This window comes from Sphingopyxis microcysteis (assembly GCF_012274265.1).
Taxonomy (GTDB): Bacteria; Pseudomonadota; Alphaproteobacteria; order Sphingomonadales; family Sphingomonadaceae; genus Sphingopyxis; species Sphingopyxis microcysteis.
This window is the reverse complement of record NZ_JAANYY010000003.1, coordinates 115,344-172,111: the sequence shown is the minus strand read 5'-3', so window position 1 is coordinate 172,111 and position 56,768 is coordinate 115,344. Positions and strand designations below refer to the sequence as shown.

The 56,768-nt window shown below is 65.2% G+C and carries 54 protein-coding genes, 1 tRNA gene and 1 riboswitch (2 of these 56 cut by a window edge); of the genes, 36 read left to right on the top strand and 19 right to left on the bottom strand.

The features are described 5' to 3' along the window. From G9408_RS08490 to tgt, 6 genes are all read left to right on the top strand, one after another. On the top strand, positions 1-1,813 hold the 3' portion of the coding sequence (locus tag G9408_RS08490; protein WP_235957637.1) for a fimbria/pilus outer membrane usher protein. It extends 560 nt beyond the left edge of the window; only the last 1,813 of its 2,373 coding nucleotides appear in the window; its start codon lies off the left edge, out of view; it ends in the stop codon at positions 1,811-1,813. Between the two features lie 8 nt (positions 1,814-1,821). Further along, positions 1,822-2,739 (top strand): hypothetical protein, encoded by a 918-nt coding sequence (locus G9408_RS16575; RefSeq protein ID WP_232014806.1) that lies wholly within the window; start codon positions 1,822-1,824, stop codon positions 2,737-2,739. A gap of 125 nt (positions 2,740-2,864) precedes the next feature. Continuing rightward, positions 2,865-3,278, top strand: coding sequence for a hypothetical protein (locus G9408_RS08480; protein ID WP_168453614.1), 414 nt, complete (start codon positions 2,865-2,867; stop codon positions 3,276-3,278). Positions 3,279-3,422: 144 nt separating this feature from the next. After that, positions 3,423-5,612 (top strand): EAL domain-containing protein, encoded by a 2,190-nt coding sequence (locus G9408_RS08475; RefSeq protein ID WP_168453613.1) that lies wholly within the window; start codon positions 3,423-3,425, stop codon positions 5,610-5,612. 58 nt (positions 5,613-5,670) lie between these two features. Beyond that, on the top strand, positions 5,671-6,159 hold the full coding sequence (locus G9408_RS08470) for a hemerythrin domain-containing protein (protein ID WP_168453612.1): 489 nt from the start codon (positions 5,671-5,673) through the stop codon (positions 6,157-6,159). Positions 6,160-6,352: 193 nt separating this feature from the next. Beyond that, positions 6,353-7,477 carry a tRNA guanosine(34) transglycosylase Tgt gene (gene tgt / locus G9408_RS08465; RefSeq protein ID WP_168453611.1) on the top strand — a complete coding sequence of 375 codons (1,125 nt, stop codon included), beginning with the start codon at positions 6,353-6,355 and terminating at the stop codon, positions 7,475-7,477. Between the two features lie 2 nt (positions 7,478-7,479). Here tgt and G9408_RS08460 read toward each other — a convergent pair whose 3' ends face one another. Then, positions 7,480-7,650, bottom strand: a complete 171-nt coding sequence (locus G9408_RS08460; protein ID WP_168453610.1) for a NepR family anti-sigma factor — start codon at positions 7,648-7,650, stop codon at positions 7,480-7,482. A 196-nt stretch (positions 7,651-7,846) separates the two neighbouring features. Between G9408_RS08460 and G9408_RS08455 the strand changes: the two genes are divergently transcribed. The 7 genes from G9408_RS08455 to xth all read left to right on the top strand — a co-directional run bounded on the left by G9408_RS08455 (position 7,847) and on the right by xth (position 15,089). Further along, the gene (locus tag G9408_RS08455) at positions 7,847-8,641 is read left to right on the top strand and encodes a response regulator (RefSeq protein ID WP_168453609.1); all 795 of its coding nucleotides are present in this window, start codon (positions 7,847-7,849) and stop codon (positions 8,639-8,641) included. A gap of 143 nt (positions 8,642-8,784) precedes the next feature. Continuing rightward, positions 8,785-11,493, top strand: coding sequence for a bifunctional [glutamine synthetase] adenylyltransferase/[glutamine synthetase]-adenylyl-L-tyrosine phosphorylase (locus G9408_RS08450; RefSeq protein ID WP_168453608.1), 2,709 nt, complete (start codon positions 8,785-8,787; stop codon positions 11,491-11,493). After that, entirely contained in the window at positions 11,490-11,954 is a 465-nt protein-coding gene (locus G9408_RS08445; protein WP_287406775.1) for a peroxiredoxin, read from the top strand. Before G9408_RS08450 ends, G9408_RS08445 begins: the two co-directional genes overlap by 4 nt. A gap of 149 nt (positions 11,955-12,103) precedes the next feature. Then, positions 12,104-12,895, top strand: coding sequence for a ferritin-like domain-containing protein (locus G9408_RS08440; RefSeq protein ID WP_210423325.1), 792 nt, complete (start codon positions 12,104-12,106; stop codon positions 12,893-12,895). Positions 12,896-13,074: 179 nt separating this feature from the next. Continuing rightward, positions 13,075-13,710 carry a M23 family metallopeptidase gene (locus G9408_RS08435; RefSeq protein ID WP_232014807.1) on the top strand — a complete coding sequence of 212 codons (636 nt, stop codon included), beginning with the start codon at positions 13,075-13,077 and terminating at the stop codon, positions 13,708-13,710. A gap of 101 nt (positions 13,711-13,811) precedes the next feature. Continuing rightward, entirely contained in the window at positions 13,812-14,153 is a 342-nt protein-coding gene (erpA, locus tag G9408_RS08430) for an iron-sulfur cluster insertion protein ErpA (RefSeq protein ID WP_168453606.1), read from the top strand. Positions 14,154-14,318: 165 nt separating this feature from the next. Then, a complete protein-coding gene (xth, locus tag G9408_RS08425; protein WP_168453605.1) occupies positions 14,319-15,089 on the top strand; it encodes an exodeoxyribonuclease III in 771 nt (256 codons plus the stop codon). Positions 15,090-15,308: 219 nt separating this feature from the next. Here xth and G9408_RS08420 read toward each other — a convergent pair whose 3' ends face one another. Further along, positions 15,309-16,478 carry an N-acetyltransferase gene (locus G9408_RS08420; RefSeq protein ID WP_168453604.1) on the bottom strand — a complete coding sequence of 390 codons (1,170 nt, stop codon included), beginning with the start codon at positions 16,476-16,478 and terminating at the stop codon, positions 15,309-15,311. 119 nt (positions 16,479-16,597) lie between these two features. Here G9408_RS08420 and G9408_RS08415 point away from each other — a divergent pair, with 119 nt between their 5' ends. Next, positions 16,598-17,704, top strand: a complete 1,107-nt coding sequence (locus tag G9408_RS08415; protein ID WP_168453603.1) for a fatty acid desaturase family protein — start codon at positions 16,598-16,600, stop codon at positions 17,702-17,704. Positions 17,705-17,954: 250 nt separating this feature from the next. Here the strand turns inward: G9408_RS08415 and lptG are convergent, their stop codons facing one another. Together lptG and lptF are read right to left on the bottom strand one after the other, a co-directional pair. Next, positions 17,955-19,055: an LPS export ABC transporter permease LptG gene (gene lptG, locus G9408_RS08410; RefSeq protein ID WP_168453602.1), complete on the bottom strand. Its 1,101-nt coding sequence runs from the start codon at positions 19,053-19,055 to the stop codon at positions 17,955-17,957. Between the two features lies 1 nt (position 19,056). After that, the gene (gene lptF, locus G9408_RS08405; protein ID WP_168453601.1) at positions 19,057-20,277 is read right to left on the bottom strand and encodes an LPS export ABC transporter permease LptF; all 1,221 of its coding nucleotides are present in this window, start codon (positions 20,275-20,277) and stop codon (positions 19,057-19,059) included. Positions 20,278-20,411: 134 nt separating this feature from the next. On the opposite strand from lptF, the gene G9408_RS08400 reads away from it, so the two are divergent. Genes G9408_RS08400 through G9408_RS08390 form a run of 3 tightly spaced genes read left to right on the top strand, consistent with a single transcriptional unit; the run spans position 20,412 to position 22,771 of the window. Further along, the gene (locus tag G9408_RS08400; RefSeq protein WP_235957632.1) at positions 20,412-20,918 is read left to right on the top strand and encodes a DUF2141 domain-containing protein; all 507 of its coding nucleotides are present in this window, start codon (positions 20,412-20,414) and stop codon (positions 20,916-20,918) included. A gap of 7 nt (positions 20,919-20,925) precedes the next feature. Further along, complete coding sequence (locus G9408_RS08395) at positions 20,926-21,900, top strand: diacylglycerol/lipid kinase family protein (protein WP_168453600.1); 975 nt, start codon at positions 20,926-20,928, stop codon at positions 21,898-21,900. Positions 21,901-21,910: 10 nt separating this feature from the next. Next, positions 21,911-22,771, top strand: coding sequence for a hypothetical protein (locus G9408_RS08390; protein WP_168453599.1), 861 nt, complete (start codon positions 21,911-21,913; stop codon positions 22,769-22,771). A 54-nt stretch (positions 22,772-22,825) separates the two neighbouring features. On the opposite strand, the gene G9408_RS08385 is transcribed toward G9408_RS08390, so the two are convergent. From G9408_RS08385 to G9408_RS08375, 3 genes are all read right to left on the bottom strand, one after another. Further along, positions 22,826-24,796: an ATP-binding protein gene (locus G9408_RS08385; protein WP_168453598.1), complete on the bottom strand. Its 1,971-nt coding sequence runs from the start codon at positions 24,794-24,796 to the stop codon at positions 22,826-22,828. 113 nt (positions 24,797-24,909) lie between these two features. After that, positions 24,910-26,112: a serine palmitoyltransferase gene (spt, locus tag G9408_RS08380; RefSeq protein WP_168453597.1), complete on the bottom strand. Its 1,203-nt coding sequence runs from the start codon at positions 26,110-26,112 to the stop codon at positions 24,910-24,912. A 141-nt stretch (positions 26,113-26,253) separates the two neighbouring features. Next, positions 26,254-26,490 (bottom strand): acyl carrier protein, encoded by a 237-nt coding sequence (locus G9408_RS08375; RefSeq protein WP_039571860.1) that lies wholly within the window; start codon positions 26,488-26,490, stop codon positions 26,254-26,256. A gap of 162 nt (positions 26,491-26,652) precedes the next feature. Here G9408_RS08375 and G9408_RS08370 point away from each other — a divergent pair, with 162 nt between their 5' ends. From G9408_RS08370 to G9408_RS08350, 5 genes are all read left to right on the top strand, one after another. Beyond that, positions 26,653-27,225 (top strand): Pycsar system effector family protein, encoded by a 573-nt coding sequence (locus G9408_RS08370; protein WP_168453596.1) that lies wholly within the window; start codon positions 26,653-26,655, stop codon positions 27,223-27,225. Between the two features lie 249 nt (positions 27,226-27,474). Further along, on the top strand, positions 27,475-28,872 hold the full coding sequence (locus tag G9408_RS08365; protein ID WP_168453595.1) for an MATE family efflux transporter: 1,398 nt from the start codon (positions 27,475-27,477) through the stop codon (positions 28,870-28,872). Between the two features lie 120 nt (positions 28,873-28,992). Continuing rightward, positions 28,993-29,280, top strand: a complete 288-nt coding sequence (gene groES, locus G9408_RS08360; RefSeq protein WP_011540765.1) for a co-chaperone GroES — start codon at positions 28,993-28,995, stop codon at positions 29,278-29,280. 63 nt (positions 29,281-29,343) lie between these two features. After that, positions 29,344-30,987, top strand: a complete 1,644-nt coding sequence (gene groL, locus G9408_RS08355) for a chaperonin GroEL (protein ID WP_168453594.1) — start codon at positions 29,344-29,346, stop codon at positions 30,985-30,987. 225 nt (positions 30,988-31,212) lie between these two features. Continuing rightward, the gene (locus G9408_RS08350) at positions 31,213-31,959 is read left to right on the top strand and encodes a glutaminyl-peptide cyclotransferase (RefSeq protein ID WP_168453593.1); all 747 of its coding nucleotides are present in this window, start codon (positions 31,213-31,215) and stop codon (positions 31,957-31,959) included. 132 nt (positions 31,960-32,091) lie between these two features. On the opposite strand, the gene G9408_RS08345 is transcribed toward G9408_RS08350, so the two are convergent. From G9408_RS08345 to G9408_RS08330, 4 genes are all read right to left on the bottom strand, one after another. Beyond that, the gene (locus G9408_RS08345; RefSeq protein ID WP_168453592.1) at positions 32,092-32,781 is read right to left on the bottom strand and encodes a DJ-1/PfpI family protein; all 690 of its coding nucleotides are present in this window, start codon (positions 32,779-32,781) and stop codon (positions 32,092-32,094) included. 21 nt (positions 32,782-32,802) lie between these two features. Continuing rightward, a riboswitch (ZMP/ZTP riboswitch) is annotated at positions 32,803-32,895 on the bottom strand. 34 nt (positions 32,896-32,929) lie between these two features. Continuing rightward, positions 32,930-33,151, bottom strand: a complete 222-nt coding sequence (locus G9408_RS08340; protein WP_235957630.1) for a hypothetical protein — start codon at positions 33,149-33,151, stop codon at positions 32,930-32,932. 80 nt (positions 33,152-33,231) lie between these two features. Further along, on the bottom strand, positions 33,232-33,525 hold the full coding sequence (locus G9408_RS08335; RefSeq protein ID WP_168453591.1) for an entericidin EcnAB: 294 nt from the start codon (positions 33,523-33,525) through the stop codon (positions 33,232-33,234). Positions 33,526-33,712: 187 nt separating this feature from the next. Then, a complete protein-coding gene (locus G9408_RS08330) occupies positions 33,713-34,033 on the bottom strand; it encodes a hypothetical protein (RefSeq protein ID WP_120215500.1) in 321 nt (106 codons plus the stop codon). A 230-nt stretch (positions 34,034-34,263) separates the two neighbouring features. Between G9408_RS08330 and G9408_RS08325 the strand changes: the two genes are divergently transcribed. The 5 genes from G9408_RS08325 to G9408_RS08305 all read left to right on the top strand — a co-directional run bounded on the left by G9408_RS08325 (position 34,264) and on the right by G9408_RS08305 (position 41,160). Further along, complete coding sequence (locus G9408_RS08325; RefSeq protein WP_168453590.1) at positions 34,264-35,256, top strand: ArsR/SmtB family transcription factor; 993 nt, start codon at positions 34,264-34,266, stop codon at positions 35,254-35,256. Next, the gene (metF, locus tag G9408_RS08320) at positions 35,253-36,191 is read left to right on the top strand and encodes a methylenetetrahydrofolate reductase (protein ID WP_168453589.1); all 939 of its coding nucleotides are present in this window, start codon (positions 35,253-35,255) and stop codon (positions 36,189-36,191) included. The genes G9408_RS08325 and metF overlap by 4 nt, the downstream gene beginning before the upstream one ends. Continuing rightward, entirely contained in the window at positions 36,188-37,237 is a 1,050-nt protein-coding gene (locus tag G9408_RS08315; protein ID WP_168453588.1) for a homocysteine S-methyltransferase family protein, read from the top strand. Before metF ends, G9408_RS08315 begins: the two co-directional genes overlap by 4 nt. A 145-nt stretch (positions 37,238-37,382) precedes the next feature. Next, positions 37,383-40,004, top strand: a complete 2,622-nt coding sequence (gene metH / locus G9408_RS08310) for a methionine synthase (protein WP_168453587.1) — start codon at positions 37,383-37,385, stop codon at positions 40,002-40,004. A gap of 202 nt (positions 40,005-40,206) precedes the next feature. Further along, on the top strand, positions 40,207-41,160 hold the full coding sequence (locus tag G9408_RS08305; protein ID WP_168453586.1) for a right-handed parallel beta-helix repeat-containing protein: 954 nt from the start codon (positions 40,207-40,209) through the stop codon (positions 41,158-41,160). Positions 41,161-41,271: 111 nt separating this feature from the next. Here G9408_RS08305 and G9408_RS08300 read toward each other — a convergent pair whose 3' ends face one another. The 5 genes from G9408_RS08300 to G9408_RS08280 form a co-directional block, all read right to left on the bottom strand. Continuing rightward, positions 41,272-41,778, bottom strand: coding sequence for a type III secretion system chaperone family protein (locus tag G9408_RS08300; RefSeq protein ID WP_120215507.1), 507 nt, complete (start codon positions 41,776-41,778; stop codon positions 41,272-41,274). Between the two features lie 139 nt (positions 41,779-41,917). Then, on the bottom strand, positions 41,918-42,259 hold the full coding sequence (locus tag G9408_RS08295; protein ID WP_168453585.1) for an accessory factor UbiK family protein: 342 nt from the start codon (positions 42,257-42,259) through the stop codon (positions 41,918-41,920). Positions 42,260-42,297: 38 nt separating this feature from the next. Next, positions 42,298-42,849: a TspO/MBR family protein gene (locus tag G9408_RS08290; RefSeq protein ID WP_168453584.1), complete on the bottom strand. Its 552-nt coding sequence runs from the start codon at positions 42,847-42,849 to the stop codon at positions 42,298-42,300. A 61-nt stretch (positions 42,850-42,910) separates the two neighbouring features. Further along, positions 42,911-43,651: a TlyA family RNA methyltransferase gene (locus tag G9408_RS08285; RefSeq protein ID WP_168453583.1), complete on the bottom strand. Its 741-nt coding sequence runs from the start codon at positions 43,649-43,651 to the stop codon at positions 42,911-42,913. Next, positions 43,651-45,714 carry a protein-disulfide reductase DsbD family protein gene (locus G9408_RS08280; RefSeq protein ID WP_168454072.1) on the bottom strand — a complete coding sequence of 688 codons (2,064 nt, stop codon included), beginning with the start codon at positions 45,712-45,714 and terminating at the stop codon, positions 43,651-43,653. The genes G9408_RS08285 and G9408_RS08280 overlap by 1 nt, the downstream gene beginning before the upstream one ends. A gap of 67 nt (positions 45,715-45,781) precedes the next feature. Between G9408_RS08280 and G9408_RS08275 the strand changes: the two genes are divergently transcribed. Together G9408_RS08275 and proC are read left to right on the top strand one after the other, a co-directional pair. Continuing rightward, positions 45,782-47,491, top strand: a complete 1,710-nt coding sequence (locus G9408_RS08275; RefSeq protein WP_328804420.1) for an alkaline phosphatase family protein — start codon at positions 45,782-45,784, stop codon at positions 47,489-47,491. Between the two features lie 20 nt (positions 47,492-47,511). Beyond that, positions 47,512-48,342, top strand: coding sequence for a pyrroline-5-carboxylate reductase (proC, locus tag G9408_RS08270; protein ID WP_210423295.1), 831 nt, complete (start codon positions 47,512-47,514; stop codon positions 48,340-48,342). Between the two features lie 98 nt (positions 48,343-48,440). Here proC and G9408_RS08265 read toward each other — a convergent pair whose 3' ends face one another. After that, complete coding sequence (locus tag G9408_RS08265) at positions 48,441-48,953, bottom strand: MarR family winged helix-turn-helix transcriptional regulator (RefSeq protein ID WP_168453581.1); 513 nt, start codon at positions 48,951-48,953, stop codon at positions 48,441-48,443. Positions 48,954-49,031: 78 nt separating this feature from the next. Here G9408_RS08265 and G9408_RS08260 point away from each other — a divergent pair, with 78 nt between their 5' ends. The 5 genes from G9408_RS08260 (at position 49,032) to G9408_RS08240 (ending at position 54,167) form a co-directional block, all read left to right on the top strand. After that, on the top strand, positions 49,032-50,117 hold the full coding sequence (locus tag G9408_RS08260) for a branched-chain amino acid aminotransferase (RefSeq protein ID WP_168453580.1): 1,086 nt from the start codon (positions 49,032-49,034) through the stop codon (positions 50,115-50,117). 56 nt (positions 50,118-50,173) lie between these two features. Beyond that, positions 50,174-50,248, top strand: a tRNA-Gln gene (locus tag G9408_RS08255). Positions 50,249-50,702: 454 nt separating this feature from the next. Beyond that, positions 50,703-51,479 carry an SDR family NAD(P)-dependent oxidoreductase gene (locus G9408_RS08250; RefSeq protein ID WP_168453579.1) on the top strand — a complete coding sequence of 259 codons (777 nt, stop codon included), beginning with the start codon at positions 50,703-50,705 and terminating at the stop codon, positions 51,477-51,479. Then, the gene (locus G9408_RS08245) at positions 51,476-52,264 is read left to right on the top strand and encodes an enoyl-CoA hydratase/isomerase family protein (RefSeq protein WP_168453578.1); all 789 of its coding nucleotides are present in this window, start codon (positions 51,476-51,478) and stop codon (positions 52,262-52,264) included. Before G9408_RS08250 ends, G9408_RS08245 begins: the two co-directional genes overlap by 4 nt. Before the next feature lie 82 nt (positions 52,265-52,346). Then, positions 52,347-54,167 carry an arylsulfatase gene (locus G9408_RS08240; protein ID WP_328804419.1) on the top strand — a complete coding sequence of 607 codons (1,821 nt, stop codon included), beginning with the start codon at positions 52,347-52,349 and terminating at the stop codon, positions 54,165-54,167. 218 nt (positions 54,168-54,385) lie between these two features. Here G9408_RS08240 and G9408_RS08235 read toward each other — a convergent pair whose 3' ends face one another. Beyond that, positions 54,386-55,309 carry a formylglycine-generating enzyme family protein gene (locus tag G9408_RS08235; protein ID WP_210423294.1) on the bottom strand — a complete coding sequence of 308 codons (924 nt, stop codon included), beginning with the start codon at positions 55,307-55,309 and terminating at the stop codon, positions 54,386-54,388. Continuing rightward, positions 55,306-55,932: a TetR/AcrR family transcriptional regulator gene (locus G9408_RS08230; protein ID WP_168453576.1), complete on the bottom strand. Its 627-nt coding sequence runs from the start codon at positions 55,930-55,932 to the stop codon at positions 55,306-55,308. The genes G9408_RS08235 and G9408_RS08230 overlap by 4 nt, the downstream gene beginning before the upstream one ends. A 124-nt stretch (positions 55,933-56,056) precedes the next feature. Between G9408_RS08230 and G9408_RS08225 the strand changes: the two genes are divergently transcribed. Together G9408_RS08225 and G9408_RS08220 are read left to right on the top strand one after the other, a co-directional pair. Then, positions 56,057-56,701: a hypothetical protein gene (locus tag G9408_RS08225; protein WP_168453575.1), complete on the top strand. Its 645-nt coding sequence runs from the start codon at positions 56,057-56,059 to the stop codon at positions 56,699-56,701. A gap of 13 nt (positions 56,702-56,714) precedes the next feature. After that, positions 56,715-56,768, top strand: partial view of a sulfatase-like hydrolase/transferase gene (locus G9408_RS08220; RefSeq protein WP_168453574.1) — the 5' end (the start) only. 1,581 nt of this gene lie beyond the right edge of the window; the window shows 54 of its 1,635 coding nt (coding positions 1-54); its start codon is at positions 56,715-56,717; the stop codon falls past the right edge of the window.

Here is a 56,768-nt window from a genome sequence, read left to right as displayed (position 1 = left end):
CCTCGGTGATCTTGATGTCGAAACGCGCGGGCAGCAGGGCTTTGTCCAGATGGGCGGGCTTGGCGTGCTGCGGCAGCAACGCCGGTTCAATGCGTTCCGCGCGGCCGTGCTCCAGTCGAATCGGCAGCTTGTCCTCCAGCGTGAATCAACGGTGCGTTTCATGCGGAACGGGTCGCTGTACCGCGAGGTTCGGCTGCAACCCGGACGCTATGACTTCAGCTCGCTGCCCTTGACGTCGGGCAGCAACGACATCGAGATTCAGGTTACCGACAATACGGGTGCCGTCCAGAATCTATCCTATCAGCAATATCTCGATCCGATCGATCTCGATCCCGGCGACTATGAATATGGCGCGTTCCTGGGTCCGATGAGTCGCCGGTTTGGCGGCGCTCCCGACTATCGGGGGCCGATTGTCTTTACCGGCTTTTTCCGCAAGGCCTTCTTCGACCGTCCCGCGCTCGGTGTCGGTTTGCAGTTGAGTGAACAGGTCCAGACACTGACCGGGCAGACCCAGTTCGTCCTGGGTAACGGCGGGCGGCTACTTCTCGACGGCGCGGCCAGCAATTCCAAATCGCAGGGGCAGGGTTTCGCCAGCGGCGTCAGCTATGAACATTTTTTCGATCGGGGTGGCTTGGCGGACAGCTTTTCGCTGAGGGCAGACTATATTTCGCCAAAATTCACGACGCTTGGAAATCCCGAGGGTAATAACTCGTCGGCTTATTCATTATCCGCGCAATATACGCATCAGTTCAGCCAAAAATTCCTGACGACCTCGACCGCTTCGTACCTGCGCGGACGAAATGGTTTGGGGAATAGCTATCGCGTTGGGACATCAGGGCAATACCGGATCGATAACCGGTGGTCGGTGCGCGCCGGCGTCGACTATGCCAAATTCCCGTCGAGCTTTAGTCAGGGCAAGGGTTTTAGCGTCAACATCGGCCTTGTCTTCCAGCCCGATTACCGGCGCCGCGCCGAAGCGCGGTACGAGAGCCGCGACAACCTAGGAGAGCTTTCCTATAACCAGAGCGGCCTTAACCAGCTCAGCAGCGTCGGATTTGGCGGCGTCGTGACCCGGCAGGACGGTAGCGCTCGCGCGCTCGGATATGCATCCTATTCCGGAAATCGTTTCGACGCATCGGTCAGCCACGCGACATTCGGTCCCAACCTGTCCAACGTCGCCGACATCAACGCCACGTCGGTTCGCGTCGGCACTTCGCTCGCCTTTGCCGACGGCGCGGTGGGTGTGGGGCGCCGCATCAACGACAGCTTCATGCTGCTCTATCCGCACAACAATCTGGGCAAGCGCAGTGTGGTGGCCGGTCAGTCGCTGGCCAAGAACGACTACATCGGTCGCAGCGGAGCGCTTGGCGCCGCGGTCAACAATTTCCTTGGCTCCTATGCGACACAGTCGGTTCAATATGATGTCGAGAATCCACCGGCGGGTTACGACATCGGTCCGGGTGTGTTTCGCGTCCATCCGCCTTACAAGAGCGGCTATGCGGCGCGGATCGGAACCGACGCTTTTGTGAGTGTGATGGGCACCCTTGTCCTCGCGGCTGACACGCCCGTGTCGTTGATCGGCGGGCGCGTGACCCTTCTTGATGTCAAGGACGGCGAAAGCCCGAAGCCGATTCCGTTCTTCACCAATTCGGTCGGACGCTTTGCGATTGCCAACTTGCTTCCGGGGCGCCGCTATCTGGTCGAAACCTATGGGCGGAATGGCACGATCGACCAGGCTTTCGAATTCGCCGTGCCGCCGGAAACCGATGGCCTCGTAAACCTTGGTATCGTTCGCCCCGGCTCGAAAAATTAGGAGGCAATATGCTGCGCCCAACCCTTTTCCTCGCCGCCGCCTTGATGGCAACGCCGCTTTACGCGCAGGCGTCGGCTCCGCGCGTGGCTGTTCCGGGCGCCGAATGTCTTATTCGGGTCAACGCGACGCCGACAAGCTGGCTGATTCAAGGCTATGATCCGTTCGACGGGGCCGTGCCTCAGGGCACCTTTAGCGTCACCTTTGTGAATGAGGGTACCGGCGAGTGCCGCTTCACGCCGACTTTTGAACTTGATCGGTCCCCCTTTGGTCTGTCGAAAGGCACCGGAAAGCCCATTGGTTATGCCTTGCTCAATTTGACCGATACGCAGGATGTAACCCCCCGGGCCGGGCGAACCCAGCGAAACCCGACGCAGCGAATGATCACGCTGGGGGCCAACGCATCGCGCACGTTGATGTACAAACTCGTCGCGGATCCCGACGATATTCGGGGTTCGGGTACCTTTACGCAAGACGTGAAGCTTGAGGCGCAGGATGAGAGCTTTCGCTCGTTCGGCGGCACGCGGATTGTCCTTGGCATCGATGTCCTGCCGTCGGCGCGGATCGGCCTTGCTGGTGCCTATACGATGAATGGCGGGTACGCGGTGGTCGATCTCGGCGAACTGCAGCCCGGGCCTGCGCAGGTACAGCTCAATCTTCTCGTCGCCAGCACTGGTTCCTATGACGTAAATGTCACGTCGACTAATTCCGGCCGCCTGCGGTTGGGATCGAGCGAGTGGTATGTGCCTTACAGCTTGGCGATTGGTGGTAATTCGCTCAATCTGTTGGGCGCGCGGACGATATCAGGAGCGTCGAACGACGGCCCTCGCCGCGACGCGCTGCCTATCCAGTTCGTTATCGGCAATACCGCCGACCGCCGCGCCGGGGTTTACAGCGACGTCATCTCGATCTCCGTGACCGCCCGCTGAATTGCTCGCTGCGCTCGCCGCTTCCATTATGGTTAGCGGACGGCAAACCAGCGCTTAACTTCATTTTATATCTGCATAACTAAACCCTCATCCGAAGCTTTGCCGAAGGGCGGAAAGGTTTGCGGATGTTCAGGAAATTCTCGCTCGGGATGGCGGCCGCGGTGATGGCGGTCGCGCCGACCGCCGCAATGGCGGCGACATACGGGTTCAACCTTAATCTGGTGGTCGCGGTGAACTGCACGGTGCAGCACCAGCCGACCGGCTTTGGCGCGATCAGCGGCGATGCGGTGTCGCTCGGCAGCTTTCGCGAATATTGCAACGCGCCCACGGGCTATGATCTGGTGATCAACTATGCACCGGGGTCGCTGGAGGGGACGCGGATCATCGCCGGCAACGACGAGATCATCCTGAACGGTTCGGGCCAGGCGATCCTGAGCCGCGCGTCGGGGCCGCGCATTCGCGAGCGTCCGATCGCGGCCGTGCCTGGCGACAACGGGTTCGACACCGACCGGTTCGAACTGAGGATCGTTCCCAGCTGACCAATTCCGGGGTCTGTTCGTGCGGGGGCGGTGGTCGTGTCCGATCTTTATTCTCGCACGACAATTCCAGACAATTATTCACGATATCGCAAGGCATTGGACGCATGATGGCGGCCATGTGGGGACCAGCAAGAGTTTGATTTGATGGAAATGCCATCGCGGATCGAATCCGGCGAGCGGGGGGATGATGGGGTCGATGAAAGCCAGCGCGGCTTTTTCGGTCTGATCGGATCGCGCATCGGCAAACCGCGCGGCGACATCGCGCCGAACCTGCATACCCGCGAAGCTTTGCTGCTGCTCCAGAATTACGAGGAAAGCGGCCAGGGTTGGTTCTGGTCGACCGATGCCAAGGGCCGGCTGACCTATATCACCGATTCGGTCGCGCGGCTGATGGGGCGCGCCAGCGGTCAATTGCTCGGCACCAGCTTTACCGAGCTTTTCCTGCCGGTCGACAGCCATGGCGAGCGCCAGCGGACGCTGCCCTTCCTGCTCACCAAACAATCGAAATTCGACGAGCTGCCCTTGCGCAGCGCGTTTGAAGGCGACGATCGCTGGTGGGCGATTTCGGGGCGGCCGCAATTCGACGCTGGCGGCAAATTTACCGGTTATCGCGGCAGCGGCACCGACGTCACCGCGCAGCGCCGATCGGCCGAGGACGCATCGCGGCTGGCGCTTTACGATTCGCTGACCGGGCTCGCCAATCGCTTCAATATTTCGAAAAAGCTCGATACCACGCTCGCCGCCTTTGCCCAGCAACAGCGTGTGTGCGCGATCATGCTGCTCGATCTCGACCGCTTCAAACAGGTCAACGACACGCTGGGACATCCGGCGGGCGATGCGCTGCTCAAACAGGTCGCCCAGCGGCTGCTCAAGATCGTCGGCGACAAGGAAATGGTCAGCCGCCTCGGCGGCGACGAATTCCAGATCATCCTTCCCGACGTCGATGATCGCGGCAAGCTTGGTGACATGGCCGCCGACATCATCGCCAGCCTGTCGCAACCCTATTCGGTCGAGGGCAGTCGCTGTATTATCGGCGCTTCGGTCGGGGTGGCGATTGCGCCGTTCGACGGGCTGAGCAGCGACGACCTGGTCCGCAACGCCGATCTCGCGCTCTATGCGGCGAAGGGCAATGGCCGTGGCCGGTTCAGTTTCTATTCGAGCGACCTGCATCAGGCGGCCGAGGATCGCCGCGCGCTCGAGGATGATCTGCGCGATGCCCTGGTGCGCGGCGAAATGGAGCTGCGGTACCAGCCGGTCGTCAACGCCAAGTCGAACCTGGTGACCGGGGTCGAGGCGCTCGTCCGCTGGACCCATCCCGACCGCGGGGTGATCTCGCCTGCGGTATTCATTCCGATCGCGGAGGAAGCCAATCTGATCTGGCCGCTCGGCGAATGGGTGCTGCGCAAGGCGTGCGAGGATGCGGTCAAATGGCCGGGCGACATGCGGGTCGCGGTCAATGTGTCGCCGATCCAGTTCGCCAACGCCGATTTGCCAAAGATTATCGCCAATGCGCTGGCGACGACGGGGCTGGCTCCCGATCGGCTCGAACTCGAAATCACCGAAAGCGTGTTTCTGGGCGATTCGGCCGACACCGCCAAGATGTTCAAAGCCTTGAAGGCGCTGGGTGTCCGCCTGGCGCTCGACGATTTCGGGACCGGCTATTCGTCGCTCAGCTATTTGCAGACCGCGCCGTTCGACAATATCAAGATCGACCAGAGCTTCGTGCGCGACGCGACCGTGGCGGGGTCGCGCAACGGCGCGATCATCGCCGCGATCGTCGCGCTGGCCGAAGCGCTGGAAATGGAGACCACCGCGGAGGGCATCGAATCGCTCGACCAGCTCGACCTGATCCGCAAGCTCAACGTCAGTCACGTCCAGGGCTATGTCTATAGCAAGCCGGTGGTCCACGACGAGCTGCTCGAGCATGCCGAAGCCGGATCGTGGATGATCAAGCCCGCGGGCCCGGCGCGTCAGCGCAACGACCGCTTCTCGCTGTTCCGGAAAGTTGGCGCCATTCACGACAATCATCGCTATGACGTCGTGATCCGAAACCTGTCGTCCACTGGCGCCTTTATCGAGGGGATATTGGACGTGCCGCTCGGCACCCAGTTCGTGATCGATTTCGGCGAGGGGCAGCTCGTCACCGCGACCGTTCGCCGATCGATGAAGCATCAACAGGGCGTCGAGTTTGAACAGACGATGGTCAGCGACGGCAATGGCGGGCTGTGTACACGGCACCGGGTATCGCCCTATCTGATCGCCGCCGCGACCCAATCGACCGCGGCGATGGCGCTGCCGCTGTTCACGACGACGAACGACTGGAAAGCCGCCTGATCGGCGGCGTGGAACCGTCCGCGCGATCGCCCGTTTTGCTCCGGAACAGGAGACAAACATGGCTGATACGAAAATCTTCGCCCGGCTGAAGGCCGATCACGACCGCCACCGCAAATTGCTCGACCAGATCGACGCGACCAAGGGCGACAGCCCCGAGCGCGAGACGCTGTTCGAAGCCTTTCGCGTCGAAGTGACCGCGCATGCGGCGTCCGAAGAAATGTCGCTCTATGCGACGATGCTCGGCAAGCCCGACCTGCGCGAAGAGGCGCAGCACAGCGTGTCGGAGCATAAGGAGATCGACGACATGCTGACCGAGCTTTACGAGATGGATTTCGGCTCGACCGGTTGGCTCACCCGCTTTCGCACGATGAAGGACCGCTACCTCCACCATATCGAGGAGGAGGAAGAAGAAATGTTCCCCGAAGCCGAAGAAGGTCTGTCGGAGGCGAAGAAAAAGGAACTGCTGGCGATCTTCGAGAAGGAAAAGCCGAAGGAAAAAGCCAAGGCGGCGGCCGATGAGCCGTCGAGCGAGGATGCGAAGGAATAAGCGATCGTCGATCCTCCCTGTCGCGGAGCGATGGGGAGGTGGCAGCGCGAAGCGCTGACGGAGGGGCCAAGGCGCAACGGCGCCGCCCCTCCACCATCGCCTGCGGCGACGATCCCCCTCCCCACCGCTGCGCGGCAGGGAGGATCGGCCTGCCGCTCGACTTTTTGCCTCCTGCCCGCCATAGGCGCGCGCGATGACCGCTAGATTCGCTTTTTCGATTGCCGCGACCGATGGTGCCGCGCGCACCGGCACGATCGCAATGCAGCGCGGCGAGATCCGCACCCCCGCCTTCATGCCGGTCGGCACCGCGGCGACGGTGAAGGCGATGCGCCCCGCCGAAGTGCGCGCGACCGGCGCCGACATCATCCTTGGCAACACATACCATCTGATGCTGCGCCCGACCGCCGAACGCATGGCACGGCTGGGCGGCCTCCACAAATTCATGGCTTGGGACCGCCCGATCCTGACCGACAGCGGCGGCTATCAGGTGATGAGCCTGTCGGCACTGACCAAGCAGAGCGAAGAGGGGGTGGCGTTCAAGAGCCACCTCGACGGGTCGCGGCATATGCTGACCCCCGAACGCTCGATGGAAATCCAGCGCCTGCTCGGCAGCGACATCGTGATGGCGTTCGACGAATGTCCGCCGAACGGCGTCGATGCGAAGCGCGCCGAAGCGAGCATGGAGCGGTCGATGCGCTGGGCGGCGCGCAGCCGCGCCGGCTTCGACGCGGGCGGGGAACATGCCGAACGATCGGCGCTATTCGGTATCCAGCAGGGTTCGCTCGACGAAAAGCTGCGCGCGCGATCGGCAGCGGCGCTGACCGAGATCGGGTTCGACGGTTATGCGATCGGCGGCCTCGCGGTCGGCGAGGGGCAGGCGGCGATGTTCGGGGTGCTCGATTATGCGCCCGGTCAATTACCGGCCGACCGGCCGCGCTATCTGATGGGGGTGGGCAAGCCCGACGATCTGGTCGGCGCGGTCGCGCGCGGAGTCGATATGTTCGATTGCGTGCTGCCGACGCGGTCGGGGCGTAACGGGCAGGCTTTTACTTGGGATGGCCCGGTGAACATCCGCAATGCCAGGCATGCCGAGGATCAGGGGCCGCTCGATCCATCATGCGACTGCCCGGTGTGTACGACCTGGTCGCGCGCCTATTTGCACCATCTGGTTCGGTCGGGCGAGATGCTGGGCGCGATGCTGATGACGCAGCATAATCTGCATTTTTATCAGGCGCTCATGCAGGCGATGCGCGACGCGATCGCGACCGGGACCTTTGCGGCTTTTCAGAGTGATTTCGAGGCGCGCTATCAGCGCTGAGGTCAATCGAGCTTGCTCAAAAGGTCCAGCATCGACTGCGGGATCGTTTCATCGACCGTCGATTCATACGCACGGCGCAGGGCGCCATTGACGTCCTGTCCCTTGGTGGAAACCTTCTTTTCCACGTCCTTTGCCGAATTGGCGCCGCGTGGCGCGCGTGTTTCAGACGGCATTATCGAAGCATTCGCTTAACATGGGGCCCGTTGCTAACCGCGCATTTATCAAACCGCAATGGCGCGTTTGTTCTTCCCCATGAAACTAATTTGCGGCTAAATCGTTCCCATGGGGTGAAATTATGTCGGCGGGCGCGGCTTTGGGCCGCTTTTGCCGGTTTTTTGGCGGGTTAAGTCCCGTTTCAGGAGGGAAATTATGTCATTGGGTCAGGCGATCGCGCCGCATCTTCCGTATCTGCGGCGTTATGGTCGGGCGATTTCGGGCAGCCAGCAGAATGGCGACGCGTTGGTCGCGCGTTTGCTCGAAACATTGGTTGCCAACCCCGCGGCGGTCGATACCGCCAGCGACCTGCGCATCCAGCTTTACCGGATGGTCCACGATAATTTCGGCCTCATGGCCGACGCGGCGGCGGCCGACGACGCCGCGCAGCTCACCGACATTGCGATCGCCGACGCGCGCCTGCGCCGCATTCCGTCGCTGGCCCGGCAGGCGCTGCTGCTGACCGCGGTCGAAGGCTTCAATGCCGAAGATACCGGCCGCATCATTGGCCGCGACAACGACGAAGTGAAAACGCTGATTGCCGAAGCGACCGACGAAATCGACCGCCAGACACGCGCGCGCATCCTGATTATCGAGGATGAACCGATCATCGCGATGGACATCGAAATGATCGTCCGCGATCTGGGGCATGATGTCGTCGCGGTCGCCACGACGCATCGCGAAGCCGTGGCGGAAGCGCAAAAGCATCAGCCCGGGCTGGTGCTCGCCGACATTCAGCTCGCCGACAATAGTTCGGGGATCGAGGCGGTGCAGGAAATCCTGACCGACATGAAGGTGCCGGTCATTTTCATCACCGCCTTCCCCGAGCGGCTGCTGACCGGCGACCGTCCCGAACCGGCGTTCCTGCTCACCAAGCCCTATCAACCCGCGACCTTGCGCGCGGCGATTTCGCAGGTGCTGTTCTTCGACGAAAGCACGGTTCCGGCCTGAGCCGCCGTCCGCCCAACGTATCGTCATTGCGAGCGTAGCGAAGCAATCCAGAGCGGTTTACGCGCGCTCTGGATTGCTTCGCTACGCTCGCAATGACGAGGAGGGGTTGATACGATAAGGGTGGCAGGCGATAGCGGCGCGCGATGACGACATCTGACGCCCTCAGCCGCCAGACGGCGCTCAACCGTCTGACCGCCAACGCGCCGTTCCTTGCGCGCCTTGCTGACATTCATTCCGATGACGTGACGCGCTTTCTCGGCGACGGTACCGACGTCGCGCTCGCGACCGTATCGGCGCCGCCCGCCGACGACGACATCATGCGGGCGCTGCGGCATTGGCGCGGGCGAATGGCGTTGCTGCTCGCGCTTGGCGATCTGTCGGGCGAGCATGACGTTGCGACGACGACGCGGCTGCTGTCGGAGTTCGCCGATCAGGCCTGCGACGCCGCGCTCGCCGCCGCCTTTGCCGAGCGCGTTCCCGATGAGGAACCGCGCGGGCTGGCGGTGATCGCGCTGGGCAAGCTTGGCAGCCACGAACTCAACTATTCGTCGGACATCGACCCGATCCTGATCTTCGATCCCGACACGCTGCCGCGCCGCCAACGCGACGACCCGACCGAAGCGGCGGTGCGGATCGCGCGGCGGATGACCGAGATTTTGTCGGCGCGCACCGGTGACGGTCATGTGCTGCGCGTCGACCTGCGCCTGCGCCCGCACCCCGAAGTGACGCCGATCGTGCTGCCGGTGGACGCGGCGATTTCCTATTATGAATCCGAAGCGCTGGCGTGGGAGCAGGCCGCCTTCATTCGCTCGCGCGCGTCGGCGGGCGACCGGGCATTGGGCGAAAATTTCCTCGCCGCGATCCAGCCTTTCATCTGGCGCCGCAGCCTCGATTTCCGCCAGCTCAAGGAAATCGGCGCGATGAGCGACCGGATCCGCGACCATTTTGCGCAGGGGCAGGCGTTCGGGCCGGGCTATGACCTGAAGCGCGGGCGCGGCGGCATCCGCGAAATCGAATTTTTCGCGCAGGTCCATCAGCTGATCTACGGCGGGCGCGATCCGTCGCTGCGCGTTCCGGCGACGGTCGATGCGCTGGCCGCTCTTGCAGCGGCGGGACGCGTCGAGGCGGACGTCGCGGCGCGGCTGTCGGGCCATTATGCCACGCTGCGCCGCATCGAGCATCGGTTGCAGATGGTCGAGGATCAGCAAACGCACTGCCTGCCGGTCCAGCCCGCGGCGCTCGATTGCGTCGCGCGGCTCGACGGCGTCGCCGACGGCGCGGCGCTGCTTGCGATGCTCGAACCCGTCGCCGCCGACGTTGGTGGCTGTTACGACCGGCTCGTCGCCGAACGCGCGGTGACCACCGGCCTGCCGCGCGACGACGATGGCCTGGCGGCGGCGCTGATCGCAGCAGGCTTCGACCCGCCCGACGCCGCGGTCCGGACGATCGGCGAATGGCGCGGCGGCAAGCTGCGCGCGCTGCGCAGCGCGGCGGCGCTCGACGCGCTCGAAACGATGCTCCCCGAACTGGTCAGGGCGCTGGGCGCGGCGCCCGATCCGCAAGCGACGCTGACGCGCTTCGACAAGCTGGTCGCGGGATTGCCGAGCGCGGTCAATTTCTTCCACCTGCTCGCAGCGCAACCGGCGCTGGCGCGGATCGCGACGCGCGTCCTTGCGCTCGCGCCGACGCTCGCCGACGCGCTCGGTACGCGGGCGCAGCTGATCGAGGGGCTCATCGACAGCCGCGCCTTCGATGCCCCCGCCGACAAGCAGCAGCTGCGCGCCGAATGGGCGCCGGGTCTGGCGGCGCTCGACTATGAACGGCTGCTCGACCGCGTGCGCGATCATGTCGGCGAGCGACGCTTTGCCTACGGCGTTCAGCTCGTCGCGGGGGCGACCGATCCGCTGGCGATCGCGTGCGGCTATTCCGAACTCGCCGAGGCGGCGCTGGCTGTGCTGGCCGACGCGACCGTTGCCGAATTCGTCCAGGCGCACGGGCGGATCGTGGACAGCGAGCTTGTCGTGCTTGCGTTGGGGCGCCTGGGGGGCAGGGCGCTGACCCACGCGTCCGACCTCGACCTCATCTATTTGTTCACCGGCGACCACCTTGCCGAATCCGACGGGCCGCGCCCGCTCGGCGCGACCACCTATTACAACCGCCTCGCGCAGCGCGTGACCGCGGCGATGTCGGTACCGACCGCAGCGGGCAAGCTGTACGATGTCGACACGCGGCTGCGGCCGCAGGGCGCGCAGGGGCCACTGGTGGTCACGCTCGACAGCTTTGAACGCTATCAGCGCGAGGAAGCGTGGACGTGGGAGCATATGGCGCTGCTGCGCGCGCGGCCGGTCTATGGATCGGACGGCGCGCGCGCCGAGGTCGAACGGATCATCGCCGAACTGCTCGCGATGCCGCGCGATCGGGCAAGGCTGGCGGCCGACGCCGCGGAAATGCGCGCCAAGATCGCGGCGCACAAGCCGTCGCAGGGCGCACTCGATATCAAGGGTGGCCCCGGCGGCCTCGTCGACATGGAATTCGCGATGCAGGTGACCCAGCTCGCCAGCGGCCAATGCCACGACCCCAATATCGCTGCGGCGCTCGGCTGTTTGCAAGCCGCGGGGCTGGTCCCGGCAGAGGTCGTCGCGGCGCATGGCTTGCTGGCGCGCATGCTCGTGATGCTGCGCCTCACCGCGCCCGATGGCGAGCCGCCGACCGCGGCAGCGCGGCAACTCGTCGCCAGTCAGTGCGGCGAACCGGGCTGGCCGCAACTGCTTGCCGCGCATGACGCGGCGCGGCAGGAGATCGCAAATTGGTGGACCTCGATTCGCCCCGCCCAGCAGGAGACAAAGCCGTGACCCTCGCAATCGGAGATGCCATTCCCGCGGTAAAGCTGCTCGACGCCGACGGTGCGACGATCGATCTCGCCGCGATGACCGGCGCCCCGCTGGTCGTTTATTTCTATCCCAAGGCCGATACGCCGGGCTGCACGGTCGAAGCGCAGGACTTCACCCGCCTTGCGCCCGAATTCGCGCATCTGAACGCGCAAGTGCTCGCGGTGTCGCGCGACGCCCCGGCAAAGCTGTGCAAGTTTCGCGACAAATATGGCCTGACCGTCCGCCTCGCGTCGGATGAAGACGGCGCGGTGTGCGAGGCGTTCGGCACCTGGGTCGAAAAGCAGAATTACGGGCGCAGCTATATGGGGATCGAACGCTCGACCTTTCTGTTCGGCGCCGATGGCAAGCTGGCGAAGGAGTGGCGCAAGGTGCGCGTCAAAGGGCATGCCGAAGCGGTGCTGGAGGCGGCGAAGGCGCTCTAGGATATGGTGCCTTTGCAATCCGTTTGTCCTGAGGAGCCATTGAGCTTGTCGAAATGGCATCTCGAAGGACGCGGACGGTGCGCTGCTGTCCTTCGAGATGGGTCTTCGCCAAGGCTCAGCCCCTCCTCAGGACGAACGGCAATATGACTATGCAAAGTATCGGCGAAGCCGCGCGTGCGGTCCTGCTGACGCCGGATCCGCACGACAAACGCCGCGCGGCGCGCGGTCTGGCGCGCGCGTGGCGACAGGGGCGGCTCGATCATCGCTGCGATACGGCGATGCCCGACGAGCCCGCGTGGCCCGCCGCGCCCGAACTGCTCGAACCCAGCCGGATGCCGCGGCGCGGCAAGGGCGGCTCCGAACGCGGGCGAATCGCGCTGCTCCACGCGCTGGCGCATATCGAATTCGTCGCGATCGACTTGGCGGTCGATCTCGTCGGCCGCTTTGGCAGCGAATTTCCGCGCGCGTTTGTCGACGACTGGATCGGCGTCGCCGCCGACGAAGCGATGCATTTTGCGCTGCTCGACCGGCGGCTGCGTGCGGTCGGCAGCCATTATGGCGCGTTGCCCGCGCATGCCGGACTATGGGAAGCGGCGCAGGTCACGGCGGACGACGTCCTGGCGCGGCTCGCGATCGTGCCGATGGTGCTCGAAGCGCGCGGGCTCGATGTGACGCCGCCGACAATCGCGCGCTTCCGGGACGCGGGGGACGACGCATCGGCGCGGATCCTGTCGCGAATCTACACCGACGAAGTGCGCCACGTGCGCGCTGGCACCCGATGGTTCGGCTGGATGTGCGACGAACGGGGATTCAACGCCGTCGAAACGTGGCAGACCCTCGTAAAAGCGCGATTTCGGGGGGCGTTGAAGCCACCGTTCAACGACTCGGCGCGCCACGACGCCGGTCTGACGCAAGAATACTATGGTGTTATTGCGTCTTAACCATTGGGATAGCACACAGGCTTCGCGGGGGATGAGCAATCATCCAAACCAACAAACACCGGCGCCAAAGCCTTTTGATGACTTTGGCGACATGGCACACGCGGGGTCGTATTTTGATAAACACTCTTCTGACGCAGAAGTTGCATCAAGTCGCAATGCTCTGCGCCGCAGCATGTTTCATGACGGCAACGCCCGCCGTTCAAGCTGCCGAAACCAGCGCCGATGCCGGCATTATCGTTCCCGACGAACCCGATGACGACAGCTTCACCGCTGGCGTTCCGTCGGTGGGCGAAGACAGCGAAGCCCGCGCGATTTTCCAGGCGTGGAAGCGTCTCGACACCGGCCTGACCGCCTCGCTCGGCGTTGCGGTGCCGTCGCGCCGCCCGATCGACCAGATGTCGCTGTCGTCGTCGTACGGCATGCGCGTCCACCCGGTGACCGGCAAGGTCGCGCGCCACAATGGCATCGACATTCCGGCGCCGCACGGCACCCCGATTTACGCGACCGCCGACGGCATCGTCGGCCGCGCGCAGCGCCTTGGCGGCTACGGCAATTATGTCGAAGTCGAACATGGCAACGCGATCCAGACGCGCTACGGCCATATGTCGTCCTACATTGTGCGCCCCGGCCAGCAGGTCAAAAAGGGCGATATTCTGGGCTATGTCGGTTCGACGGGTCGTTCGACCGGCAACCATTTGCATTATGAAGTCCGCATCGAAGGCGCACCGGTCAATCCGATGCCGTTCGTGCGGTCGGACCAGATGGCGATCGCCGCAATCACGGGCAAAGATGTCGCGATGGGCGGTCCCGAATAAGGAATAATGACGAGCTTTCCTGGGTCGGAGAGGAGGGGCGCCAGGCGGGATAACCGTCGCGGCGCCCTTTTCATTTGAGACAAAGCGCCTATCTAGCCCCCATGGTCACGCAGCTTTCCGATATCACCCTGTCGCCCGCCGCCGCGGCGCGCGTCCGCTGGATCGCCGACCGCAAGGGCGAGACGCAGGCAGCGTTGCGCCTCGCGGTCGATGGCGGCGGCTGTTCGGGTTTCACCTATCGCTTCGGCCTCGCCGAGAGCATCGAGAGCGACGATATCGTCACCGAAACCGATGGCGTGAAACTGGTTGTGGATCCGATCAGCATCGATCTGGTGCGCGGGTGCATCGTCGATTTCGTCGATTCGCTCGGCGGATCGTCGTTCAAGGTCGAAAACCCCAATGCGGCCTCGGGATGCGGCTGCGGATCGAGCTTCTCGATTTAGATCTCAAACCGCGGAGACAATAGTCACCGTAGCCCTGAGCCTGTCGAAGGGCGCCTCACCGAGAAGCGCCCTTCGACAGGCTCAGGGCTACGGTGCAAGGCATTGAGGTGCGTTTGCACGGGCCGATACTTGTCTATGCACCAATCTTGCTGGCATAGGTGCGCGATGAAAATCGCGACCTTCAATATCAACGGGATCAAGGCCCGCCTGCCGCGCCTGATCGAATGGCTCGAGGAAACCCAGCCCGATGTCGCCTGCCTGCAGGAACTGAAATCGAGCGACGAGACGATGCCGACCAAGGAGATTGAGGCGGCGGGTTACGGTTTTCTCTATCACGGGCAAAAGGGCTTCAACGGCGTCGCGATCCTCGCCAAGGGAACCCAGCCGGTCGAAACCCAGCGCGGGCTGGCGGGCGAAGACGAGGACGAGCAGTCACGCTATCTGGAAGCCGACGTCCAGGGGATCCGCGTCGCGTCGATCTACCTCCCCAATGGCAATCCGCAGCCCGGCCCGAAATTCGATTACAAGCTGCGCTGGATGGCGCGGCTGCGCGAGCGGGCGAAGTTCCTTCTCGCCGCCGAAATTCCGACGATCCTGACCGGCGACTACAATGTCATACCGCACGACGACGATGTGTGGGATCCGCGCGCCATGGCCACCGACGCGCTGATGCAGCCCGAATCGCGCGATGCGTGGTTCCGCTTGCTCGGCGACGGCTGGACCGACGCAATCCGCAGCCGCCATCCGGGCGGGCATGTCTGGACCTTCTGGGACTATCAGGCGGGCGGCTGGCAACGCGATCATGGTTTCCGCATCGATCACCTGCTGCTGAGCCCCGCGCTCGCCGACCGGCTGATCGACGCCGGGGTCGACAAGGACCACCGCGGCCGGGAGAAGGCCAGCGACCATGCGCCGACCTGGGCGGTGCTGGCTTGAAGCGCGGGCATAAGCAAAGCGGCGGTTAACGAGCAACAGGCGCCTTTGATCCTCCCTGTGGCGAAGCCATGGGGAGGGGGACCGCTCGCGAAGCGAGGGGTGGAGGGGCCGCGACGCCGGCGTTGTCGCCCCTCCGTCAGCGGCTGCGCCGCTGCCACCTCCCCATCGCTTCGCGACAGGGAGGATTCGGCAGCGACTCTCCGCTCCAGCTCCAGCAGTTCAGCCCAAAGGCTTGTCGTAAATCTGGTACACCCGGTTGACCTTGGCATCGATCGCCTCGGCGACCGCGTTCATGCCCTGATTGTCGTCGAGCACCCAGCCGATGTCGCCGCGCTCGGTGCCATAATCGCGCACCGCATCGCGACGGATGAATTCGATCATCATGAAGGCGAGGGTGCTCGCCATCCGGCTGTTCTGCAGCTTTTTGGCGACCCCCATCAGCGGTACGCGCAGCGTGCGACTTTTCGGCTTGCGCAGCCACCACAGCAGCCTCGCCCAGTTGAAGGGGAGCAGCGATCCGTCCATGTCGATCAGCAACTCGTTGATGTTCGGCAAGACAATCATGAAAGCGACGGGCTCGCCGTCGACTTCGGCGACGCGGATCAGATCCTCGAACACCAATGTTTTCAGCTTTTTACCGACAAAGGCGATTTCGCTGTCGGTCAGCGGGACGAACCCCCAATTGTCCGACCAGGCATCGTTGAGCAGGCCCATGATCAGCTTGGCTTCGGCATCGAAGCGGCTTTTGTCGACCTTGCGAATCCGAATGCGCGCGTTCTTTTCGCCCGCGGCGACGATGCGATTGACCAGCGGCGGGAAACCGTCGGCGACGTGGACGTCGTAGTTTAGCAGCTGCTTGATCGGGCGATAACCGCTGTCCTCGATCCAGCCGCGATAGAGCGGGCTGTTGTGCCCCATCATCACCGTCGGGCGGTTGTCGAACCCCTCGATCAGCAGCCCCGGTTCGTCCCAGATCGAAATCGAGAGCGGGCCGAGCGCGCGGTGCATCCCCTGACTGCGCAGCCAATCCTCGGCGGCAACGAGCAGCGCGCGGGTCGTTTCCGCATCCTCGGCTTCGAGCAGCCCCCAGTTGCCCGTCCCCGGTCCCATCCCCTGTTCGGCGGGCTGCGCGAGCGCGAGTTCGTCGATATGCGCCGAAATCCGGCCGACGGTGCGGCCCTTGCGGCGCGCCAGGAACAATTGCGCCTTGCCATGTTCGAACCACGGATTTTTGCCGGGCGTGAGCAGGTTATACACCTCGCCCTTCAGCGGCGGCACCCACGCCGGATCGCCGCGATTGAGCCGAAAGGCCAGCTCGACAAACTCGCGCCGGTCGTTCTTGTCCTTGACCGGGTGGATGGTGATCGGTCCGTCCGAATGTCCGCTCATACTGGTTTCCTGAAATGCCAACCCTATATGTCGGATGACGCATTAGGGCATCGCCGCGGCGCTGGCGACCCGCATTTGGCCATTTTGCTGCCACGAAATCATGGTGAAGAGCGAGCGTTATGACGACGATCAATCCCTCTGCCGATCGGGTCGCGACCCCCTTCGCGCCGTCGGCACCGAAAACGCCCAAGTCGGCGATCGCCGACGACATGGCGATGATCCGCGCCGCGTCGGAGCTGACGCGCGACCTCGTCACGCCGTCGGCGCGCATCTATTGGACCGATTTTCTGGCATCGACCGTCATCGGTTACGCGGGCGTCGCGGGCGCCATTTTGGCGCCGACGCTCGCTTGGTCGCTCGCCGCCGCGCTGATCGCGATCCTCGCGCTCTATCGCGCCGGCAGCTTCATCCACGAGCTCACGCATATCCGCAAAAACGCGCTGCCGGGTTTCCGCTTCGCGTGGAACCTGCTCGTCGGCGTGCCGCTGCTGATCCCGTCATACATGTATGAAGGCATCCACAGCCTGCACCACAACCGCACCAAATATGGCACGGTCGACGATCCCGAATATCTGCCTCTGGCCTTGATGAAGCCGTGGACGGTGCCGCTGTTCGTGGTCGCCGCGGCGTTCGCGCCGCTGGCGCTCTTGTTCCGCTATGCGGCGCTGACCCCGCTGTCGTTCCTGATCCCGCCGCTGCGCCGGATCGTCGTCGAGCGTTATTCGGGCATGATCATCAACCCGCTGTTCCGTCGCAAGGCGCCCGACGGCGATTTCCGCCGCATGTGGGCGTGGCAGGAGGGCGGCGCGTGGGCGTGGTCGAGCCTGCTGATCGCCGCAGGCGTCTTCGGCTGGGTGCCGCTGCGCGCGCTGCTGATCTTTGGCACGATCGCCGCGGCGACGCTGGTGCTCAACCAGATCCGCACGCTCGTCGCGCATCTGTGGGAAAATGACGGCGAGGTGCTGACCGTGACCGGCCAGTTCCTCGATAGCGTCAACGTGCCGCCACCGGGGCTACTCCCCGAGCTGTGGGCGCCGGTAGGGCTGCGCTACCACGCGCTGCACCACCTGCTGCCGGGTGTCCCCTATCATGCGCTCGCCGAGGCGCATCGCCGGTTGAAGGACGTGCTGCCCGCCGATTCGCAATATCATGGCGCGAACTATGATAGTTTGCCGAAGCTGGTGGCGAATCTGGTCGCCGGTTCGGCGCGGGGGGCTGCGGCCTGAGGAATGGAACGTCGCCCCCGCGAAGGCGGGGGCCGCTAGCTGCCTGGTCCCGCGCTGCTGCGTAAACCGACTGCGGCCCCCGCCTGCGCGGGGGCGACGGTTCGTTTTCGTCACTGACTGTTTCTAACTCGTCATCCCGGCGAAGGCCGGGATCTCGCCGGTGCGGTTGGACGATAGGTTGAGATCCCGGCCTTCGCCGGGATGACGACATTATGGATGGCAGGTTGTTCGTCGCGAGCCGACGCTGATCCTATTCCTCGGTCCGGATCAAAATCATCTCGCCGATCAGCGCGAACAGGATGAACGGCCCCCACGCCGCCAGAAACGGCGAGTAGGCGCCCAAATCCCCCATCGCGAGGGCGAAATTGTCGGCGACGAAATAGGCGAAGCCCAGCCCCATCCCGACGATTGCGCGAATGAACAGCTTGCCCGACCGCGCGAGGCCGAACGCCGCGACGGCGCCCAGCAGCGGCATCAGGATCGCCGACAACGGACCCGAAATCTTGTGCCACAACACGCCTTTCAGCGCCCCGACCGGGCGGCCCGCGGCCTCCAGATCGTCGATCGCTGCCTTCAGCTTCAGGAAGGGAAGCTCGTCGCCGTCGACCTGCGCCAGCGTGAACTGGTCGGGGCGCACCGACTTTGCCGCGACGATCGTTCCCAGCGGTTCCAGCGTCCCCGACCGGCGGATGAAGCGGCGCGCATTGGTCATTTCCCAACCGCCCCCGGCCACCGCGCGCGCGCTGTCGGCCTTCAGCATCGACGACAGCACGCCGCCGGTGCGTTCATAGATGGTGACGCCGCGCAGCACGATCGCAGGTCCGCCGGTTTCGACCGTTTCGGCGTTGATCAGATTGTTGCCGTCGCGCACCCAGATGTTGCTGCGCACGCCATTGTCGGGGGGCACCCGTTTATACTCGACCTTCTGCCAGGCGCTGAGCGCCGCGGTCGAGCGGGTGACGATGCGTTCGTTGAAGGCAAAGCTGATCCCGGCGACGAGCAGCGCGGCAAGGAACAGCGGCGCGAGTACCTGGTGCGCCGACATCCCCGACGCCTTCATCGCGATAACCTCGCTGTTCTGGTTCAGCGTCACCATCGTCAATATCGTGCCGAGCAGCACCGAAAAGGGCAGGAAGGTTTCGATGATCTGCGGCAGCCGCATCCCGACATAGCGCCAGACATCGCTGTCGCTGTTGCCCGCGACCGCCAGGATCTTGCCGCTTTCGCCGAGCAGGTCGAGCGTTTGCAGGATCAGCACCAGCGCGAACAGGATCGAGAAGGAGCGGACCAGGAACAGCCGCCCGACATAGAGCGCCATCGTGCGCGACGGGAAAAAATGAAGCTGGTGCATATCAGGTCAGGCTTTCCACGCCCCGCGGCTTGCGCTGGAACATCGTCATCAGCCCGCGAATCTTTTGCGCCGTCTTTGCCGCAACGCGCTCGAGCGCGCCGATCGGCTGGCCGCCCGGCACATGCGCAACGACATAATACATCCAGATCGCCAGCGCCGCGAACAGCAGGAAGGGAACCCACAGCGCGATCACCGGATCGACGACGCCGCGCGCGCCCATGTCCTCGGCATATTGGTTGATCTTGTGCTGGGTCACCAAGAGCACGATCGACAGGAAGACCCCGAGCGAGGAGGTCGACCGTTTGGGCGGGATCGCCAGCGCCACCGCGATCAGCGGGATGAGGAACATCGACAGCACCTCGACGATGCGGAAATGGAAATTGGCGCGCGATTCCAGCCGCGTCTGTTCCGACTGGCTCTGGTCCTTGCCCGCGACGAACAGTTCGGGGATCGTCATTTCGCGGTCGGCGCCGCCGCGCAGGCGGAACGCCTCGATCTTGGGCAACGGGATCGGCAGGTCGTGATTGTCGAAGGTCAGCACCCGCGGCACCGCAAATTTGGGCGATTCGTGGATCAGCACGCCTTGCGACAATCGCAGGATGATCGTGTTGGGGTCGTCGGTGGCCAGGAACTGCCCGCGCGCCGCGGTCGCCGATACGCGCTGGCCGTCGCGATTGTCGCCGCGCACGAAAATGCCGCGCAGCGACTTGCCGTCGTCATAGCTTTCTTCGATGCGCAGCGTCATGCGGTCGCCGAGCTTGGTGAACTCGCCGACCTTGATCGACGCCCCCAGCGCGCCCGAGCGCAGTTCGAACTGCAAGCCTTCATAGGCATAGCGGGCGACGGGCTGGATGAAGCCGACGATCGCCAGATTGAGCGCGGCCAGCGCCAGGGCGTAGGCAAAAGGCACGCGCATCAGCCGCCCGAAGCTCATCCCGACGCCCTTCAGCACATCGAGCTCGCTCGTCGTTGCAAGCTTGCGGAAAGCCAGAAGAATCCCCAGCATCAGGCCGATCGGAATGCCCAGCGAAAGATATTCGGGGATGAGGTTCGCGAGCATCCGCCACACGATGCTGACCGGCCCACCCTCGGTGGCGACGAAATCGAACAGCCGCAGCATCTTTTCGAGCACGAGCAGCATCGCCGACAGGACCAGCGTACCCAGCATGGGAAAAAAGATGAGCCGCGCGATGTAGCGGTCGATGGCAGGCAGCTTATTCAATCTTTCGTCGCCCCATCACCATGATTTGGCCGCAGTTGTTTCCGATATGCCGATTCAAGGGCGACAGGGGCCCGTGTCGGCAGGTGCATCATGCGTTTGTCGGCGTGGCTATAACCTCTGGAGGAATTGAGGTCATGTCGAAAATTATTCTCGCCGGTATGCTCGCCGCCGGAGCGCTGATTGCGCCCGTCGCGGCGCAGGGTGCTGCGCTGGGTCCGGCAGCCGCCCTGTGCAACAGCAATGCGACCGCGGTGCAGGTCGATGTGCGCGGATTCAAGGCGCGCACCGGCACGGTGCGGGTCCAGATCTACAGCGCGAACAGCAGCTATCTGGAAAAGCGCAAGTGGATCGAGCGCGTCGACGTTCCCGTCTCGCGCGCCGGGACGATGTCGGTGTGCGTCCCGGTCAAGCAGCCGGGCAATTATGTCGTGTCGGTTCGCCACGACATGAACGGCAACGGCAAATCGGACCGCAGCGACGGCGCCGGCCTGTCGGGCAACCCCGACATGAAGGTCAGCGATTTCATCTTCAAGCGGAAGCCCAAACTGGCGACGGTCAGCTTTGCCGTCGGCGGCTCCACCAAGCGCGTGCCGATCGTACTGAACTACGTCAACGGCTTGTCGTTCGACCCGGTCGAATAGGGACCAGATGGCCAGCGTCGCGCTCCTTTCCAACCCGCGTTCGACCGGCAACCGCGCCCTGTTGCCGCGGGTTCGCGAATATTGCGCGGCGCATCCCGACATCTTTCATTATGAGGTCGAGGACGTCGACCAGATCGGTGAGGCGATCCGCACCATCGCGATGGTTGGGCCGCGCGTTGTGGTCATCAACGGCGGCGACGGCACGGTGCAGGCCGCGCTGACCGAACTTTATTCGGGCGGCCATTTCGGCGGTTCGCCGCCGCCGGTCGCGGTGCTGCCGAACGGCAAGACCAACCTGATCGCGCTCGACCTTGGCGCCGCGGGAGATCCGATCAAGGCGTTGCAGCGGGTGATCGAACTGGTCAATTCGGGACAGCTGGAGGATCATGTGATCCAGCGCCAGCTGATCTCGCTCGACAGCGGCGGCGAAACGCGCCCGGTGCTCGGCATGTTCCTGGGCGGTGCCTATCTCGCCGATGTGATGCTCTATTGCCGCAATCGCATCTATCCGCTCGGGCTGCCCAACGGCATTTCGCATTTCCTGGCCGCGATCCTGGGCCTGTTTGCGATGATGTTCGGCCTCGGCGGCGGGCGCCTGCCCCCAAGCCCCGAGGCGATGACGGTGTCGCTGATCCGCCAGGGCGAGTTCAAGGGCAAATTTTCGCTGCTGATCGTGACCACGCTGGAAAAGCTGCTGCTCAGCATCCGCACCACCGACAGCGCCGGGCAGAGCGGGCAGATGAAATTGCTCGCGGTCGAGCGCGGCCTTGGCGCGCTGTTCCGCATGCTGGGCGCCACCTGGCGCGGGACGCTGGGGCAGCGCCAGCTCGATGGTGTCCACTTCCAGCAGGGCGACGAGATCCGGATCGAGGGCGAGCGGTCGAACGTGATTCTCGATGGCGAGATTTTTCAGGCCAAGAACGGCATGCCGATCATCCTGACTTCGACCCAGCCCGTGCCGTTCCTGCGCCTCGCCGCCTGAGCGTTCGCGCATGTCCGACCTGATCGACCTGGTCCGCGCCGAACTGTCGACTCCGGTCGACCCGCGCGTCGCCGCCATGGCACAGGCGATCGCCGCCGAATATCCGGGCAGCGCGCGCGCCGTGCTGTTTTACGGCAGCTGCCTCAGGATGAGCGAACTCGACGGGCTGATGCTCGATTTCTACCTGATCGTGTCCGATTATGGCGATGCGTATCCCAAGCGGTGGATGGCGGCTGCCAATCGGCTGATCCCGCCCAATGTCTTTCCGTTCGCGCACCGCGGGCTAATCGCGAAATATGCGGTGCTGTCGGAAAGCGATTTTCACCGCCTGAACGGGCCGGAGACGCGCAATGTGTCGGTGTGGGCGCGCTTTGCGCAGCCGTCGCGGCTGGTATGGGCGGTCGACGATACGGCGCGCGACCGCGCCGTCGCCGCCGTCGCGCGCGCCGCGCCGACCTTGCTGGCGGCAGCGGGCAAGGTCGATGGCGAGGCGCCGCTCGATTGGTGGCGACGCGCCTTTGCGCTCACCTATTCGGTCGAGCTGCGCGCCGAACGGGCGGGGCGCGCGCAGTCGGTGGTCGATGCCGACACCGACCGTTACCAGCGTTTCAGCGCCCCCGCGATGGCGGCGATCCCGGTGGCCGCGCGCAGTGGTGCATGGGCGCGGCGGCGGATCGAGGGCAAGGCGCTCAGCATTGCGCGGCTGGCCAAGGCCAGCCTGACTTATGCCGGTGGGATCGATTATCTGGCGTGGAAGATCAATCGCCACGCGGGGACCAAGATCGAAATCAAGCCGTGGCAGCGCCGCTGGCCGCTGATCGCCGCGGTCACGCTGGTACCGCGGCTGATCAAGGGCGGCGCGATCCGGTAGAATGCGATACGTCATCCCGGCGAAAGTTGGACTCTCGCCGGAGCGTAACAAGGCTCAGCTCGCCAGCCGCTGTCCCATGCCCGCCCGGGCTTCGCCGCACCGCCGGATCGCCTGATCGAGCGCGTTGAGGGTAAAGGGTTTGCGGAGCACGTCATGGTCGCCGAAACTTTCGGCCTCGCCGGCGTCGCCGGCAAAGCCGGTGACGAACAGCACCGACAGTTCGGGCCAGCGCTGTTTGAGCTGCGCGACCAGTTCGGGGCCGGTCAGTTCGGGCATCAGCACGTCGGACAGCACCAGGTCAAACCGGCCGCCGTCGGCCAGCCGTCCTTCGACGAGCTGCTCGGCCTCCAGCGGATTGCCGCACGCCACCGCGCTATGGCCCAGTTCCTCGACCGCATCGACCGTCGCCGCGAGGACGCGCTGGTCGTCCTCGATCACCAGGATGTTCAGCGCTTCGGCGGGTGCGCAGTCGGCGGGATCGCCATCACCGTCGCTGGCCGCCGCTGCAACATCCTCCGGCTTGGCGACCGGCAACAGCATTGCGACGCTCGTCCCTTCGCCTTCGGTCGAGGAAATCTGGACCTCGCCGCCCGACTGGCGGCAAAAGGCGAAGACCTGGCTCATCCCCAGCCCGGTCCCCTGACCCGCGGGCTTGGTTGTGTAGAAGGGATCGAACACGCGTTCCAGCACCTCGGGCGACATGCCGCAACCGGTGTCGATCACCTGCACCGCCAGCGCCTTGCCGTCGCCATCGCCCATGGTGCGGATGGTCAGCGCGCCATGGCCGTCCATCGCGTCGCGCGCATTGACCGCCAGGTTGAGCAGCGCATTTTCGAACTGCTGCCGGTCGAGCCAGCAGGCGAGATGGTCCGCATTGAGATCGAGCGTCAGCGCGATCCGGTCGCCGATCGTCCGTTCGATCAGTTCGGCAAACCCGGTAATGCAGGCGTCGATCGGCGTCATTTCGGGGCGTGCAGGTTCGGATCGGGCAAAGGTGAGCAGCCGCCGCGTCAGGTCGGCGGCGCGATTGGCGCCGTCGAGCGCGTTGGCAAGGTGGCGTTCGGCCTTTTCGGGGGTGCCGGGCAGCCAGCGCTGCGCCAGTTCCAATCCGCCGACAACAACCGCCAGCATATTGTTGAAATCATGCGCGATGCCGCCGGTCAGCTGGCCGACTGCTTCCATCTTTTGTGCCTGGCGCAGCTGGGCTTCGGCCGCGGCGCGCTCGCTCATCTCGCTGCGCAGCGCGATGTTGGCCTGTTCCAGCTCGGCGGTGCGCGCTTCGACGGCCTCCTCCAGCTGCATCGCGCGTTCGCTTTCCGCCACCTGCTCGCGCCGCGCGACCCGGCGCTCGGCCTCGGCGCGGACGAACGAGAATGTCGTGCCGATCGCGACGGCGGCAATCGCCGCGCCGAGCAGGGCAAACAGCAACATCGCCTGGTTCAGGCTGGCGCGATCCGCGGCGGCGGTGCGAATACGTTCGCGCAGCAGCGCGCGTTCATTGGCAATAATCTGGTTGAGCAGATCGTCGATGCGGCTGAGCCCGGCGTCGTGCCCCGCGGCATGATATTTCGAAATCGCGGCGACGGTCTGGCTGTAATTGGCGCTCAGTGCCGCGTCGCCAAGCTGGCGTCCGCGGCTGTCCATCTCGCGCGTCAGGTCATCGACCAGCTTCGACTGGGCGGCGTTGTCGCGGACGCTGCGGTCGAGCCGCGTCAGATATTGCCGCGCCAGCCCCCATTGCTGTTCGTAAACGCGGCCGTCCTCCTTTTGCAGCCCCACCGCAAAGCGCCCGAGCGCCGCCTCGGCGCGCGCGAGCGAGGCGTCGAGCGAGCGCGTCTGCGAAATGACTTCCAGGCTTTGCGTCTGCCAGCCGAGTGACTGGTCGTAATTGTCGCTGGCGCGCGCGAGCAGCATGACAAGGGCGCCGACGATGCCGGTCAGCATCGTCGCCATGCCGATCGTCAGCCAAAAGCGTAATCGCTCGCGCCGCGTCTCGGTTTCGGTATCGCTATCCCGCTCGAACACGCCTGTGTCTTACCGGACATGCGCGGCGCCGCAAAGCGCCGAAGGCCCGGTCGCTGCCGCCCGGCTTCGGTTCGGCGCAAAAAGGAATCCGCTGGTCGGCGCAGCGGCTCGGTTCAGCCGATAATCCCGACGCGCTTGCCCGCGCGTTCGAAACGGCCGAGGATTTCGCCGACCTGGTCGATGCTGTGCTCGGCGCAGAGCGAACAGCGCAGCAGGGTCATGCCCGCGGGGGTCGCGGGCGGGCGCGCCAGGTTGACGTACAGCCCTTCCTCCAGCAGCGCCTCCCACATCATCGCGCCTTGCTCGAGGTCGGGCATGATCACCGCGATGATCGCCGACTGCGGCTCGTCGGTGCCCAACTGGAAGCCCAGATCGCGCAGCCCCTTGTGCAGCACCTTGGAATTTTCCCACAGGTGCGCGCGCTTGTTCGACCCGTGCATCAGCTTGCGGATGCTGGTCGCCGCGGTCGCGACGACGCTGGGCGGCAGCGACGCGGTGAACACATAGGGGCGGCAGACCAGCCGCATGATCTCGAACTTCGGATGGTTCGACACGCAGAAGCCGCCGACGGTGCCGACGCTCTTGCTGAACGTGCCGATGACGAAATCGACATCGTCGAGCACCCCCTGCGCCTCGGCAACCCCGCGGCCGTTCTCGCCGATAAAGCCCATCGAATGCGCTTCGTCGACCAGCACCATCGCGCCGGCTTCCTTGGAAACGCGGATCATCTCCTTCAGCGGCGCGACGTCGCCGAGCATCGAATAGACGCCTTCGAGCACGACGAGCTTGCCCGCGTCTGCGGGCAGGCGCTTCAGTCTTTTCTCCAGCGCATCGACGTCATTGTGGCGGAAGGCGACGATTTCGGCGTCGCCCATCTTGCACCCGTCATAGATCGACGCATGGCTGTCGATGTCGAGGATGACATAGTCGCCCTTGCCCGCGATCGTCGAAATGATGCCAAGGTTTGCCTGATAACCGGTTGAAAACACCATGGCATGATCCATGGCGTAAAATTCTTTCAGTGCTTCCTCGCACTCCTTGTGCCCCTGATAGGTGCCGTTGAGCACACGGCTGCCGGTGGTGCCGCTGCCGAATTTGTCGAGCGCGTCCTTGCCTGCGGCGATGACATCCTCGTCAAAGGTCATGCCCATATAATTATAGGTGCCAAGCAGGATCGTCTCGCGCCCGTTGCAGATCGCGACGGTCGGCGAGATCACCTTTTCCATCACCAGATTATAGGGATCGGTGACCCCGGTCGCGAGCAGCGTTTCGCGCTGCTGGATCAGCGGATCGAATTTTGAGAAGAGGTCGGTCATGTGTGAATCCTAAACCATCCGTTTGTCCTGAGGAGCCATTGAGCTTGACGAAATGGCGTCTCGAAGGATCGTTGCGCGTATGTCCTTCGAGACGGGCCTTCGCTCCGCTCAGTCCCTCCTCAGGACGAACGGAAGTGACGGTCAGCCTTGCAGCTTTTCAACCGCCGCCACCAGCTGGCCCACGGTTTCGATCTCCGCCTGCATGTTCATGCTGATGATGATGTCGAACGTGTCCTCGACCTCGGCGACGAAATCCATCACCGTCAGGCTGTCCCATTCAAGGTCGCCGGCAAAGGTCGTCGCATCGGTCAGTTCGACCCCCTTTTTGTTGAAGGGGGCGATCAGGCCGTAAATCTGGTCGGTGAGGGCGGTGCTCATGTGGTGCGTCCCATAAAGGCATAAAGTTGCGCGCGGGAATGCCGCGCTCTCGCCCGATTGGCAAGCGAATGCGGCGGGAACAGGGCAGCATCTTGCCGCTGGCGGCACTTCATGGCATCGCTGTGGCGGGTCGCTGACGCATTGCGAACGCGGGGGAATGGCATGGGCAGCGAAAACGCATCGACACCGGCGCCGCCGCCAGCGGTGTCCTTCCCGCCGAACGCGGTGCATCTGGTGCGCACCAACCAGCAATTGACGATGCAGCTGTCGCAGATGGCCGACCAAAAGGCGTCGATCCTGATGGGCGCGACCTTTGTCGTGTTCACCCTCGCGGTGGGGCAGGCGCGCGCCGGGGCGGGAGCGCTGGCGATGCCGCTGACGATCCTCGCGACCTTTTCCTTCCTGTCGGCGCTGCTCGCGGTCTCGGCGGTGCTGCCGCGCGTCGGCAAGGCGCCGCCGATCGTTTACAAGGACGGCAAGGATCATAGCAACATCCTGTTCTTCGGTCGCTTTTCGCAGATGGAGGAGGATGAGTTCATCGACGCGGTCAAGGCGCGGCTGCGCACCGAGGAAGATCTTTATGAAACGATGCTGCGCGACACCTATCAGAACGGCATCGTGCTGGCGCGGCGCAAATATCGGTATCTGGCTTATGCGTACCGGCTGTTCGTGGTCGGGCTGACGCTGACTTTCGGCGCATTTGCGTTCCAGATGGTGGAGATGTGGCGAGGGTGATGCAATAATCCTCCCTGTGGCGAAGCCATGGGGAGGGGGACCGCTCGCCGCAGGCGAGGGGTGGAGGGGCGACGACGTCGCGCCATGGCCCCTCCGTCAGCGCTTCGCGCTACCCCCTCCCCATCGCTGCGCGACAGGGAGGATTACACGCCACCTGCTGTTGCCAATTTACCACCCCCGCCCGCGAAAATCCCGCCAATCCCCACCCACGATTGCCCCGCCGCCCCGCCGCGCCTATCCGGGCCGGCTATGTTGCAGCAGGCCACGCCTTTGACCGCGCCAACGTCGCAGGGTCTTCGCGCCGAGTTTCGCGCGACGCTGGCGCTCGCGCTGCCGCTGGCGGCGGCGAACCTGCTCCAGATGCTGGTCCATGCGATCGACGTCATCTTTGTGGCGCGGCTTGGCGACGCGGCGCTCGCCGCCTCGTCGCTGGCCGTGTCGATCTTTGGCCTCTTGCTCTGGACCGGCAGCGGGCTCGTCGGCGCCGCGGCGCCCCTGATCGCTGCCGAGCTGGGCCGCCGCAAACATGCCGTGCGCGAAGTGCGGCGGACGGTGCGCATGGCGCTCTGGCTCAGCGCGCTGGTGTCATTCGTTTTCATGGGCATTTGCGCTGCGGGCGGGCCGATCATGATCGCGACCGGCCAGCCGCCCGAAACGTCGGCGCGTGCGGCGGGATTCCTGCTCATCCTGATGTGGGGCATGTTCCCGATGATCGCCGCGGCGGTGCTGCGCATCTTCGTCTCGGCGCTCGGGCGGCCGACGATCGCCACCGCGATCACCTTTGGCGCGCTGGGCGTCAACGCGCTCGGCAACTGGACGCTGGTGTTCGGCAACCTCGGCATGCCCGCGCTGGGGCTGCACGGGTCGGCGATGTCCAGCGTGCTGACCAGCGTGCTGATGCTCGCCGCCTATGTCGTCGTCATCCAGTCCGACCGGCGGCTGCGCCGCTATCATCTGTTCGGCAACTGGTGGCGCACCGAATGGACGCGCTTTTTCGACATGCTGCGGATCGGCACCCCGATCAGCCTGACCATTTTGGCCGAAGCAGGACTATTCACCGGCGCGGCGTTCCTGATGGGCCGGATTGGCGAAGCCGAACTCGCCGGTCATACGATCGCGCTTCAGGTCGCGGCGCTTGCGTTCCAGATCCCGTTCGGGGTGGCGCAGGCGGCGACGATCCGCGTTGGCCTGGCCTATGGCGCGCGCGACCACCGCGGCATTGCGCTGGCGGGGCAGGCGTCGCTGGTCCTTGGCATCGGCTTCATGGCGTTCACCGCGCTCTTGATGTGGCTGTTCCCGACGCTGGTCCTGTCGATCTATGTCGATGTCGACGCGGCGCGCAACGCGGCGCTGGTCGGTTTCGCGTTGCAGTTCCTGGTCGTCGCCGCCGCCTTCCAGCTATTCGACGGCGCGCAGGCGGTCGCGGCGGGGGTCTTGCGCGGGCTACAGGACACCCGCACCCCGATGATCATCGCGATCTGCGGCTACTGGATCGCGGGCTATGGCACCGCCATCTACCTCGGTTTCTGGACCCCGCTTGCCGGGGTCGGCGTGTGGATCGGGCTGGCGGTCGGGCTGATCGTGGTGTCGGCGGTGCTGCTACTCAGGTGGCGGATGCGCGCCCGTCTTGGCCTTTTGCCGCTCTGACGCAAAAAACTTGGCTGGCGGTGGTTGACGCCTATCGGACTCCCACCCATATGGCCGCTTGTTAGCACTCGCACCTTGTGAGTGCTAAATGACATCCATTGCATTTCTGGAGGGATATCCATGCAATTTCGTCCGCTGCACGACCGCGTGCTCGTCCGCCGTATCGAAGCCGAAGAAAAAACGGCTGGCGGCATCATCATTCCCGACACCGCCAAGGAAAAGCCGCAGGAAGGCGAAGTCGTCTCGGTCGGCACTGGCGCCCGCGCCGACGACGGCAAGGTGACCCCGCTCGACGTGAAGGCGGGTGACCGCATCCTGTTCGGCAAATGGTCGGGCACCGAAGTCAAGGTCGACGGCGAAGAGCTGCTGATCATGAAGGAATCGGACATCCTCGGCGTCATCGCCTGAGCGATTTCATCGAATCGAGAGTGAAGTTGCGCAGTTTTCTGCGCCTTTGAAAGGAACAAGCACATGGCTGCTAAAGACGTCAAATTCTCGCGCGACGCGCGCGAACGCATCCTGAAGGGTGTCGACACCCTCGCCGACGCGGTGAAGGTCACCCTCGGTCCCAAGGGCCGCAACGTCGTCATCGACAAGAGCTTCGGCGCGCCCCGCATCACCAAGGACGGCGTTACCGTCGCCAAGGAAATCGAACTGAAGGACAAGTTCGAAAACATGGGCGCGCAGATGCTGCGCGAAGTCGCATCGAAGGCGAACGACAAGGCCGGCGACGGCACCACCACTGCGACCGTTCTCGCCCAGGCAATCGTCCGCGAAGGCATGAAGTCGGTTGCCGCTGGCATGAACCCGATGGACCTGAAGCGCGGCATCGACCTTGCGGTGAATAAGGTCGTCGAAACGATCAAGGCCCAGTCGAAGCCGGTCGCCGGGACCTCGGAAATCGCGCAGGTCGGCATCATTTCGGCCAATGGCGACAAGGAAGTCGGCGACAAGATCGCCGAAGCGATGGAAAAGGTCGGCAAGGAAGGCGTGATCACCGTCGAGGAAGCCAAGGGTCTCGATTTCGAGCTCGACGTCGTCGAAGGCATGCAGTTCGACCGCGGCTACCTGTCGCCTTACTTCATCACCAACCCGGAAAAGATGCTCGTCGAGCTGTCGGATCCCTACATCCTGATCTTCGAAAAGAAGCTGTCGAACCTCCAGTCCATGCTGCCGATCCTCGAAGCCGTGGTGCAGTCGGGTCGCCCGCTGCTGATCATCGCCGAGGACATCGAAGGCGAAGCGCTGGCGACGCTGGTCGTCAACCGCCTGCGCGGCGGCCTGAAGGTCGCTGCGGTCAAGGCACCGGGCTTCGGCGATCGCCGCAAGGCGATGCTGCAGGACATCGCGATCCTCACCAATGGTGAAATGATCAGCGAAGACCTGGGCATCAAGCTGGAATCGGTCACGCTGAACATGCTGGGTCAGGCGAAGCGCGTCACGATCGACAAGGACAACACCACCATCGTCGATGGCGCCGGTGCTGCCGATGCGATCAAGGGCCGCGTCGAACAGATCCGGGCGCAGATCGAAACGACGACGTCGGATTACGATCGTGAAAAGCTGCAGGAACGTCTGGCGAAGCTCGCCGGCGGCGTTGCGGTGATCAAGGTCGGCGGCGCTTCGGAAGTCGAAGTGAAGGAACGCAAGGACCGCGTCGACGACGCGCTGCACGCGACCCGCGCTGCGGTCGAAGAAGGCATCGTCCCCGGCGGTGGTACCGCGCTGCTGTACGCGACGAAGTCGCTCGACGGCATGTCGGGCGTCAACGAAGACCAGACCCGCGGCATCGACATCATCCGTCGCGCGCTGCAGGCTCCGGTCCGCCAGATCGCCGAAAACGCCGGTTTCGACGGCGGCGTCGTTGCGGGCAAGCTGTTCGACCAGAACGACACCAACTTCGGTTTCAACGCGTCGACCGACGTGTATGAAAACCTGGTTTCTGCGGGTGTCATCGACCCGACCAAGGTCGTCCGCACCGCGCTGCAGGACGCTGCATCGGTTGCCGGTCTGCTGATCACCACCGAAGCCGGCATCGCCGAAACGCCCGAAGACAAGCCCGCCATGCCGATGGGCGGCGGCGGCATGGGCGGCATGGGCGGCATGGACTTCTAAGTCCAAACCGTTCGGCGCACAGTCGACTGAAATTGGGCCGGGGGAGCAATCCTCCGGCCCTTTTTCTATGCCGTGCCCCTGCGAAGGCAGGGGCCCATCACCGATGCTGTCGGCACTCGGCGCCCATCGCTTTGAATCGCAACGCCAGATGATGGGCCCCTGCCTTCACAGGGGCACGGTGGTTCTGTCATTGCCAGTTCATCGCGCGCCGCATAGCAAAGCCCCATGATCGTGCTTGCTCTCCTTACCGCCGTCGCCGATCCGCCCCAGCCGATCGAACGCTGCGGCTATCGCATCGTCCAGACCTACCCGCACGACACCACCAGTTTTACCCAAGGGCTGTTCTGGGACGGCGGTCATCTGTACGAAGCCACCGGCCAATATGGCCGCTCGCGCGTCGCGCGGCTCGATCTCAAGACCGGCAAGGCGGTCGCTCAGACAAAATTGCCATCCAACCAGTTCGGCGAGGGCATCACCCGCTGGCGCGACCAGATCATCGGCGTCACCTGGCAGGGTGGGGTCGGCAACCGCTGGCGGATCAAGGATCTGAAACCCGTCGGCACCTTTTCCTATGCGGGCGAGGGATGGGGCGTCACCATGGTGGGCGACAGCCTGGTGCTGAGCGACGGGACGTCGCAGCTGCGCTTTTTCGATCCCGCGACGATGACCGAACAAAAACGCGTCACCGTGCGGTTCGGCAGCCGCCCGCTGGCGATGCTCAACGAGCTGGAGACGATAGACGGGGAGGTTTGGGCCAATGTCTGGATGACCGACATGATCGTGCGGATCGATCCCGCGAGCGGCCATATCCGGTCCTACATCGACCTGTCGGGGCTCAAGGAACAGGCGGGGGCGCGGGGAAGTGACAGCGTACTCAACGGCATCGCATGGGACGCGAAGCAGAAGCGGCTGTTCGTGACCGGCAAATATTGGCCAAAGCTGTACGAGATTGTGCTGGCCGACTGTGGTTAGTTCCTTGGGTGTGTCGCTCTGCACGGTATTTCCGCTTTCGTCATCCCGGCGAAGGCCGGGATCTCGCCCGCGCGGCAGGACGCACCGGAGAGATCCCGGCCTTCGCCGGGATGACGATATTGGGGTCAGCCTCTAACCGCCCAAGGCCTGCTCCATCCGCGCCGCCGCCGCATCATAAACCCGCGCCTTCAACCCGGCGGTGATCGCTGGCGGCGTCCGGTCGGGATGGCCGCCGACATAGGGCGGGGCAGGGTCATATTCGATCGCGAGCTGGATCGCCTCTGCCACCGCGTCGCCGTGCAGCCGCCCGATGAGCGTCAGCGCGAAGTCGAGCCCTGACGTGACGCCGCCGCTGGTAACCAGACTCCCGTCCTCGACGATCCGCGCGTTTACCGGTTCGGCGCCCACCAGCTGCAGCAAATGGGCATAGGCCCAATGCGTCGTCGCGCGCTTGCCCGTCAGCAGCCCGGCGCGGCCGAGCAGGAAGGCGCCGGTGCAGACGCTGGTCACCCACTGCGCGCCCGCTGCCTGGCGGGCGATGAAATCGATCGTCGCGGGATCGTTCAGCGCCTCGACGACGCCATGTCCGCCGGGGACGCAGAGAATGTCGGCTTGCGGACAGCCGGCAAAATCATCGGTCGGCACAATCGAAAAGCCGCTGTCGGTGGCGATTGCATCGCGGCTGGCCGCGGCGCCGACCAGTCGCGCGCCGGGCATCCGGCAGAGCGCCTGCGCGGGGGCGGTGAAATCGAGCTGGGTGATCCCTGGAAACAGCAGAAAAACGACGGTGGTCGGTGCAGGGGGAACGGGTGCGTCGGTCATGCGGATGTCCTTGCAGTGGCAGTGGATCACCCAGGCGCGCGGCTCGAATTGGCATATTCGCCAGCCCCGCTTCCCGATGGGTTTCCATCTTCAGCGCCAGTCGCGGGGCAGCGCCAGTTTAACCCCATGGCGTGCCGAGGGAAAGGCGCTATTCGTCCGCTGCCGCGCCTGCGTCGCGTGTCGCCTCAGCATCGGCGGCGGGTGCGGGGTCGCGACTTTCGAGCATTTCGGCGGCATCGTCGAGCGCCTTCGCCTCGCTAACCGTCACCCCGCCCGGGCCGGGCTCATTGTCGGTGCGGCTGCACCCCGTGGTCAGCGCAAGGGTCGCCGCGGCGGCGATGATCGTTGCCAGGCTGGTCCGACCCATCATGCAATCTCCCACGAAAAAGGGCTCCATTCGTGAAGAATGGAGCCCCTCTATAGTCGCACGCTCAGACGCGCGCCAACGACTTACTTGTCGTTGGCTTCGGCCTTGGCGGTTTCGGCTTCGATCTTGTCGCCAGCGGCAGCGGCAGCGTCGCCAGCGGCGTTCACGGTGCCTTCGACGGCGTTGCCGGCATCGGCAGCCGCTTCGGCGGTCGCATCGGCGGCGTCAGCGGCGCCTTCGGCAACCGCGTCGCCAGCAGCAGCCGCATCGTCAGCAACGGCGGCGCCGGCTTCCGAGGTTTCTTCCTGGGCCTTTTCCGAGCAGGCGGTCAGGCTGAAGGCCGCAGCGGCCATCGAAGCGATGAGGATCTTGCGCATGGGTATTCCTTTCGAATGCAATGACCGGGTCACCGGTCATGGATGCAGAGGGTTAGCGAGGGTTCAGGGGCTTGGCAATCCATAGCTTTTGTCAGCTTGGGATGCGTCCGACCCCACATAGACAAAGGGGCCGCCGGCGAACCGACGACCCCCGTTGTTCAACTGGCCAATCTGGCCCGCAAACAGCTTACTTCTTGGCTTCTTCCATCGCGCCCTTGGCAGCGTCGGTCGCTTCCTTGGCAGCGTCGGCAGCTTCAGCGGCCTTGTCGGTCGCGGCAGCAGCGTCGCCAGCAGCAGCGGCATCGGCGGCACCTTCGGCAGCAGCGCCGGCGGTGGCAGCAGCGTCAGCAGCGCCTTCGGCAGCTTCCATCGCGCCATCAGCGGCACCTTCGACGGTCGCTGCTGCATCTTCGGTGGCGGCGGCGGTGTCGTCGGCAGCCTTTTCACCGCAAGCGGCGAGGCCCAGCGAGGCGGCGAGAACGAGCGACATGGTGATCGATTTTTTCATTTGGGAAACCCCTCTCGGTTTGAACAGATCGACCGGCACAGGAACAGATCGATCCCGGAATATGCCAATCGCGGGCAGAATTACTCGCTCGTCAAATGGCGCGCAACGCCCTTTTGCTTGCGGGTCGGGATGTTTCGACCGAACGCGGATCGGACAGGGCGCCGCGCGGCAGAAATCGAGGCCGAAGCCGCTGGTTGACCAGATATAAAGAAAGCTTTATATCTATTGCCATGAGCGAGCTGATCGACATCTTTCGTGCCCTGGCCGACCCGACGCGCCTGCGAGTCGTGGCGCTGCTGCGCGAAATGGAGCTGGCGATCGGCGAGCTTGCGGTGGTGCTCGACCAGAGCCAACCGCGCGTCTCGCGCCATGTCCGTATCCTGGTTGAAGCGGGGATTGTCGAGCGGCGGCGCGAAGGCAGTTGGGTGTTCCTGCGGATCGCCAAGAGCGGGCCGATCGCCGACATCATCGGACAAGCGGAAAAATGGCCGTTTTCGACGCGCGAAGCCTTGGTTATCGCGCATGACGCGCGCCGATTGACGGCGGTGCGCGATGAACGCGCCGCGGTCGCCGAACGCTATTTCGCCGAACATGCCGCCGAATGGGACGCGATCCGTTCGCGCCACGTTGCCGAAAGCGAGGTCGAGGCGGCGATGCTGGCGATGATGCACAATCGCCGTCTGGGGCATCTGCTCGACATCGGCACCGGCACCGGCCGGATGGCGGAAATCTTCGCGCCGACCGCGCGTCGCATCACCGCGCTCGATCGCAGCCCCGAAATGCTGCGCATCGCGCGCGCCAAGCTGGCGGGGCAGACAGTCCCGGTCGATCTGGTGCAGGGCGATTTCCTGAACCTGCCGGTCGGCGACGCCAGCGTCGACAGCATTGTGATCCACCAGGCGCTGCACTTCGCGCACGAACCCGATCGGGTGATTACCGAGGCAAGCCGGGTGTTGCGGGGCGGCGGCCATCTGCTGATCGTCGATTTCGCGCCGCACGAGGATGAGGCGCTGCGCGACCTTGCCGCCCATGCGCGCCTCGGCTTTTCGGATGCGCAGATCCGGGGCTGGTTCGCTTCGGCGGGACTGCTCCTCGAAAACACCCAGACGCTCGAAGGCGGCGAACTGGTGGTCAAGCTCTGGCTTGGCCGCCGCCGCAGCGATGAAGATCAACCGCCGGTCGCCCATGATGGCGACGGCCAACCCAAAAGGCTCGCGGCATGACGTCGAATTTGAACTCGCTGGCCGAGGCCCGCCGCGCCGCGGCGTCGCCGCTGTTCGCCAATCTGGATGGCGACATCGGCGTCAGCTTCGAATTTTTCCCGCCCAAGACCGAAAAGATGGAAGCGCAGCTGTGGGATACGTTCCGTACCCTCGAACCCTTGGGCCCCAGCTTCGTATCGGTGACCTATGGCGCGGGCGGTTCGACGCGCGAGCGCACCCATGCCACCGTTGCGCGCATCGCCGCCGAAAGCGCGGTACCGCCCGCGGCGCACCTGACCTGTGTCGAGGCATCGCGCGCGGAAATCAACGAAGTGGCGGAAGCCTATTGGGAGGCCGGGGTCCGCCACATCGTTGCGCTGCGCGGCGACGTGCCGGGCGGCGCGCCCTATCGCGCGCATCCTGACGGCTACGCCAATGCGATCGAGCTGGTCGCGGGATTGAAGGCCGTCGCACCGTTTGAAATCTCGGTCGCCGCCTACCCCGAAACGCACCCCGACGCCGACTGCCCGCAGGCCGACCTCGACAATCTCAAGCGCAAGCTTGACGCCGGGGCAACGCGCGCGATCACGCAATTCTTCTTTGCGCCCGACAGCTTCCTGCGCTTCCGTGACGCGGCGGCGGCGGCGGGCATCGACGCGCCGATCATCCCCGGCATTTTGCCCGTATCGAATGTGTCGCAGACGCGGCGCATGGCCGACATGTGCGGCACCGCGATCCCGGCGTGGATGGTGTCGCTGTTCGACGGGCTCGACGATCATCCCGGTGCGCGCCAGCTGGTTGCGGCGACCGTCGCCGCCGAAATGTGCCGCCGCCTCTATGCGGGCGGGGTCCGCGATTTCCACTTCTACACCTTGAATCGCGCCGAACTCAGCTATGCCATTTGTCATCTGCTGGGGCTGCGGCCGGTCTCGACCGCAAAGGATCAGGCAGCATGAACAGCGCACGCGAAGCTCTCTTGGCCGCGGCGAAGGAGCGCATCCTGCTCACCGACGGTGGCTGGGGCACCCAGATCCAGGACCGCAAGCTGACCGAGGCCGATTACGCGGGTTCGCTGGGCCTGACGCACGATCAGAAGGGCAACAACGACATATTGGCGCTGACCCGCCCCGACATCGTCACCGCGATCGGCGAGGCCTATCTGGCGGCGGGGTCGGATATCGTGTCGACCAACACCTTCAGCGCCAACCGGATCAGCCAGGCCGATTATGGCGCCGAGCATCTTGTTGGCGACATCAACCGCGAAAGCGCACGACTGGGCCGCGAAACCGCGGTCAAATATGAAGGCATCGACGGTCGCCGCCGCTTCGTCGCGGGTGCGGTCGGGCCGACCAACAAGACGTTGTCGCTGTCGCCTGACGTCAACAACCCCGGCTTTCGCGAGATCGATTTCGACGAATTGAAGGACGTCTATCTGGAACAGGTCGTCGCGCTCGCCGAGGGCGGTGCGGATTTCATCCTGATCGAAACGATCTTCGACACCCTCAATGCCAAGGCGGGCATCGCCGCGACGCTGGAGGCCGAGGCCAAGGTCGGCCGCGAACTGCCGCTGATGATCTCGATGACACTCACCGACCTCAGTGGCCGCAACCTGTCTGGCCATACGGTCGAGGCCTTCTGGTACGCCGTGCGCCATGCCAAGCCGCTGACCATCGGCCTCAACTGCTCGTTCGGCGCATCGCAGCTGCGTCCGCACGTCAAGGTGCTGTCCGATCTCGCCGACGCGCTGGTGATGGTTTACCCGAATGCCGGTCTGCCCAACGAACTCGGCGAATATGACGAGCTGCCCGATACGACCGCAGAGCTGGTGCGCGAATGGGCAGAGCATGGCCAGGTCAATATCCTCGGCGGCTGCTGCGGTTCGACCCCCGCGCATATCGCCGCAATGGCGAAGGCGATCGCTGGGCTGCCCGCGCGGCAGATTCCGCAAGTGCCGGTGCGGACGCGGCTGGCCGGGCTGGAGCCGTTCACGATGGCGGCGTGATTCTAACCCCTCCCCTTCAGGGGAGGGGCAGCGAGACTTGCCAGCTTGCTGGCTAGTCGCAGCGGGGTGGGCATACCGGCCTTGCACCAGCCTGCGACCCCCACCCCAACCCCTCCCCTGAAGGGGAGGGGCTTGAAAGCATAAGATGACCGAAACCACCGCCTCCTCCAACTTCGTCAACATCGGCGAACGCACCAACGTCACCGGTTCCGCCGCGTTCAAGAAGCTGATCCTCGCCGACGATTACACCGCGGCGGTCGAGGTCGCGCGCCAGCAGGTCGAGAATGGCGCGCAGGTCATCGACGTCAACATGGACGAAGGCCTGCTCGACGCCGAATATGCGATGACGACCTTTCTGAAGCTCATCGCCGCCGAACCCGACATCGCGCGGGTGCCGGTGATGATCGACAGCTCGAAATGGAGCGTCATCGAAGCGGGGCTGAAATGCGTGCCCGGCAAGCCGATCGTCAATTCGATCAGCATGAAAGAGGGCGAAGCGCAGTTCCTCGACCATGCCCGCAAATGTATGGCGTACGGCGCCGCGGTCGTTGTGATGGCGTTCGACGAGGTCGGTCAGGCCGACACGAAAGAGCGCAAGATCGAGATTTGCGAGCGCGCCTACAAACTGCTGATGACCATCGGCTTTCCGCCCGAGGACATCATCTTCGACCCCAATATCTTCGCGGTCGCCACCGGGCTGGAAGAACATGACAATTATGCGGTCGACTTCATCGAGGCGGTGAAGGAAATCCGCGTCCGCTGCCCGCACGTCCACTTCTCGGGCGGTCTGTCAAACCTGTCGTTCGGTTTCCGCGGCAACGAGACGGTGCGCCGCGCGATGCACAGCGTCTTCCTTTATCACGCGATCCCCGCCGGGCTCGACATGGCGATCGTCAACGCGGGCCAGCTCGACGTGTATGACACGATCGACCCCGAACTGCGCACCGCGTGCGAGGATGTGATCCTCAATCGCAAGGTCGAAGGGGAGGACCTCAGCCCGACCGAACGGCTGATCGCGCTCGCCGAACGCTACAAGGGCACCACTGCCGCGCAGGAAAAGGCCGCCGAGGAATGGCGCGGCTGGGAGGTCGCGAAGCGGCTCGAACATGCGCTGGTCAAGGGCATCGACGCGCATATCGTCGATGATACCGAAGAGATGCGGCAGCAGATGGACCGCCCGATCGAAGTCATCGAAGGTCCGCTGATGGACGGGATGAACGTCGTCGGCGACCTGTTCGGATCGGGCAAGATGTTCCTGCCGCAGGTGGTGAAATCGGCGCGCGTGATGAAAAAGGCGGTCGCGCACCTGCTCCCCTTCATCGAAGCGGCGAAGGAACCCGGGGCGAAGGGCAAGGGCAAGGTCGTGATGGCGACCGTCAAGGGCGACGTCCACGACATCGGCAAGAATATCGTCGGCGTCGTGCTGCAATGTAACGGCTTCGAGATCGTCGACTTGGGCGTCATGGTCCCATGGTCGAAAATCCTGGAGGCGGCGAACGAAAATGACGCCGACATGATCGGCCTGTCGGGCCTCATCACCCCCTCGCTCGACGAAATGGTGACGGTGGCCGAGGAGATGCAACGCGCCGGCATGACCATGCCGCTGCTGATCGGCGGCGCGACGACGTCGAAAGTCCACACCGCGCTGCGCATCGACCCGGCGTACAAGGGGCCGGTGCTCCACGTCCTCGACGCCAGCCGCGCGGTCGGCGTCGCGACCGCGCTCGTGAGCGACACCGGGCGCGACGCCTATGTGCAGGGGTATAAGGACGATTATGAGCATATCCGCGACGTGCGCGCGGGCAAGGGGCAGAGCGTCCTCCACACGCTCGAGGAAGCACGCGCCAATTACTACGACGCCTATTTGAGCGACAAACCCGCGCCGCCGCTCCAGCCCGGCTTGCACCGCTTCGACGACTGGTCGCTCGACGATCTGCGCGAATGTTTCGACTGGACGCCCTTTTTCCGCGCTTGGGAACTGCACGGCACCTATCCGTCGATCCTCGACGACGAGGTGGTCGGCGAAACGGCGCGCGCGCTGAAGGCCGATGCCGATGCGATGCTCGACAAGCTGATCGCCGAGAAATGGCTGACCGCGCGCGGGGTCTGCGCCTTCTGGCCCTGCGCGCGCGACGGCGACGATGTGACGATCCACCTCGCCGAGGAAGAACGTCATGTCACGCTCCCCTTCCTGCGCCAGCAGATCAAGAAGAGCCGCGACCGCGCCAATATGTGTCTCGCCGACTTCATCGATCCGGCGGGCGACTGGATCGGCGGCTTCGCCGTCGGCATCCACGGCATCGAGCCCTTTTCCGAACGCTTCCGCGCCGACAAGGATGATTATTCCGACATCTTGCTCAAGGCGCTTGCCGACCGCTTCGCCGAAGCCTTTGCCGAGCGGCTGCACCAGCATGTCCGCACGACGCTGTGGGGCTATGCCCCGGGCGAACAGCTGACCAACGAGGCGCTGATCAAGGAGGAATATCGCGGTATCCGCCCGGCGCCGGGCTATCCCGCCTGTCCCGACCACAGCCTGAAGCCGATCCTGTTCGAACTGCTCGCGGCGGAGGAAAATGCCGGGCTGGTACTGACCGAAAGCTTCGCGATGCTGCCGACCGCAGCGGTCAGCGGCTTTTATTTCGGCCACCCCGAAAGCCAGTATTTCGGCGTCGCGCGGATCGGCAGCGACCAGCTGGAGGATTATGCGCGCCGCCGTGGCGTCGATCTGGAAACCGCGACGCGTTGGCTGCGGCCCAATTTGGATTGAGCGGTTGAAACTCGCGTGCCCCTGCGAAGGCAGGGGCCCATCTCCGGTCGGTGCCATCTCGAACCGGCAGGTGATGGGTCCCCGCCTTCGCGGGGACGCACCAGTGTAACGATTGGATATTAGGCTGTCCGACAACAGGACACGCCGAGGATTAACCAGCTTCGCCAACGACTGTCGCCGTAAAAGCCGCTATGGCCGACCCATGCTCAAGTCATTCTTCCGTCGGCCCCTGCTGCCGCTCCTCGCCTTGCCGCTTCTCCTCGCCCCGGCGCCGCTCCCCGCGCAGACCGGCGGCGCGCCCTACAGCGTCGATGGCCGCGGTTTCAACCGGCTCCAGGACGCCGTCGATGCGATCGGCGATGGCGAGGGGACGATCCGCATCGCCTCCGGCTATCACCGCGACTGCGCGGTGCAGACCGCGGGCCGCATCGCCTTTGTCGCCGCCGAACCCGGTCGCGCGATCTTTGACGGCGTCACCTGCGAGGGCAAGGCGGCGCTGGTGCTGCGCGGCGCAGGCGCGCGGGTCGACGGGCTGGTTTTCCAGAACATGCGCGTCCCCGACGGCAATGGTGCGGGCATCCGGCTGGAAACGAGCGACCTCGCCATCGTCAACGCGATGTTCCGCAATAGCGAGCAGGGGATTTTGACCGCCGACGATCCCGAAGCCACGCTGACCATCGACCGCTCGACCTTCTCGCGCCTTGGTCGCTGCGACCGCGGCCTCAGCTGCGCGCACAGCGTTTACACCGGCATTTACGGCAAGGTCGTCGTCACGCGGACGCGCTTCGAAAAGGGCAGCGGCGGCCATTATCTGAAAACCCGCGCGATCGCGGTCGACATCAATGACAATAGTTTCGACGATACGCAGGGCACCGGCACCAATTACATGATCGACCTGCCGTCGGGGTCGGTCGGCCGGATCGCGAACAACATGTTCGTGCAGGGCAAGGACAAGGAAAATTATTCGGCGCTGATCGCTGTCGCCGCCGAGGAGCGCAAAAATCCGTCGCGCGGCCTGTCGATCGTCGGCAACCGCGCCAGCCTGCCCGCCGGTATCGGGCGCAAGTCGGTGTTCGTTGCCGACTGGAGCGGCGAGGCGTTGGCGATCGGGGCGAATGAGCTGGGCGCGGGGCTGACGCGGTTCGAGAAACGCTGAGCCCAGACTTCCCAAATCCGTTCGTGTCGAGCGAAGTCGAGACACGCGAGGCAATGCACGACCTCAACGTGTCTCGACTTCGCTCGACACGAACGGTTGAGGATTAGGGCTTTACGCCTCGCCCCGCGTTTCGATCAGCGAAGCCGCCAACGCCTCGGCGGGCGACTTGCCGCCCCACAGCACGAACTGGAACACCGGGTAAAAGCGCTCGCATTCGTCGATCGCGCTTTCGATCAGCGTCTCGGTCATGTCGAGCGCCAGCGAACCATCGCTGCCCAGCAACATCCCGTGCCGGAACAATATAGTCCCGCTGTTCGACCACAGCTCGAAATGCCCGAGCCACAATTGTTCGTTGATCAGCGCCAGCGCTTCGTGCGCCACGGCGCGTTTTTCCTCGACGACGCGGATGTCGGGGAAGGCGAGCAGCTGGATGACGCCATCGTCGGCGCGCCACACTGCACGCAGTTCATAGGCGGTCCAGCTGCCCTGCGCGGTCGCGACGATCTCGTCCTCGCCGACCATTTCGTGCGGCCAGTCATGCGCGGCAAAATAGGACGCCAGCATGTCCATCGGCGCGGCGTCTTGGCCGTCGTCATCGTCGTAAATATCGTCGCTCATGGGGGCGCTTTAGCGGGTGTTTGGCGGAGTAGCGAGTCCGTACCACTCACCAATCAACCGTCACCCCGGCGAAGGCCGGGGTCTCGCCGGTGCGTCAGGATGCGCGGTCGAGATCCCGGCCTGCGCCGGGATGACGCAATCAGCTTTTGGGCTTTTGCGCCGGTTTCGCCGCAGCGGGCTTCGCGGCAGGCTTCGGCGCAGCAGCAGGCTTGGCCGCCGCTTTCGCTGCTGCCGCAGGCTTCGCCGCACGTTCCAGCTTGTCGAGCCGCGCCTTCAGCGCTTCGGTCTCGGCGCGCGCGGTTGCCGCCATCTGCTTCACCGCTTCAAATTCTTCGCGGCTGACGAAATCCATCCGGCCGACCCATTCCTTGGCGCGCTCGCGCATCGCGGCCTCGGCCTCACGGCCGGCGCCGGCGACGGTTCCGGCCACGCCGTTCACCATCTTGGCCAGATCGTCGAAAAAGCGGTTTTCGCTCTGCATCTCAAAATTCCTTTATCGGACGTCTCAGTCCCTTGCCGTCACCCTATTTGGGTGCTGGCGGCGGCGGGGACAAGGGTTTCGGCGTCGGGGTTGCGCTGGTCGATCTGGAAATTCAGGATCGCGGCAAAGCTCAGCCACACCATATAGGGCACGAGCAGCCACGCCGCCGCCTTGCGGATCGGGGCAAAGGCAAAGGCGGTGGCGATCGTCGTCAGCAGGATGAAGAGGATCAGATAGAGCGCCGCCGTCACCTGATATTGGCCAAAGAACAGCGGCGACCAGGCGAAATTGGCGATCAGCTGGACAAAGAACAAGGTCAGCGCCAGCCCGCGCCCCTTCGCGCCGCGCGCATGCAGGATCATCGCCAGCGCCAGCCCGAGCATGATGTAAAGGATCGGCCAGACAACCCCGAACACCCATCCCGGCGGGGTGATGTCGGGCAGGTCGAGCGCGGCGAACCAGCGATTGCCATAACCGCTGTTCGACAGCACCCCCATGAGGCTGCCGATCAGGACGATCGCGGGGACGGTCACCATTGCCCAGCGAAGGTACGACATTCGAAGTTGTCCCGGGGTAGCGATCTCGGTCATGCACATGGTCCTTTGCGCGGGAATCGGCTGCTTAAGGGTGTCGCGGCGGGCGGGGCTGGCGTCAAGCGGCAGCTTTGACCGCGGCGATCAGAAATTCGACATTACCCTCCGGTCCGGTGATCGGGCTTTCGACCGTTTCAACGACCGTCCAGCCATTCTGTTCCAGCCAATCGCGCGCCGCCGCACACACCCGCGCGTGGACCGCGGCGTCGCGCACGACCCCCTTCTTGCCCACCTCGTGCCGTTCGGCCTCGAACTGCGGCTTGATCAAGGCGACGATGCGCGCGCCGGGCTTGGCGAACGACATCGGCACCGGCAGCACCTTGGCCAGCGCGATGAAGCTCGCGTCGCAGACGATCAGGTCGATCGGTTCGGGGATGTGGGCCGGCGTCAGGACGCGCGCGCTCGTCTGCTCGTGGACGATGACGCGGTCGTCCTGGCGCAGCTTCCATGCCAGCTGGTTCGTCCCCGAATCGACCGCATAGACGCGCGCCGCGCCGCGGCTCAGCAGCACGTCGGTAAAGCCGCCGGTCGACGACCCGACATCGATCGCCACCGCGCCCGTCACGTCCCAGCCGAGGTGGGTCAGCGCATGGTCGAGCTTGATCCCGCCGCGCGACACCCAGGGATGGTCGCGCCCCTTGACGCTCACATCGGCGTCATCGGCAACCTGCTGCCCCGCCTTGTCGATCTTGCGGTCGCCGACAAAGGCGAGCCCGGCAAGGATCAGCGCCTGCGCGCGCGTCCGGCTCTCGGCGAGGCCGCGATCGACGAGCAACTGGTCGGCGCGAACCTTCGCCATCAGCGTTCCGCCAATTCCGTCAGCATCCCCGGCGTCAATATCTGCGGCAGGATTTCGGGCTGCGGCGCCCCCGGAACATACCACAGGTACAGCGGCACGCTGTTGCGGCCATGTTCGGCCAGCGTCCGCGTGATGACCGGATTGCCATTGGTCCAGTCGCCGACCAGCGTGACGACGCCCGCCTTGTCGAACGCCGTCTGCACCGCCGCGCGGTTGATCGCGCCCGCCTCGTTCGCCTTGCACGACAGGCACCAGTCGGCGGTGAAATAGACGAACACCGGCTTGCCCGTTGCGCGCGCCTTGGCGAGCGCATCGGGGGTGAAGGTCGATCCGCTCGACGTCGCCGTGCGTTCGGCGTCGGCAACCTCCGTCACCGTGCCGCCGAGACCGACGACAAAGAGCGCGCCCGCCGCGATCAGCAGCCAAGACCGTCGGTCGCCGCGCTGCATCGCGCCATAATGGGTGAGCAGTACCAGCGCCATCGCGACCGCGACGATCGGCCAGATCAGCTGCGACCCGCTGCCCAATTGCCGCCACAGCAGCCAGCTGAGCGCGAGCGCGGTCAGCCCCATCGGCAGCGCCATCCATTTCCGGAATTTGGCCATCCATGGCCCCGGCTTGGGCAGCCGGTTTCTCAGCGCCGGAACGAAGCCGACCGCGAGAAAGGGCAGGGCAAGGCCGAGTCCAAGGCCGCCAAAGATCGGCAGTGCCGCCCATGCGGGCAGCACGAGCGTCGCCCCGAGCGCGGCGCCGAGCAGCGGCCCGCTGCACGGCGTCGCGACAAAGGCGGCGAGCGCCCCGGTCCAGAAACCGCCCGCTGCGCCCTCCTTGCCCGCCAGCGCCTGCCCGCCGCCGAACGACGGCAGCTCATAAGCACCCAGCAGGTTGAGCGTGATCGCAATCGCGAGGATCAGGAGCGCGAGGACGCTGACCGGATGCTGCAACTGGAACGCCCAGCCGACCTGCTCGCCCGCCGCGCGCAGCGCGAGCAGCGCCGCTCCGAGCAACAGCGCGGTGACGATCGCGCCCGCGGTGTAAGCGAGCGCCTCGATCCTCGCCGACCGCGCGTCGCCGCCCGAGCGTGCAAGGCTCAGCGCCTTGAGGCTCAGGATCGGAAAGACGCAGGGCATCAGATTGAGGATCAACCCGCCGAGGATCGCCCCGCCGAGCGCGGTCCAGAACAGCCTCATGTCGATCGCGTCCGTCGGGCCTGCAATCGCCTCGCCCGCGGCGGGGACCGCGCCCGGTTCGAACTGCACCGCAAGCCCGCGCCCGTCGCCCAACTTGAGCAGCGCCGCCACCGGCCCGCTCGCCTCGCCCTTGGCGCGCGTCTCGACGATGATGAAATCGCCATTGCGGCTGAAAGTTTGCGGCGCGGCGTAATCGACCAGATTTTGCGTCTCGGCGAACAGATAGGGCGCGTCGAGCGCCGACCCGGCGGGCAGGGGAATGGCAAAGCGCACCATCTCGCCGCGCCGCTCCCAAGTCCCGCTGCGATCGAGCGGCTGCGGCAGCAGCGCCCGCCACGTGTCGAAGCGCGCCTGCGTCGCGGCAGCAACGGCGCCGTCGCCCGCCTTTAGCGCGACCGAAATCACCGCCTTTTCCGGCACGCAAACCTTGTCGGTACAGGCCAGCCAATTGGCGACCCCCGACAGGGTCAGGTCGCTCCCCTGCGCGACACTTTCGTCCACTTTTACCTCGGCGAGCAGCGCATAGGGATGCTCGTATACATGGTTCATCATGCCGAACAGGATCAGCGGCTCGGGCACCGGATAACGCAGCGGCGCCACCGTCACGCCCTCGGGCAGATTCCATTCGACCGACAGCCCGAACCCGGCGTCGCCGCCGTTGATCCAATAACCGTGCCAGCCCTTGTCGGGGGTCATGGTGAGCGCCAGCGTCGTCGTTCCGCCCGGCGCGGGCGCGGCGGTTTCGGCAACCAGCTTTGGCTGGATATGCGTCGTTTGCGCCTGCGCGGGGCTGACCGCGAGCAGCGCGAGCGCCAGCATCACCAGCACCGATTGCCACAGCCTTGTCACAAAAAGGTCGTTGCCGCGATCCATGCCCGTTCCGCTGTCATCCATCTGTCGAGGCTTGCCATATAGGCGGCTTTCGCCGACAGGACAGCCCGTGCTGACACCCTGCCTGACGGAGACGCCGCTCGTGACGCTGAAACATCTCAAAATCGCTCTCGCCGCCACCCTCTGCATCGGTAGCGCCACCACCGTTCTCGCGCAAAATTCAGCGCCGCCCGCTCCAAAGGTCACCGCCGCGACGCCGCCGCCAAAGCTGATCGTGATGGTCGCGGTCGACCAGCTTTCGGCCGATCTGTTCGCCGAATATCGCGGCAAATTCACCGGCGGCCTCGCGCGGCTGGCATCGGGGGTCGTGTTTCCGTCGGGCTATCAGGCGCATGGCGCCACCGAAACCTGCCCCGGCCACGCGACCATCCTTACCGGCAGCCACCCCGGTCGCGCCGGGATCGTCGCCAATAATTATTTCGACCTGTCGGTCGCGCGCGAAGACAAGCGTGTCTATTGCGCCGAGGACGAAAGCGTCCCCGGCACCGCGTCGGGCGGCGGCAAATATGCGCCGTCGGTGAACCATCTGCTCGTCCCGACGCTCGGCGATCTGATGAAGGCGCGCGATCCGAAAGCGCAGGTCGTGTCGGTCGCGGGCAAGGATCGCGCGGCGATCATGATGGGCGGGCGTCAGGCCGACGAACTGATGTGGCTCGCGCCCACCGGGCTCACCAGCTACCGCGGCACCGCCCTGTCGCCGACCGCGGCGCAGGCTGGTGCGGCGATCGCCGCCGCGATCGCGCAGCCGCGCCCGGGGCTGGCGTTGCCCGCCGATTGCACGGCGCACGACATCGCCATCCCCGTCGGCGACAAGGGCGCGACCGTCGGCACGGGCCGGATGGCGCGCGACGCGGGCGACTTCCGCCGCTTCATGGCCTCGCCCGAAGCCGACGGCGCGGTGCTCGCGACCGCCGCCGCCTTGCGTCAGGTTCGCAAGATGGGCGAGGGCAGCGGCACCGACCTGCTGATCGTCGGCCTGTCGGCGACCGATTATGTCGGTCATGGCGCAGGAACCGAGGGCAGCGAAATGTGCCTTCAGATGATGGGGCTCGACCGCGAACTCGGCGATTTCTTTGCGCGGCTCGACGCGACCGGCATCGACTATGCCGTCGCGCTCACCGCCGATCATGGCGGGCACGACATGCCCGAACGCAACCGCCAGAATGGCTGGCCCGCTGCCGAGCGCGTCGATCGCGCGCTCGACCCCGACGCGCTGGGCAAGGCGGTCGCCGAAAAGCTCGGCCTGCCGCAACCCTTGCTCTATAGCGATGGCCCGTTCGGCGACATGTATCTGTCGAAAGCGCTGACCCCGGCGCAGCGCAAGGCCGCGCAGGACGAAATTTTGGCCCGGCTGCGCGCGCATCCGCAGATCGAGGCGGTAATAACCGCGGATGAACTCGCGAACCGGCCCATCTCGAAACACGCGCCCGACACCTGGAGCCTGCACGACAAGCTGCGCGCATCGTTCCACCCCGACCGCTCGGGCGATTTTGTGGTGGTGCTGAAACCGCGCGTCACCCCGATTCCCGAATCGGGGCTCGGCTATGTCGCGACGCACGGGTCGGTGTGGGATTATGACCGGCGCGTCCCGATGCTGTTCTGGCGCAAGGGGCTTACGGGCTTTGAACAGCCGAATGCGGTGATGACCGTGGACATCCTGCCGACGCTGGCGTCGCTGATCGGTTTGCCGGTCGATGCGGGGAAAATCGACGGACGCTGCCTCGACCTGTTGTCAGGTACCGACAGCAGTTGCCGTTAGGAACAAGAAAAGAAACGAAGATGACGATGAACTTGCGGAACTTCTCCGGCCGGTTGCTGCTGGTCGGCTGTGGCAATATGGCGGGAGCGATGCTCGATCGCTGGCTCGCGGCGGGGTTTGACCGCGCGCAGGTGGCGATCGTCGATCCCTTTGCGGCGCCGCGCGACGGCATCGTCCAATATGCGGCGCTGGCCGACTGGCAGGCCGCGGGCGCCGCCGCCGACTGGATCATGCTGGGCATGAAGCCCCAGCAACTGGGCGACGTCGCCGATGTCCTTGCGCCGTTGGCCACCGGGGACACGCACCTGCTCTCGATCCTCGCGGGCGTGTCGCTCGCCGATCTGGCGGCGCGCTTTCCGGGCGCCCGCGCGCACGTCCGCATCCTGCCGAATCTGGCCGCGCGGATCGGCGCGGGGGTCAGCGCAGTCGCGACGCTGGGCGACGCCGATCATGCGGCGATCGCCGACTTGCTCGATCCGCTGGGGCAGACCGTCACGCTGGCCGATGATATGACGATGGATCTGATCACCGCCTTTACCGGCAGCGGCCCCGCCTTCGTCTTTCGGCTGATCGAATCCTACGCGGCGGCGGGCGAGCGGCTGGGTCTGTCGGCGGAGGATGCGCTGGCGCTGGCGACCGCAACCTTTGGCGGCGCCACCGCGCTGCTCGCCGACAGCGGCGAAAAGCCGGGAACGCTGATCGCGCAGGTCGCGAGCAAGGGGGGCACCACGCAGGCCGGGCTCGACGTGCTCGACAGCGACGGACAGCTCGCCGCATTGCTCACTAACGTCCTGCGCGCGGCGCGCGACCGCGGCCGCGAACTCGCCGATCTGGCGCGAGGAGAATCCTAACCGTCGCCCCCGCGAAGGCGGGGGCCGCTGTCGGTTTACGCAGCGGAGCAGGAATAGGCGGCTAGCGGCCGCCGCCTTCGCGGGGCGACTGCTTCGGATTACCCCGCCTCTTTCCCCAGCGCCACAATGCGTTTGCGCTCGCGCGCGGGAACCAACGCTTCACTAACGTGCCAGAATCCGGTCACCGCCTGCTGCCCGGCGTGCGTATAGGCGCGGCTCATCGTGTCGCGCAGCAGCACGAAGATAGCGGCTTCGATCGCGCGTCCGGCCTCGGTCAGCCGTAGCTCCTTTTGCCGCCGGTCGCGATTGCCCGGGCGCGTCGTCAACATCGCGCGCGCTTCCAGTTCCTTTACCACTCGGCCCAGCGACTGTTTGGTGATCCCGAGCAGCGCCAGCAGGTCCGAAATCGTCAGCTCCGGCTGGCGCGCGATGAAATACAGCGCGCGGTAATGGGCGCGCCCCAATTCCTGTTCGGCCAGCTGTGCGTCGATCGATCGCCACAGCGACGCATGCGCGAAAAACAGAAATTCGATCCCGCGACGCACTTCGTCTTCGCGCAAGAAAAGAGCAGATGCGGCGGGTACTTGTGAAAGAAAATTTTCCTCAGCCATGGTCACTACCGTTGCGCGCCGCGCGGGTCTTTGGCAAGAGGCGCGCTCCATCGACCCCATGACCATAGGTGTTTTCGCATGTCCGCTCCCGCCTTCACCCATCTGCCGCACCCCAATCGCGTTGCGGACGATGTACGCGCGGCGGCGATCGCCGATCCGGCGTTCGGGCGGGTCTTTACCGATCATATGGTGTCGATCCGCTACACGGAGGGGCAGGGCTGGCACGACGCGCAGGTGATGCCGCGCGGGCCGCTGACCCTCGATCCCGCGACCGCGGTGCTGCATTATGCGCAAGAAATTTTCGAGGGGCTGAAGGCGTACCGCCTCGACGACGGATCGATGGCGCTGTTCCGCGTCGAGGCCAACGCCGCGCGCTTCAACGCCAGCGCCCGCCGGATGGCGATGGCCGAAATGCCCGAGGAGCTGTTCATCGCCGCGGTCAAGGAAGCCGTGGCCGCCGATGCCGCCTGGTTCCCGCCCGTCGAGGGCGGGGCGCTCTATCTCCGCCCCTTCATGTTCGCGAGCGAGGTGTTCCTGGGGGTGAAGCCCGCCGCCGAATATCAGTTCCTTGTCATCACCTCGCCCGTCGGCAATTATTTCAAATCGGGCGCCCCGGCGATCTCGCTGTGGGTGTCGGAAGATTATACCCGCGCCGCGCCCGGCGGCACCGGCGCCGCCAAATGCGGCGGCAATTACGCCTCCAGCCTGATCGCGCAGCGCGAGGCGATCGCCAAGGGGCACGACCAAGTCGTCTTCCTCGACGCCGCCGAGCATCGCTGGATCGAGGAATTGGGCGGCATGAACATGTTCTTTGTGTTCGACGACGGCAGCATCGTCACCCCGCCGCTGACCGGGACGATCCTGCCCGGCATCACCCGCGACGCGATCATCACGCTGGCGCGCGACGCTGGCCTTACGGTCCGCGAGGAACCCTATGCGATCGACCAGTGGCAGGCCGATGCGGAGAGTGGCAAGCTCACCGAAAGCTTTGCCTGCGGCACTGCCGCGGTGGTGACCCCGGTGGGCAAGGTCACGCGCGGGCAGACCAGCTTTACGATTGGCGCCGGTGGCCCCGGACAGGTGACCGGGATGCTGAAAGACAAATTGGTCGACATCCAGCGCGGCCGCGCCGCCGATCCGCATGGCTGGGTGACGCGGCTCTAACCGCCGCCTTGCCAACCCAAGCCGAGGCGCTATAGAGCGCGCTCGCACCGGCCCGTTGGGGCGTCGCCAAGTGGTAAGGCAGCGGCTTTTGATGCCGCCATTCGCAGGTTCGAATCCTGCCGCCCCAGCCAGCCGGTGCGGTCTTGCCCCCGTGATTTGTCATTTGACCGCCATGTCTGGGATGCCTTCCGACCAGGTTGGCGCACTGCGCGACGACGGCGGAAATCATGCCGCCGAAAATGCCAGCCGCGCTGTCGTCGCCGCTGCGCAATTTTACGATTTTGGCCGAATGTTGCGCTTCTCGCTACCGGGCTCGTCGCCGGCTGCCGTTCAGGCGCCTCGGCCCTGGCCCGGCGTCAACCGCTGACCGGAGCGAATCTGCCAAAAAGGTGAAGCGGAACCTTTATCCCCCGTCCGCCACGCTTGGCAGCTGCGACGGGGGAACAGGTTCGTTGTGCACATAGGAACATTAGTAGAACATCGGGCAGCCGTCAACCTCCTTTTGTTCTCCCGATCGGTTCGGCTGCGCAGGTTGACGTTAACGTCAATCAGCGCCAATGCTGCGGACAGCAACAGGAGTTGGTGATGACGGCACAACCGAAATTCGATCTGTCGGGCCGGGTGGCCCTCGTCACCGGCGCTTCGTCCGGATTGGGCGCCGGCTTTGCGAAAGCACTGGCGGCGGCAGGGGCCAAGGTCGTGCTCGCCGCGCGCCGCGCCGACAAATTGGCCGAGCAGGTCGCAGCGATCGAGGCCGCGGGCGGGCAGGCGATTGCGGTCAGCATGGACGTCACCGACGTGGCCTCGACGATCGCCGCTTATGACGCCGCCGAGGCTGCCTTCGGCACCGTCGATACGATCGTCGCCAACGCCGGGGTCGCCACCGAAAAAATGGCGATGGGGCTATCGGTCGACGAGGTGGATTTCCTGCTCGCCGCCAATGTCCGCGGCGTGTTCCTGACCGCGAACGAAGGCGCCAAGCGGCTCGACAAGGCGGGCAGCCGCGACAAACAGCACGGCCGCATCGTGTTGATCGGGTCGATCACCGCCGAGAAAATCTTTCCCGCGACCTCGGTCTATGGCGCGACCAAGGCCGCGGTGCGCCATCTGGGCAAGGCGCTGGCGCGCGAATGGGCGCGGCGCGGGATTTGCGTCAATGTGATCCAGCCCGGCTATTTCGAATCCGAAATGACCGCTGAATTGTTCGAGAGCGACACTGGCGCCGCGATGGTCAAAAGCTTCCCGCGCCAGCGGATGCGCCCGCCCAGCGACTTGCACGCCCCCTTGCTGCTGCTCTGTTCCGACGCGGCGGTGGGGATTACCGGCAGCGTCTTTACCATCGACGACGGACAGACGCTGTGAACGAGCTGCTCATCGAAGCGCGCGGCGCGGTCGAGATCGCGACGCTCAACCGCCCCGACCGGCTCAACGCGCTCAGCGAAGGGCTGGTCGACGAGCTCAACGCCTATTTCGGCGGGCTGGCCGATCGCCGGGACGTCCGCGTCGTCATCCTGCGCGGCGCGGGGCGCGGCTTTTGCGCCGGGCTCGACATTCAGGAGGATCGGTCGTCGGACGAAACTCCGGTGCTGCGCACGCTGCGCACCCAGACCGCGATTGGTAATATCTACCGCAAGATGCGCGCCTGTCCGCAGCCGATCATCGCGCTCGGCCATGGCGCGGCGTGCGGGGGCGGGCTGTCGTTGCTCCTTGCGTCGGACGTGCGCTACGCCACTCCCGATTTTCGCTGCAACGCCGCCTATATCCGCATCGGGCTCGGCGGTTGCGACATGGCGTCGAGCTATTTCCTGCCGCGGCTGGTCGGCGCCAGCCTCGCGGCGGAGATGATCCTGACCGGGCGCTTCATCGACGCCGAGCGCGCGCTGCGCGCCGGGCTGGTCAGCGAGATCGTCGATGCAGACGCGCTGCTGGGTCGCGGCCTCGCGCTCGCCGACGAGATGCTCGCAACCAGCCCCTATGGCCTGCGGCTGTCGAAACAGGCGCTCAACCTCAACATCGATGCGCAGAGCCTCGACGCCGCGATGGCGATCGAGGATCGCCAGCAGGTCATCCTGTCGGCGACCGAAGATCACCGCGAAGCGCTCGCTGCCTTTCTCGAGAAGCGCGCGCCCGAGTATCGCGAACGCTAGGCCTACCGCCCCAGCTTGACTCGCCGATATATTGGCATAGTAAGTGCCATTATCCCATGGGGAGGGGGCGATGGCAGTGCGCGTGAGGACCACCAACGTGCCGGGTCGCAAGGGCCGGTTCCGGCGTACTGCCATCATTTTTGGCGCCGCGCTGCTGCTGGCCGCGCCGGTACAGGCGCAGCCCGAAAAGACGCCGGCGCGCCAGCCCAATATCGTCATCCTGCTCGCCGACGACTGGGGCTTTACCGATGTCGGAGCATTCGGCGCCGAGTTTGCGACCCCCAACCTCGACGCGCTCGCCTATGCGGGCACGCGCTTCACCAATTTCCATGTCGCGGGATCCTGCTCGCCGACGCGGGCGATGCTCCAGACCGGGGTGATGAACCACCGCAACGGGCTCGGCAACATGCCCGAAACCATCCCCGACGAACATCGCGGCCAGCCTGGATACGACACGGTGATGAACCACCGCGTGGTGACGGTTGCCCAGCTGTTGAAGGCGGCGGGCTATCGCACTTATTTTACCGGCAAATGGCACCTCGGCAGCGACACCACGCGGCTGCCGCACGCGCGCGGTTACGACCGGGCCTATAGCCTCGCCGATGCGGGCGCCGACAATTTCGAGCAGCGCCCGATCGAGGGGCTGTACGACACCGCCGCGTGGACCGAAAATGGCAAACCCGCGACGCTGCCGAAGGATTATTATTCTTCGCGCTTCGTCGTCCAGAAGATGATCGATTATGTCGAGGCCGACCGCGCGAGCGGCAAACCCTTCCTCGCCTCGATCAACTTCCTCGCCAATCATATCCCGGTGCAGGCGCCCGACAGCGACATTGCCCGCTATGCCGCGCTGTACAAGGACGGCTGGACCGCGCTGCGCGCCGCGCGGGCGAAGCGCGCCGCCGCGCTCGGCATTGTCCCCGCGGGCGTACCGATCGTCACGATGCCGACGACCGCCGATTGGCAAAAGCTGGACGCCGACGAACGCGCCGCCGCGGTGCGGGTGATGCAGGCCTATGCCGGGATGGCGACCGCGATGGACCGCGAGGTCGGGCGGCTGGTCGCGCATCTGAAGGCCACCGGCGACTATGAGAACACGATCTTCGTGTTCCTGTCGGACAATGGCGCCGAGCCGACCAACCCGTTCGCCAGCCTGCGCAACCGGCTGTTCCTCGACATGCAATATGACCTGTCGACCGCCAATATCGGGCGCCGCGGCAGCTTCAGCGCGATCGGACCCGGCTGGGCGAGCGCCGCCGCCTCGCCTTTGTCGGGATACAAGTTTAGCGCGACCGAGGGCGGGCTGCGCGTCCCGCTGATTGTCACCTGGCCGGGGAACAAACAGGTGCAGCCGGGCGCGATCCGCCACGGGCTGGCGCATGTCTCCGACATCCTGCCGACGCTGACCGAACTCGCCGGGGTCGCTGGCCATGGCGGCCGCTGGCAGGGCAAGGACGTCGAGCCGGTGACGGGCCGCAGCCTCGTCCCGATGCTGACCGGCGCAACCGACAGCGTCCATGGCGACACCCCGCTCGGCTACGAACTGTCGGGCAATGCGGCGCTGTTCAAGGGCGACTATAAGCTCGTCCGTAATCTGGCGCCGACGGGCGACGGAAAATGGCGGTTGTTCGACCTCAAGAGCGATCCGGGCGAGACACGCGACCTGGCGGCGGCGCAGCCCGAACGCTTCGCCGCGATGCTCGCCGACTACCGCGCCTATGCCAAGGCGAACGGCGTGCTCGACATGCCCGCGGGCTACACCGCCAACGAACAGATCAACGCCTACGCGTGGCAGCAGCAGGGCCGCAAGCGCGCGATCAAGGCGGCGCTGTGGCTGGGCGGCGGCTTGCTGGCGCTGGCGTTCTTGGTCTGGGGCTGGCGGCGGCGGAGGGCGCGGCGGTAGCGTTGGCGCGGATGTCGGTGACGGCGGGGATAATTCAAGTTGTGTACGCGGTCGTCAGCTTTGGGGTGGATTCCCGACGTTCCCTTATTTGTCATCCCGGCGAAGGCCGGGATCTCACCCTATCGGTTTACCGCACCGGCGAGATCCCGGCCTTCGCCGGGATGACGATAGTGGTATGGCCACTTCCGGTCGCAACCGGTCACTGCTTTGTCGGACACCTACCCCGTCGGCGCCGGACGCGCCGTATCGATCAGCCGAAACCCGATATGGTCGGTGCCCAGGCTGCGTTCCTGAAACTGCCGCGCCGCGGGGCGATAGCGGGCGCAATAATTGGCGGCGCACAGGAAACTGCCGCCCTTGATGACATTGCTCTCGCCCCCCGCCTTGCTGGTCGTCCATTCCCACACATTGCCGATCAGGTCGTGGACGCCGTGCTCGTCCGCGGGAAAGCAGGCAACCGGCGCGCGGCCGGTGAAGCCGTCGGTGCCAAGGTCGCGTGCCGGAAAGGCGCCTTGGTAATAATTCGCCTGCGGCTTGCCCGCCGCGTCGACCGGGACATGGCGATCCGCCCCGCCGGTCGCCGCCGCCAGTTCCCATTGCTCTTCGCTCGGCAGCGCCTTGCCCGCCCAGCGCGCATAGGCGAGCGCGTCGTCATAACCGATCTGCACCACCGGCTCGCGGTCTTTCCCGTCGATCGCGGTGCCGGGTCCGGCGGGATGGCGCCACTCGGCGCCGACGACCCAGCGCCACCAGTTGGGGTTTCCATCGGTCGGCGCGGTGAACACCGCGCCGCCGGGGACCAGCATGTCGGGCGGCGCGCCCGGCAGCGGCGGCGGGTCGCGCTCGGCGAGGGTCTTGTATCCGGTCGCCTTGACGAAGGCGGTGAACTCCGCATTGGTCACCTCGTGCGTCGCCATCCAGAAGCCCGCGACGCGAACCTCGCGCGGCGGCCCCTCTTCGGGCAGCCGCGCATCGGCGCCCATGGTGAAGGTCGCGCCGGGGATCCACACATAATCCTCGGCGGGCATCGCCGGACATTCGCGAGTGGCAGTCTTGGCGGGCGGATCGTCCACCGCGGTCCCGCACCCCGCCAGCGCGCCCAGCGCCACGATCGGCAGCGCCGCCGCCGCGCGGCGCTTCAAGCCGAGTCCCCGATCGTCGCCATCAGCGTTTCGGCCATGTGCATCATCACCGTCCCGGCTTCTTCCGCCGACAGCCCTTGATCGTGGCGCAGCACGCGCCAGTTCTGGAACGACAGCGCCGCGCACAGCGCCTCGACCCCGATCCGGTCGGTCAGGACGTCGCCGGGCAGCAGGCGCAGCAGCAGCTCGCGCTCCAGCATCACCACCTTGCCATATTGCCCCATCAGGAACGGCGACTGGTACCGCTTGATATTGGCCGCGAGGCGAAAGGGCAGGGTCGTTTCGAACACGCGGACGCGGCGGCGCACCAGGTCGCGAACATTGGCGCGCCAGTCTTGGTCGGGATAGGGCGCGCTGACGATCGGCATCACCTGTTCGGTGATCGTCGCGGTGATTTCGGCATAGAGCGCGTCCATGTCGTCGAAATGGCGAAACACGGTGCGCAGCCCGATTCCGGCCTCCTCGGCCACGCGCGCCGCGCTCGGCGCCAGGTCGCCGCCGACGATCAGCTCCATCATCGCCTCGACGATCCGCTTGTGGCTCGACCGGCCGCGTTCGCGTCGGCCGTCGACCCGCGCGGACCCCGCCTTTGTCGCCGTCGATTTGCTCGTCGCCTTGGTCATGGCTTCTCCGCTGGCCCAGCTTGACGCCGGGGTCAATGCCCGCGTCGCGATCGGTCTTGCGCCGCAACGAATAAAGTGACACATATAGTGTCATAAGTTTCGGCGCAATGGGGAGGCGGGATCGATGGCCGGGCAGGGGGCGACCATAGCGGGCATATGGGCTGCGGCGCTGCTGCTGTGGCTCGCCTTCCTGCTTTTCTACGACGGCATCCGTCGCCCGCTTCGCCGCGAAGAGATTGACGCCTTCCTCGCGACGCTGGGGCCGCGCATGGCCGAAACGGGCAACGACGCGGCGCGGCTGCGCGCCTTTCTCGAGGCGGATGACGGGCGCGAGTTCGTGATGGTCAATCTGGTCGGCACGCGCGCCGGGCCGGTCACCGATCCGGACAGCGGCGAAACGCGCGAGGGCAGCGAATGGCTGCGGCGCTATTCCGACCCCTTCGTCCGCGGGCTGATCGCGCGCGGCGGGCATCCATTGTTCGTGGGGCGCAAGGTCGGGGGCTATATCGACGCGTGGAACACGCCGGACGATCCGGGCTGGTCGCTGGTCGGCACGATGCGATACCGCAGTCGGCGCGACCTGATCCGCATGGCAAGCGATCCGGCATTCCGCGCGGCGCATCCGGCCAAGCTGCTGGGAATCGCGACGACCTTTTCGTTCCCGACCCAGCGGCAGATCGCTTTTTACGCCAGCCCGCGGGTCACCATGGGGCTGCTGCTGGGGTTGCTGGCGGCATTGGCGCACATCGCCGTGCTGACGACTGGATAGGGTGGGGGTTGCCATGAAGAAAAGATGGATCGCATTGGGGGCTATCGCGGCGCTGGGTGTCGGCGGC

Coding starts and splice junctions, on each gene's coding strand:
- xth (WP_168453605.1), top strand. CDS start 14,319: ATGAAAATCGCGACCTTCAATATCAACGGGATCAAGGCCCGCCTGCCG.
- G9408_RS08315 (WP_168453588.1), top strand. CDS start 36,188: ATGAACAGCGCACGCGAAGCTCTCTTGGCCGCGGCGAAGGAGCGCATC.
- lptG (WP_168453602.1), bottom strand. CDS start 19,055: ATGCACCAGCTTCATTTTTTCCCGTCGCGCACGATGGCGCTCTATGTC.
- G9408_RS08450 (WP_168453608.1), top strand. CDS start 8,785: ATGACGACATCTGACGCCCTCAGCCGCCAGACGGCGCTCAACCGTCTG.
- groL (WP_168453594.1), top strand. CDS start 29,344: ATGGCTGCTAAAGACGTCAAATTCTCGCGCGACGCGCGCGAACGCATC.
- metH (WP_168453587.1), top strand. CDS start 37,383: ATGACCGAAACCACCGCCTCCTCCAACTTCGTCAACATCGGCGAACGC.
- G9408_RS08330 (WP_120215500.1), bottom strand. CDS start 34,033: ATGAAAAAATCGATCACCATGTCGCTCGTTCTCGCCGCCTCGCTGGGC.
- groES (WP_011540765.1), top strand. CDS start 28,993: ATGCAATTTCGTCCGCTGCACGACCGCGTGCTCGTCCGCCGTATCGAA.
- G9408_RS08290 (WP_168453584.1), bottom strand. CDS start 42,849: ATGACCGAGATCGCTACCCCGGGACAACTTCGAATGTCGTACCTTCGC.
- G9408_RS08250 (WP_168453579.1), top strand. CDS start 50,703: ATGACGGCACAACCGAAATTCGATCTGTCGGGCCGGGTGGCCCTCGTC.
- G9408_RS08370 (WP_168453596.1), top strand. CDS start 26,653: ATGGGCAGCGAAAACGCATCGACACCGGCGCCGCCGCCAGCGGTGTCC.
- G9408_RS08335 (WP_168453591.1), bottom strand. CDS start 33,525: ATGCGCAAGATCCTCATCGCTTCGATGGCCGCTGCGGCCTTCAGCCTG.
- G9408_RS08480 (WP_168453614.1), top strand. CDS start 2,865: ATGTTCAGGAAATTCTCGCTCGGGATGGCGGCCGCGGTGATGGCGGTC.
- G9408_RS08365 (WP_168453595.1), top strand. CDS start 27,475: ATGTTGCAGCAGGCCACGCCTTTGACCGCGCCAACGTCGCAGGGTCTT.
- G9408_RS08265 (WP_168453581.1), bottom strand. CDS start 48,953: ATGGCTGAGGAAAATTTTCTTTCACAAGTACCCGCCGCATCTGCTCTT.
- G9408_RS08395 (WP_168453600.1), top strand. CDS start 20,926: ATGGCCAGCGTCGCGCTCCTTTCCAACCCGCGTTCGACCGGCAACCGC.
- erpA (WP_168453606.1), top strand. CDS start 13,812: ATGGTCACGCAGCTTTCCGATATCACCCTGTCGCCCGCCGCCGCGGCG.
- G9408_RS08225 (WP_168453575.1), top strand. CDS start 56,057: ATGGCCGGGCAGGGGGCGACCATAGCGGGCATATGGGCTGCGGCGCTG.
- G9408_RS08455 (WP_168453609.1), top strand. CDS start 7,847: ATGTCATTGGGTCAGGCGATCGCGCCGCATCTTCCGTATCTGCGGCGT.
- G9408_RS08420 (WP_168453604.1), bottom strand. CDS start 16,478: ATGAGCGGACATTCGGACGGACCGATCACCATCCACCCGGTCAAGGAC.
- G9408_RS08390 (WP_168453599.1), top strand. CDS start 21,911: ATGTCCGACCTGATCGACCTGGTCCGCGCCGAACTGTCGACTCCGGTC.
- G9408_RS08325 (WP_168453590.1), top strand. CDS start 34,264: ATGAGCGAGCTGATCGACATCTTTCGTGCCCTGGCCGACCCGACGCGC.
- G9408_RS08345 (WP_168453592.1), bottom strand. CDS start 32,781: ATGACCGACGCACCCGTTCCCCCTGCACCGACCACCGTCGTTTTTCTG.
- G9408_RS08260 (WP_168453580.1), top strand. CDS start 49,032: ATGTCCGCTCCCGCCTTCACCCATCTGCCGCACCCCAATCGCGTTGCG.
- G9408_RS08470 (WP_168453612.1), top strand. CDS start 5,671: ATGGCTGATACGAAAATCTTCGCCCGGCTGAAGGCCGATCACGACCGC.
- G9408_RS08340 (WP_235957630.1), bottom strand. CDS start 33,151: ATGATGGGTCGGACCAGCCTGGCAACGATCATCGCCGCCGCGGCGACC.
- proC (WP_210423295.1), top strand. CDS start 47,512: ATGACGATGAACTTGCGGAACTTCTCCGGCCGGTTGCTGCTGGTCGGC.
- G9408_RS16575 (WP_232014806.1), top strand. CDS start 1,822: ATGCTGCGCCCAACCCTTTTCCTCGCCGCCGCCTTGATGGCAACGCCG.
- G9408_RS08305 (WP_168453586.1), top strand. CDS start 40,207: ATGCTCAAGTCATTCTTCCGTCGGCCCCTGCTGCCGCTCCTCGCCTTG.
- G9408_RS08460 (WP_168453610.1), bottom strand. CDS start 7,650: ATGCCGTCTGAAACACGCGCGCCACGCGGCGCCAATTCGGCAAAGGAC.
- tgt (WP_168453611.1), top strand. CDS start 6,353: ATGACCGCTAGATTCGCTTTTTCGATTGCCGCGACCGATGGTGCCGCG.
- G9408_RS08415 (WP_168453603.1), top strand. CDS start 16,598: ATGACGACGATCAATCCCTCTGCCGATCGGGTCGCGACCCCCTTCGCG.
- G9408_RS08300 (WP_120215507.1), bottom strand. CDS start 41,778: ATGAGCGACGATATTTACGACGATGACGACGGCCAAGACGCCGCGCCG.
- G9408_RS08285 (WP_168453583.1), bottom strand. CDS start 43,651: ATGGCGAAGGTTCGCGCCGACCAGTTGCTCGTCGATCGCGGCCTCGCC.
- G9408_RS08400 (WP_235957632.1), top strand. CDS start 20,412: ATGTCGAAAATTATTCTCGCCGGTATGCTCGCCGCCGGAGCGCTGATT.
- G9408_RS08435 (WP_232014807.1), top strand. CDS start 13,075: ATGACGGCAACGCCCGCCGTTCAAGCTGCCGAAACCAGCGCCGATGCC.
- G9408_RS08350 (WP_168453593.1), top strand. CDS start 31,213: ATGATCGTGCTTGCTCTCCTTACCGCCGTCGCCGATCCGCCCCAGCCG.
- G9408_RS08280 (WP_168454072.1), bottom strand. CDS start 45,714: ATGGATCGCGGCAACGACCTTTTTGTGACAAGGCTGTGGCAATCGGTG.
- G9408_RS08475 (WP_168453613.1), top strand. CDS start 3,423: ATGGAAATGCCATCGCGGATCGAATCCGGCGAGCGGGGGGATGATGGG.
- spt (WP_168453597.1), bottom strand. CDS start 26,112: ATGACCGACCTCTTCTCAAAATTCGATCCGCTGATCCAGCAGCGCGAA.
- G9408_RS08375 (WP_039571860.1), bottom strand. CDS start 26,490: ATGAGCACCGCCCTCACCGACCAGATTTACGGCCTGATCGCCCCCTTC.
- G9408_RS08440 (WP_210423325.1), top strand. CDS start 12,104: ATGCAAAGTATCGGCGAAGCCGCGCGTGCGGTCCTGCTGACGCCGGAT.
- G9408_RS08295 (WP_168453585.1), bottom strand. CDS start 42,259: ATGCAGAGCGAAAACCGCTTTTTCGACGATCTGGCCAAGATGGTGAAC.
- G9408_RS08230 (WP_168453576.1), bottom strand. CDS start 55,932: ATGACCAAGGCGACGAGCAAATCGACGGCGACAAAGGCGGGGTCCGCG.
- metF (WP_168453589.1), top strand. CDS start 35,253: ATGACGTCGAATTTGAACTCGCTGGCCGAGGCCCGCCGCGCCGCGGCG.